At 70.9% G+C, this 52,838-nt stretch carries 59 protein-coding genes and 2 tRNA genes (2 of these 61 cut by a window edge); 40 read left to right on the forward strand and 21 right to left on the reverse strand.

Annotation, left to right across the window (positions count from 1 at the left end; genetic code table 11):
* The 5 genes from Z052_RS15620 to Z052_RS15640 form a co-directional block, all read right to left on the reverse strand.
* Positions 1-211 carry the 5' portion of a succinylglutamate desuccinylase/aspartoacylase family protein gene (locus tag Z052_RS15620; RefSeq protein WP_094520870.1) on the reverse strand. It extends 962 nt beyond the left edge of the window, so only the first 211 of its 1,173 coding nucleotides appear in the window; the start codon lies at positions 209-211; its stop codon lies beyond the left edge, outside the window.
* Between the two features lie 23 nt (positions 212-234).
* A complete protein-coding gene (locus Z052_RS15625) occupies positions 235-1,284 on the reverse strand; it encodes an RNA-guided pseudouridylation complex pseudouridine synthase subunit Cbf5 (protein ID WP_094520871.1) in 1,050 nt (349 codons plus the stop codon).
* 19 nt (positions 1,285-1,303) lie between these two features.
* Positions 1,304-1,882, reverse strand: a complete 579-nt coding sequence (gene cmk / locus Z052_RS15630) for a (d)CMP kinase (protein ID WP_086219724.1) — start codon at positions 1,880-1,882, stop codon at positions 1,304-1,306.
* Between the two features lie 108 nt (positions 1,883-1,990).
* Positions 1,991-2,371, reverse strand: a complete 381-nt coding sequence (locus tag Z052_RS15635; RefSeq protein ID WP_049930730.1) for a hypothetical protein — start codon at positions 2,369-2,371, stop codon at positions 1,991-1,993.
* On the reverse strand, positions 2,361-3,401 hold the full coding sequence (locus Z052_RS15640) for a zinc-binding dehydrogenase (RefSeq protein WP_086215735.1): 1,041 nt from the start codon (positions 3,399-3,401) through the stop codon (positions 2,361-2,363). Before Z052_RS15640 ends, Z052_RS15635 begins: the two co-directional genes overlap by 11 nt.
* 260 nt (positions 3,402-3,661) lie before the next feature.
* Here Z052_RS15640 and Z052_RS15645 point away from each other — a divergent pair.
* From Z052_RS15645 to rpsB, 13 genes are all read left to right on the forward strand, one after another.
* Positions 3,662-3,747 (forward strand) — tRNA-Ser (locus Z052_RS15645).
* 55 nt (positions 3,748-3,802) lie between these two features.
* Positions 3,803-4,324 (forward strand): 30S ribosomal protein S13, encoded by a 522-nt coding sequence (locus Z052_RS15650; RefSeq protein WP_049930734.1) that lies wholly within the window; start codon positions 3,803-3,805, stop codon positions 4,322-4,324.
* Entirely contained in the window at positions 4,321-4,848 is a 528-nt protein-coding gene (locus Z052_RS15655) for a 30S ribosomal protein S4 (RefSeq protein WP_006112313.1), read from the forward strand. The genes Z052_RS15650 and Z052_RS15655 overlap by 4 nt, the downstream gene beginning before the upstream one ends.
* Positions 4,849-4,854: 6 nt before the next feature.
* Positions 4,855-5,244, forward strand: coding sequence for a 30S ribosomal protein S11 (locus Z052_RS15660; RefSeq protein WP_004046448.1), 390 nt, complete (start codon positions 4,855-4,857; stop codon positions 5,242-5,244).
* Position 5,245: 1 nt separating this feature from the next.
* Entirely contained in the window at positions 5,246-5,998 is a 753-nt protein-coding gene (locus tag Z052_RS15665) for a DNA-directed RNA polymerase subunit D (RefSeq protein WP_049930736.1), read from the forward strand.
* A 149-nt stretch (positions 5,999-6,147) separates the two neighbouring features.
* Positions 6,148-6,232 (forward strand) — tRNA-Leu (locus Z052_RS15670).
* Between the two features lie 39 nt (positions 6,233-6,271).
* Complete coding sequence (locus tag Z052_RS15675; RefSeq protein WP_004595256.1) at positions 6,272-6,625, forward strand: 50S ribosomal protein L18e; 354 nt, start codon at positions 6,272-6,274, stop codon at positions 6,623-6,625.
* A complete protein-coding gene (locus Z052_RS15680; protein WP_008367868.1) occupies positions 6,622-7,071 on the forward strand; it encodes a 50S ribosomal protein L13 in 450 nt (149 codons plus the stop codon). The genes Z052_RS15675 and Z052_RS15680 overlap by 4 nt, the downstream gene beginning before the upstream one ends.
* A complete protein-coding gene (locus tag Z052_RS15685; RefSeq protein ID WP_004595258.1) occupies positions 7,065-7,463 on the forward strand; it encodes a 30S ribosomal protein S9 in 399 nt (132 codons plus the stop codon). Before Z052_RS15680 ends, Z052_RS15685 begins: the two co-directional genes overlap by 7 nt.
* 12 nt (positions 7,464-7,475) lie before the next feature.
* Complete coding sequence (locus Z052_RS15690) at positions 7,476-7,670, forward strand: DNA-directed RNA polymerase subunit N (RefSeq protein WP_006628058.1); 195 nt, start codon at positions 7,476-7,478, stop codon at positions 7,668-7,670.
* Positions 7,671-7,672: 2 nt separating this feature from the next.
* Positions 7,673-7,852: a DNA-directed RNA polymerase subunit K gene (locus tag Z052_RS15695; RefSeq protein WP_049930742.1), complete on the forward strand. Its 180-nt coding sequence runs from the start codon at positions 7,673-7,675 to the stop codon at positions 7,850-7,852.
* Entirely contained in the window at positions 7,852-9,054 is a 1,203-nt protein-coding gene (eno, locus tag Z052_RS15700; RefSeq protein ID WP_094520872.1) for a phosphopyruvate hydratase, read from the forward strand. The genes Z052_RS15695 and eno overlap by 1 nt, the downstream gene beginning before the upstream one ends.
* 16 nt (positions 9,055-9,070) lie before the next feature.
* Entirely contained in the window at positions 9,071-9,865 is a 795-nt protein-coding gene (gene rpsB / locus Z052_RS15705; RefSeq protein ID WP_049930745.1) for a 30S ribosomal protein S2, read from the forward strand.
* Between the two features lie 87 nt (positions 9,866-9,952).
* Here the strand turns inward: rpsB and Z052_RS15710 are convergent, their stop codons facing one another.
* From Z052_RS15710 to Z052_RS15740, 7 genes are all read right to left on the reverse strand, one after another.
* Entirely contained in the window at positions 9,953-10,303 is a 351-nt protein-coding gene (locus Z052_RS15710) for a DUF4870 domain-containing protein (RefSeq protein WP_049930746.1), read from the reverse strand.
* Between the two features lie 191 nt (positions 10,304-10,494).
* Positions 10,495-11,091 carry a mechanosensitive ion channel domain-containing protein gene (locus Z052_RS15715; RefSeq protein WP_094520873.1) on the reverse strand — a complete coding sequence of 199 codons (597 nt, stop codon included), beginning with the start codon at positions 11,089-11,091 and terminating at the stop codon, positions 10,495-10,497.
* Positions 11,092-11,142: 51 nt separating this feature from the next.
* A complete protein-coding gene (gene ppk1, locus Z052_RS15720) occupies positions 11,143-13,521 on the reverse strand; it encodes a polyphosphate kinase 1 (RefSeq protein ID WP_099289250.1) in 2,379 nt (792 codons plus the stop codon).
* A 1-nt stretch (position 13,522) separates the two neighbouring features.
* Entirely contained in the window at positions 13,523-14,212 is a 690-nt protein-coding gene (locus Z052_RS15725) for a metallophosphoesterase family protein (protein ID WP_094520875.1), read from the reverse strand.
* Positions 14,213-14,304: 92 nt separating this feature from the next.
* Entirely contained in the window at positions 14,305-14,745 is a 441-nt protein-coding gene (locus Z052_RS15730) for a hypothetical protein (protein ID WP_094520876.1), read from the reverse strand.
* 31 nt (positions 14,746-14,776) lie between these two features.
* A complete protein-coding gene (locus Z052_RS15735) occupies positions 14,777-15,688 on the reverse strand; it encodes a hypothetical protein (protein WP_176450717.1) in 912 nt (303 codons plus the stop codon).
* 22 nt (positions 15,689-15,710) lie between these two features.
* A complete protein-coding gene (locus Z052_RS15740; protein ID WP_094520877.1) occupies positions 15,711-16,673 on the reverse strand; it encodes a halo transducer protein in 963 nt (320 codons plus the stop codon).
* Positions 16,674-16,879: 206 nt separating this feature from the next.
* Here Z052_RS15740 and Z052_RS15745 point away from each other — a divergent pair, with 206 nt between their 5' ends.
* The 10 genes from Z052_RS15745 to Z052_RS15790 all read left to right on the forward strand — a co-directional run bounded on the left by Z052_RS15745 (position 16,880) and on the right by Z052_RS15790 (position 27,000).
* Entirely contained in the window at positions 16,880-18,106 is a 1,227-nt protein-coding gene (locus tag Z052_RS15745; protein ID WP_086215726.1) for a PstS family phosphate ABC transporter substrate-binding protein, read from the forward strand.
* Positions 18,107-18,261: 155 nt separating this feature from the next.
* On the forward strand, positions 18,262-19,395 hold the full coding sequence (pstC, locus tag Z052_RS15750; protein ID WP_094520878.1) for a phosphate ABC transporter permease subunit PstC: 1,134 nt from the start codon (positions 18,262-18,264) through the stop codon (positions 19,393-19,395).
* A complete protein-coding gene (pstA, locus tag Z052_RS15755) occupies positions 19,395-21,023 on the forward strand; it encodes a phosphate ABC transporter permease PstA (RefSeq protein WP_089308628.1) in 1,629 nt (542 codons plus the stop codon). Before pstC ends, pstA begins: the two co-directional genes overlap by 1 nt.
* A 5-nt stretch (positions 21,024-21,028) precedes the next feature.
* Positions 21,029-21,961 carry a phosphate ABC transporter ATP-binding protein PstB gene (gene pstB / locus Z052_RS15760; protein WP_094520879.1) on the forward strand — a complete coding sequence of 311 codons (933 nt, stop codon included), beginning with the start codon at positions 21,029-21,031 and terminating at the stop codon, positions 21,959-21,961.
* 4 nt (positions 21,962-21,965) lie between these two features.
* On the forward strand, positions 21,966-22,637 hold the full coding sequence (gene phoU, locus Z052_RS15765) for a phosphate signaling complex protein PhoU (RefSeq protein ID WP_094520880.1): 672 nt from the start codon (positions 21,966-21,968) through the stop codon (positions 22,635-22,637).
* Between the two features lies 1 nt (position 22,638).
* Positions 22,639-23,664 (forward strand): AbrB/MazE/SpoVT family DNA-binding domain-containing protein, encoded by a 1,026-nt coding sequence (locus Z052_RS15770; protein WP_094520881.1) that lies wholly within the window; start codon positions 22,639-22,641, stop codon positions 23,662-23,664.
* 65 nt (positions 23,665-23,729) lie between these two features.
* Positions 23,730-24,746, forward strand: coding sequence for a mevalonate kinase (gene mvk, locus Z052_RS15775; RefSeq protein WP_094520882.1), 1,017 nt, complete (start codon positions 23,730-23,732; stop codon positions 24,744-24,746).
* Complete coding sequence (locus Z052_RS15780) at positions 24,743-25,546, forward strand: isopentenyl phosphate kinase (RefSeq protein WP_049930758.1); 804 nt, start codon at positions 24,743-24,745, stop codon at positions 25,544-25,546. The genes mvk and Z052_RS15780 overlap by 4 nt, the downstream gene beginning before the upstream one ends.
* 81 nt (positions 25,547-25,627) lie before the next feature.
* The gene (locus tag Z052_RS15785) at positions 25,628-26,671 is read left to right on the forward strand and encodes an Mrp/NBP35 family ATP-binding protein (protein ID WP_089308622.1); all 1,044 of its coding nucleotides are present in this window, start codon (positions 25,628-25,630) and stop codon (positions 26,669-26,671) included.
* Entirely contained in the window at positions 26,668-27,000 is a 333-nt protein-coding gene (locus Z052_RS15790) for a hypothetical protein (RefSeq protein WP_049930761.1), read from the forward strand. Before Z052_RS15785 ends, Z052_RS15790 begins: the two co-directional genes overlap by 4 nt.
* Positions 27,001-27,039: 39 nt before the next feature.
* On the opposite strand, the gene Z052_RS15795 is transcribed toward Z052_RS15790, so the two are convergent.
* Entirely contained in the window at positions 27,040-28,983 is a 1,944-nt protein-coding gene (locus tag Z052_RS15795) for an aldehyde ferredoxin oxidoreductase family protein (protein ID WP_094520883.1), read from the reverse strand.
* A 111-nt stretch (positions 28,984-29,094) separates the two neighbouring features.
* Between Z052_RS15795 and yqeC the strand changes: the two genes are divergently transcribed.
* Positions 29,095-29,826, forward strand: a complete 732-nt coding sequence (yqeC, locus tag Z052_RS15800; RefSeq protein WP_089308620.1) for a selenium cofactor biosynthesis protein YqeC — start codon at positions 29,095-29,097, stop codon at positions 29,824-29,826.
* A 34-nt stretch (positions 29,827-29,860) separates the two neighbouring features.
* On the opposite strand, the gene Z052_RS15805 is transcribed toward yqeC, so the two are convergent.
* Positions 29,861-30,259 (reverse strand): hypothetical protein, encoded by a 399-nt coding sequence (locus Z052_RS15805; protein ID WP_094520884.1) that lies wholly within the window; start codon positions 30,257-30,259, stop codon positions 29,861-29,863.
* Positions 30,260-30,387: 128 nt separating this feature from the next.
* On the opposite strand from Z052_RS15805, the gene Z052_RS15810 reads away from it, so the two are divergent.
* The 3 genes from Z052_RS15810 (at position 30,388) to Z052_RS15820 (ending at position 33,300) form a co-directional block, all read left to right on the forward strand.
* Entirely contained in the window at positions 30,388-30,705 is a 318-nt protein-coding gene (locus tag Z052_RS15810; RefSeq protein WP_049930768.1) for a DUF5785 family protein, read from the forward strand.
* A 445-nt stretch (positions 30,706-31,150) separates the two neighbouring features.
* A complete protein-coding gene (locus tag Z052_RS15815; RefSeq protein ID WP_094494572.1) occupies positions 31,151-32,257 on the forward strand; it encodes a DUF1611 domain-containing protein in 1,107 nt (368 codons plus the stop codon).
* Positions 32,254-33,300, forward strand: a complete 1,047-nt coding sequence (locus tag Z052_RS15820) for a dipeptide epimerase (RefSeq protein WP_094520886.1) — start codon at positions 32,254-32,256, stop codon at positions 33,298-33,300. Before Z052_RS15815 ends, Z052_RS15820 begins: the two co-directional genes overlap by 4 nt.
* A 67-nt stretch (positions 33,301-33,367) precedes the next feature.
* On the opposite strand, the gene Z052_RS15825 is transcribed toward Z052_RS15820, so the two are convergent.
* Positions 33,368-34,255, reverse strand: a complete 888-nt coding sequence (locus tag Z052_RS15825) for a PspA/IM30 family protein (RefSeq protein WP_049930773.1) — start codon at positions 34,253-34,255, stop codon at positions 33,368-33,370.
* A 175-nt stretch (positions 34,256-34,430) separates the two neighbouring features.
* Between Z052_RS15825 and Z052_RS15830 the strand changes: the two genes are divergently transcribed.
* Both Z052_RS15830 and Z052_RS15835 read left to right on the forward strand, forming a co-directional pair.
* Positions 34,431-35,402: a sugar phosphate isomerase/epimerase gene (locus tag Z052_RS15830; protein ID WP_094520887.1), complete on the forward strand. Its 972-nt coding sequence runs from the start codon at positions 34,431-34,433 to the stop codon at positions 35,400-35,402.
* Between the two features lie 16 nt (positions 35,403-35,418).
* Positions 35,419-36,552, forward strand: a complete 1,134-nt coding sequence (locus Z052_RS15835; RefSeq protein ID WP_094520888.1) for a Gfo/Idh/MocA family protein — start codon at positions 35,419-35,421, stop codon at positions 36,550-36,552.
* A gap of 45 nt (positions 36,553-36,597) precedes the next feature.
* Here Z052_RS15835 and Z052_RS15840 read toward each other — a convergent pair whose 3' ends face one another.
* Positions 36,598-37,065 carry a type IV pilin gene (locus Z052_RS15840; protein WP_049930779.1) on the reverse strand — a complete coding sequence of 156 codons (468 nt, stop codon included), beginning with the start codon at positions 37,063-37,065 and terminating at the stop codon, positions 36,598-36,600.
* A gap of 202 nt (positions 37,066-37,267) precedes the next feature.
* Between Z052_RS15840 and Z052_RS15845 the strand changes: the two genes are divergently transcribed.
* On the forward strand, positions 37,268-37,879 hold the full coding sequence (locus Z052_RS15845; RefSeq protein ID WP_089308614.1) for a YIP1 family protein: 612 nt from the start codon (positions 37,268-37,270) through the stop codon (positions 37,877-37,879).
* A 108-nt stretch (positions 37,880-37,987) separates the two neighbouring features.
* Positions 37,988-40,177: a DHH family phosphoesterase gene (locus Z052_RS15850; protein ID WP_094520889.1), complete on the forward strand. Its 2,190-nt coding sequence runs from the start codon at positions 37,988-37,990 to the stop codon at positions 40,175-40,177.
* A gap of 36 nt (positions 40,178-40,213) precedes the next feature.
* Here Z052_RS15850 and fer read toward each other — a convergent pair whose 3' ends face one another.
* The gene (gene fer / locus Z052_RS15855; protein WP_049930784.1) at positions 40,214-40,867 is read right to left on the reverse strand and encodes a ferredoxin Fer; all 654 of its coding nucleotides are present in this window, start codon (positions 40,865-40,867) and stop codon (positions 40,214-40,216) included.
* A 153-nt stretch (positions 40,868-41,020) separates the two neighbouring features.
* Between fer and fen the strand changes: the two genes are divergently transcribed.
* The 4 genes from fen to gcvPB all read left to right on the forward strand — a co-directional run bounded on the left by fen (position 41,021) and on the right by gcvPB (position 45,475).
* Complete coding sequence (gene fen / locus Z052_RS15860; RefSeq protein WP_094520890.1) at positions 41,021-41,998, forward strand: flap endonuclease-1; 978 nt, start codon at positions 41,021-41,023, stop codon at positions 41,996-41,998.
* 197 nt (positions 41,999-42,195) lie between these two features.
* Positions 42,196-42,579, forward strand: coding sequence for a glycine cleavage system protein GcvH (gcvH, locus tag Z052_RS15865; protein WP_089308611.1), 384 nt, complete (start codon positions 42,196-42,198; stop codon positions 42,577-42,579).
* 137 nt (positions 42,580-42,716) lie between these two features.
* Positions 42,717-44,045, forward strand: a complete 1,329-nt coding sequence (gene gcvPA, locus Z052_RS15870) for an aminomethyl-transferring glycine dehydrogenase subunit GcvPA (RefSeq protein WP_049930787.1) — start codon at positions 42,717-42,719, stop codon at positions 44,043-44,045.
* Complete coding sequence (gcvPB, locus tag Z052_RS15875; RefSeq protein ID WP_094520891.1) at positions 44,045-45,475, forward strand: aminomethyl-transferring glycine dehydrogenase subunit GcvPB; 1,431 nt, start codon at positions 44,045-44,047, stop codon at positions 45,473-45,475. The genes gcvPA and gcvPB overlap by 1 nt, the downstream gene beginning before the upstream one ends.
* A gap of 69 nt (positions 45,476-45,544) precedes the next feature.
* Here gcvPB and Z052_RS15880 read toward each other — a convergent pair whose 3' ends face one another.
* A complete protein-coding gene (locus Z052_RS15880; protein ID WP_086216448.1) occupies positions 45,545-46,291 on the reverse strand; it encodes a helix-turn-helix domain-containing protein in 747 nt (248 codons plus the stop codon).
* A 267-nt stretch (positions 46,292-46,558) separates the two neighbouring features.
* Between Z052_RS15880 and Z052_RS15885 the strand changes: the two genes are divergently transcribed.
* Positions 46,559-47,797 (forward strand): threonine synthase, encoded by a 1,239-nt coding sequence (locus tag Z052_RS15885; protein WP_094520892.1) that lies wholly within the window; start codon positions 46,559-46,561, stop codon positions 47,795-47,797.
* 36 nt (positions 47,798-47,833) lie between these two features.
* On the opposite strand, the gene Z052_RS15890 is transcribed toward Z052_RS15885, so the two are convergent.
* Positions 47,834-48,310 (reverse strand): cupin domain-containing protein, encoded by a 477-nt coding sequence (locus Z052_RS15890; protein WP_094520893.1) that lies wholly within the window; start codon positions 48,308-48,310, stop codon positions 47,834-47,836.
* A gap of 155 nt (positions 48,311-48,465) precedes the next feature.
* On the opposite strand from Z052_RS15890, the gene Z052_RS15895 reads away from it, so the two are divergent.
* The 3 genes from Z052_RS15895 to Z052_RS15905 all read left to right on the forward strand — a co-directional run bounded on the left by Z052_RS15895 (position 48,466) and on the right by Z052_RS15905 (position 50,890).
* Entirely contained in the window at positions 48,466-49,392 is a 927-nt protein-coding gene (locus tag Z052_RS15895) for an NADP-dependent phosphogluconate dehydrogenase (protein ID WP_094520894.1), read from the forward strand.
* A 144-nt stretch (positions 49,393-49,536) separates the two neighbouring features.
* Positions 49,537-49,881 (forward strand): DUF5802 family protein, encoded by a 345-nt coding sequence (locus Z052_RS15900; RefSeq protein WP_049930796.1) that lies wholly within the window; start codon positions 49,537-49,539, stop codon positions 49,879-49,881.
* Between the two features lie 223 nt (positions 49,882-50,104).
* Positions 50,105-50,890: a TSUP family transporter gene (locus Z052_RS15905; RefSeq protein WP_049930798.1), complete on the forward strand. Its 786-nt coding sequence runs from the start codon at positions 50,105-50,107 to the stop codon at positions 50,888-50,890.
* A gap of 36 nt (positions 50,891-50,926) precedes the next feature.
* Here the strand turns inward: Z052_RS15905 and Z052_RS15910 are convergent, their stop codons facing one another.
* Together Z052_RS15910 and Z052_RS15915 are read right to left on the reverse strand one after the other, a co-directional pair.
* The gene (locus Z052_RS15910; protein ID WP_049930800.1) at positions 50,927-51,457 is read right to left on the reverse strand and encodes a PH domain-containing protein; all 531 of its coding nucleotides are present in this window, start codon (positions 51,455-51,457) and stop codon (positions 50,927-50,929) included.
* Positions 51,454-52,107 (reverse strand): PH domain-containing protein, encoded by a 654-nt coding sequence (locus Z052_RS15915; RefSeq protein WP_086219095.1) that lies wholly within the window; start codon positions 52,105-52,107, stop codon positions 51,454-51,456. The genes Z052_RS15910 and Z052_RS15915 overlap by 4 nt, the downstream gene beginning before the upstream one ends.
* A 205-nt stretch (positions 52,108-52,312) precedes the next feature.
* On the opposite strand from Z052_RS15915, the gene Z052_RS15920 reads away from it, so the two are divergent.
* Positions 52,313-52,838 carry the 5' portion of a Vms1/Ankzf1 family peptidyl-tRNA hydrolase gene (locus Z052_RS15920; protein ID WP_094520895.1) on the forward strand. The gene runs 383 nt beyond the window's last position, so only the first 526 of its 909 coding nucleotides appear in the window; it begins with the start codon at positions 52,313-52,315; its stop codon lies off the right edge, out of view.

Consider the following 52,838-nt stretch of genomic DNA (forward strand, 5'->3'; position numbering starts at 1 on the left):
CGACGCCCGTCGCCTCGTCGCCGTGGACGCCGCCGGTGAGCCACAGCGTCGGCCCGTCGGCGGCGCCGTTCGCGACCGCGACCGGGAGCCGTTCCGTGCCGCCGGTCGGCAGGTCCCCGACGGTGAGCCACCCGCGGTCGAGCGTTCCGGGCTCGGCGCTCGCGCTCCCGACGGCTACCACTCCGCCTCCGTCTGCGTCCGGCTCGTCCATGTCCGCATCTGGGGGCGGCGAATTTATAAAAGAACGCGCTCCAAGGCGACGACCGTCCCGTTCTCGGCGTCCGGGTCGCCGACGATGCGCCCGAGGCAGACCGCGGTGCCGTCCGGCGTGAAGCACGCGGCGAGCGGCGGGTCCGGGTCCGTGTCGCGGTCAGTCGGCGCGTCGCCATCCGTGTCGGTCGGCGCGTCGCCATCCGTGTCGGTCGGCGCGTCGCTATCGGTCGACGCGTCGTCGCGGACCGCCGCCGGGATCGCCGCGTCGTCGACGTCGATCACGCCGGGCGCGTACACGGGAGCCCCGGTCGCGACGCTGCGGGCGGCCGACCGGGCGACCGTCACCGCGGGGAGGTGGGCGAGGGCGTCCTCCGCCGGGCGGACCACCTCGCGGAGGAGCGCGTCGTCGCCGTCCCCGGCCCACGCGAGCGCGTCCACGAGGTCCTGAAGCGTGCGGAGGTCGCGGTCGTCGAACGGGTCCGTGGCGCTGCGCCGGAGGTGTCCCATGTGCGCGCCGCCCCCCGTCGCGAGTCCGATGTCGTGACACAGCTTCCGGACGTACGTCCCCGACTCGCAGCGGATCCGGAGGAGCGCTCGGCGGTCGGCGACCTCCAGCAGGTCCAACTCGTGGACCGTCCGCGTGCGGAGCCGACGGCTCACGGCGCTCTTCCGCGGCGGCTTCTGGTAGATCTCGCCCTCGAACTCGGCGACGACTTCCCGGAAGTCCGACGGGGGTGACCCGTGGAGCTCCAGCACCGCGACGTACTCCTTTGCCCCTTCGAGGAACACCTGCGCCATGCGCGTCGCGTCGCCGGTCAGCGTGGGGAGACAGCCAGTGACCTTCGGATCGAGGGTCCCCGAGTGAGCGACGCCGCGGGTCGGCGGCCCCTCGGGGTCGAGCGTCGCGAGCGTCTCGTCTATGGCGTCCCGCACCCACGCCGACACTTGGTGCGAGGAGGGCCCGGCGGGCTTGTCGAGGTTGACGACGCCGAACCGGAGCAGCTCCGGCACCGACCGCTCTCCGGGAGGCGCTCTGAGCGGGTCGGGGTCGGCGTCGGAAGGGTCTGTCATGCGGAGGTCAGTCGCGGGTTCAGAAGTCGTACACGACGCCGTCGACGGGCGCTTTCCCCTCGTCGTCGTCGGGGTCGTACGCTTCGACGGTCGCGACGAGGACGTTGAGGAAGCGCTCGGGCCCCCAGCGGGCGGTGTTGTACGCGGCGTCGTAGATCGAGAGGTCTTCGATGTCGATGTTGTAGTACTCCCGGTACCGCTTGCGCTCGGAGGCCTCGCGGCGCTCCGTCTCCGTTCGCGCGCGGTCGGTCGGCTTCGCCTCGCGCTCCGCGATCCGCTCCGCGCGGACCGACAGCGGCGCGTCGAACCAGAACCGGAAGTCGGCGTGGTCGGCCGCGAGCCACCCGGCGAGCCGCGATTCGAGGACCACGTCGTCGCGCTCGACGGCGATCTCGCGGAGCCGGCGGTCGAGGTCGCGGTCGATCTGCGGGTCCTCCTCGGCGAACTCGTTGAACTCGACCGGCGTCATGTCGCGTTCGGCCGCCATCTCGCGGAAGATGTCGCCGCCGGAGACGTGCCCGAGACCGAGCGCGTCCGCCAGCTGGACGGCGTTGGTGCTCTTCCCGCTTCCAGGCGGGCCGGAGACGGTGATCAACATATCACCACTGCGCGGGTGTCGTTCAAAACGGTTGTCGTTCGGCTGCGGGAGCGCGCGCCCGTCGGCGCCCGTGTCGAGGACTCGCTCGCCGTCACCGACCCGGCTCGCTCACGCCTCGGGGTCGGCCGTCGCGGCCGTCATCGACCAGACGGCGACGAGGCCGAGCAGGAGCGCGGGGACAAGCGGCAGCACGAGGTACGTGGCGAAAAAGGGGAGCCCGAACCACCCGGCCGCGTACGGATACGCGTAGATGATCCCGGGGATGACGATAGCGCAGACGAAAAGCGCCGCCGTCAGCGCCCACCCCTCGCGGCCGAAGCCGTCGGCCGCCGGCTCCCGACCGGCCGACTCCGACGGCCCCGTACCGTCGGCGCCGCCGCTCTCGCCCTCCGGGGCGTGGACATAGCCGCCGTCGGTAGTGCCGTCGGCACCCGCGGCCGCGTCGCGATCGGCCGCGTCGCCGTCGGCCGCGTCGGTCTCAGAGCTCACTGTCGGGTCTAACCACCACTTTGCCAAAGCCCTCACGGTTCTCGATCATCTCGTGTGCGCGCGCGGCCTCGCTCATCGGGAGGACCTCCCGGACGCGGGGCTCGAAGGTCCCGTCCCAGACCAGTTCCAGGACATCGTCGACCTCGCCCGGCGTCGCCATCGTCGAGCCGATGACGGAGAGCTGGTTCCAGAAGATTCGGTTGAGCCCCGCGCCCGGGTTCGGGCCGGTGGTCGCGCCGCAGGTGACGAGCCGGCCGCCCTTCGCCATCGACTTCAGCGAGTTCGGGTAGGTCGCCTCGCCGACGTGGTCGACGACGACGTCGACGCCTCGTTTGCCGGTGAGCGCCGCGATCTCGTCCGCGAAGTCGTTCGCCTCGTAGTCGATGACGTGGTCGGCGCCGCAGTCCTCGGCGTGCGCGAGCTTCTCCTCGGTGGAGGCGGTCGCGAACACCTCACAGCCCGCGTGGTCGGCGATCTGGACCGCGGCGTGGCCGACGCCGCCGGAGGCGCCCAAGACGAGCACCTTCTCGCCCGCCTCGATGTCCGCGCGCGTCTGGAGCATCCGCCACGCGGTCTGGAACACGAGCGACGCGGAGCCGGCGACCTCCCAGTCGACGCCGTCGGGGACCGGGACGAGGTTCTCGGCCGGGACCGACGCCTTCTCGGCGTGGACGCCGCGGACGTGTTCGCCGATGATGTGGAAGGAGACGCACAGCGACTCCTCGCCGTTCCGGCAGAACTCGCAGTTGCCGCAGGAGACGCCGGCGCTCACGGCGACGTGGTCCCCAGGCTCGAAGCGCGTCACGCCCTCACCGACGGCCTCCACGACGCCCGCGGCGTCGCTCCCCGGGATGTGCGGCATCTCCACGTCGATGCCGGGCATTCCGCGGCGAGTCCAGACGTCGAGGTGGTTCAACGCCCCCGCCTTGACGTCGACGAGCACCTCGCCGCGGTCGGGGTCGGGCTCGGGGAACTCGCCGTACTCGATCACGTCGCGGTCGCCGTGGTCGGCGAACTGAACGGCCTTCATATTCGGACCCTCCCGCGGGACCCACTAAACAGTACGCCTCACGGAAACGAGCGACGCGACCATCGAACCGGCGCGGCCACCGGACTGACGCGACCATCGAACCGGCGCGGCCCGCGGGACGACGCTCGCAGCCACCGTGCGAGTCGCCCACAGCGACCCGACCGTTTCGTGATGTTTAAGTACCGAAAGCGGGAGCATACGAACGCACGAACTGTAGGGGCGTCGGGCCCCGAGTCCGAGAGGGCGATGATACAACGCGGGTTGCGGTAGCCAAGCCTGGCCCAAGGCGCAGGGTTGCTAACTCTGTGGCGTCACTGCCTCCGGGGTTCGAATCCCCGCCGCAACGCTCGAACGGACGAGTACCGCCGGATCGCGCCGGTAGGGCTCACCACAACCAACACATGAGCACGGAAGAACCACAGGACGACTCGCCGGAGGAGGAGGAAGACCTCCAGTACTTCGTTCGGATCGGGGGCGCGGACCTCGACGGGACGAAGACGGTCGAGCGAAGCCTGTCCGAACTCGACGGCATCGGCACGCGCACGGCGCGGCTGGTCGCCGAGAAGGCCGACGTGGACCGAAACGCCACGTTCGGGCTCCTCGACGAGGAGGATATCGACGCGGTGGTCGACATCGCCGAGAACCTCGAAGACCACGTCCCGTCGTGGATGACGAACCGACAGAACGACTTCTTCACCGGAGAGACGACGCACCTCGTCGGCACGGACGTCAACGAGAAGCGGCGCCACGACATCAACCGGATGAAGATCATCGAATCGTACAAGGGCGTGCGCCACAAGCGCGGGCAGAAGGTCCGCGGCCAGCGCACCAAGTCCACGGGTCGCTCGGAGGGGACCATCGGGGTCAACGTCGAGGAGATCCGCGAGGAGATGGAAGACGACGAGGGCGGTGACGACGAATGAGCACCGGAAAGAACACCAAGGGCTACGAGACGCCGAACCACCCGTATCAGGGCGAGCGCATCGCCGAGGAGTCCGACCTCCTCTCGCGGTACGGTCTGAAGAACAAAGAGGAGTTCTGGCGCGCCCAGTCCGAGCTGCGCAACATGCGCCGAGAGGCCCGACGGCTGCTCGGCGAGGCGCAGGGTGACGTCGACGCCGCACAGGACGCCGGCGCGGAGTTCGTTACGCGGCTCCGCCGGATCGGCATCCTCGGCGACAACGACGACATCTCGACGGTCCTGTCGCTCGACGTGACCGACCTGCTGGAGCGTCGCCTCCAGACGGTCGTCTACCGACAGGGCTTCGCCTCCTCGACCCAGCAGGCCCGCCAGTTCATCGTCCACGGCCACATCACCGTCAACGGCGCCCGCGTCACGCGCCCGTCGGTGAAGGTGGACGTCGACGACGAGGGCGCCATCGCCTTCGACGAGACGAGCCCGCTCGCGGACGATCTCCACCCCGAGCGCGCGGAGTCACAGGAGTAACCAACCATGAGTGAATCCGAGGACGGAAAGTGGGGCATCGCCCACGTGTACGCGTCGTTCAACAACACGCTCATCACGGTCACCGACGAGACGGGCGCCGAGACGATCGCCAAGTCGTCCGGCGGCACCGTGGTGAAGCAGAACCGCGACGAGGCGTCGCCGTACGCCGCCATGCAGATGGCGGAGGTCGTCGCCGAGCGCGTCAAGGACGCCGGGCTGGAGGGCGTGCACGTTCGCGTGCGCGGTCCCGGCGGCAACCTCAACAAGTCCACCGGTCCCGGTGCGCAGGCGACGATCCGCGCGCTCTCGCGGGCGGGCGTCGAGATCGGGCGCATCGAGGACGTCACGCCGATCCCGCACGACGGGACGAAGGCGCCGAAGAACAAGCGAGTCTGACATGACCGAAGACGAATTCGACGTCCAGTACGTCGAACGGGACGAACGCAGCGCGCGGGTGCTGATCCGCGGGCTCACGCCGGCGTTCGCCAACGGCATCCGCCGCGCGATGATCGCCGACGTCCCGACGTTCTCGATCGACACCGTCCGGTTCGTCGAGAACTCCTCGGTCATGTTCGACGAGATGATCGGCCTGCGGCTGGGGCTCGTGCCCCTGACGACGCCGCTCGACGACTTCGATATCGGCGACGAGGTCACCCTCGCGCTCGACGTCGAAGGTCCGGCGACGGCGTACTCCGGCGACATCGAGAGCAGCGACCCGCTCGTCGAGGTCGCCGACGAGAACGTTCCGATCATCGAGCTGAAGGAGGGACAGCGGTTGGAGTTCGAGGCCGACGCGGTCCTCGACACCGGCAAGGAGCACGCCAAACACCAGGGCGGCGTCTCCGTCGGCTACCGCCACCTCCAGCGCGTCTCGGTCGAGGGCGACCGCGGCGAGTTCGACGACGACGAGCCGAACATCCTCCGCGGCGTCATCGAGACGCCGGACGGGGAGATCGAGCTCACGGACGAGTTCGACAACGACCTCTCGGAACGGTTCCCCGGCAAAGAGGTCGCGGTCGAGGACGTGCCGGGCGCGTTCGTCTTCCACATCGAGACGGACGGCTCGTTCGACGTCGAGGAACTGTTGCTCCGCGCGATCGACTCCATCGAGGAGCGCGCGGACGAACTACAGACGAAAGTCGCAGTATAAGGAAATGACGGCCCTTCGAACCACCCCCCTGACCGTCGCCCTCGCCGGCAGCCGCGGCGCCGCTCCGACCGACGGAGCGCGCGCGGCCGACCGCGGGGACGCCGGGACCGAAAGTGGTTTGAAGGGAGCCGGAATACGGTGGAGTGCACGCAGGGATAGCCAAGTCAGGCCAACGGCGCAGCGTTCAGGGCGCTGTCCTGTAGAGGTCCGCAGGTTCAAATCCTGCTCCCTGCACTCCGTTTTCCACGAACTCTCCGTTCAGGAGGGACAGCTATGAGTAGCAAGACGAATCCGAAACTACAGAACCTCATCGCCGATCTGAAGTCGGTCTCGCGTGACTCCGGTGCCAACGTGTGGCAGGACGTCGCCGACCGACTGGAGAAGCCACGGCGCACGCACGCTGAGGTCAACCTGGGCCGTATCGAACGATACGCGCAGGAAGACGAGACGGTCGTCGTCCCCGGCAAGGTGCTGGGCAGCGGTGTGCTCGAAACGAACGTTACCGTCGCCGCCGTCGACTTCTCCGGAACCGCCCGGACGAAGATCGACCAGGCCGGCGAAGCGGTGACGCTGGAACAGTACGTCGAACAGAACCCCGAAGGAAGCAACGTGCGGGTGATCCGATGAGTCTCGCGAAGATCGACGCGGACGTCGTCGTCGACGCCCGCGACTGTATCCTCGGTCGCGTCTCCTCGGAGGTCGCCCAGCGCGTCCTCGCCGGGGAGACCGTCGCCGTCGTCAACGCCGAGCGCGCCGTCATCACCGGCAACGAGGAGGCGACGATGGAGACGTACCACAAGCGCGCGGAGCTCGGCTCGGACAGCGGGCCGTACTACCCCAAGCGCCCCGACCGAATCTTCAAGCGCGCCATCCGCGGCATGCTGCCGTACAAGTCGGAGGACGGCCGCGAGGCGTTCTCGAACGTGCGCGTGTACGTCGGGAACCCCTACGAGCGCGACGAGGACGTCGAGAGCGTCGTCCTCGACGGCACCTCGCTCGACCGCCTCTCGAACATCAAATTCACCACGCTCGGGGAGATCTCCGAGTCTCTGGGAGCCAACGTCACATGGTAACGAACACCTCAGGCAAGAAGAAGACGGCCGTCGCCCGCGCCACCGTGCGCGAGGGCGAGGGTCGCGTTCGCATCAACTCCCAGCCAGTCGAGCTGGTCGAACCGGAGCAGGCGCGGCTCAAGATGCTGGAGCCGTTCCGCATCGCGGGCGAGGAGCTCCGCGACGGCGTCGACATCGACATCGACGTCGAGGGCGGCGGCTTCAGCGGGCAGGCGGACGCGACGCGGACCGCCATCGCCCGCGGCCTCGTCCAGCACCTCGGCGACGCCGAGCTGCGCGACGCGTACATGAACTTCGACCGCACCCTGCTGGTCAACGACGTGCGCCAGTCCGAACCCAAGAAGTGGGGCGGACCCGGCGCGCGCGCTCGCTACCAGAAGTCCTACCGCTGAGGTGATCCAGTCATGATGATCCCCGTCCGGTGTTTCACGTGCGGCAACGTCGTGGGTGAACACTGGGAAGAGTTCAAAGAGCGGGCTCGCGAGGGCGACGAAGACCCCGGCGAGGTGCTCGACGACCTCGGGGTCGACCGGCACTGCTGCCGGCGCATGCTGGTGAGCCACCGCGACCTCGTGGACGTCGTCTCGCCGTACCAGTAACCATGTCAGGACAGCGATACAATCGATACGAGAAGGCACGCATCCTCGGCGCGCGAGCGCTACAGGTGTCCTACGGGGCGCCCGTGCTGATCGACACGGACCAGACGGAGCCGATACTCGTCGCCGCGGAGGAGTACGACGCGGGCGCGCTCCCGTTCACCGTGCGGAGGGAATCCAACTAATGACCCGAATTACCAGCGTCTCGTTGCGTCGCGTGCTCGACTCGCGCGGAAACCCGACGGTCGAGGCCGACGTGCTCACCGAGTCCGGCGGCTTCGGCCGTGGGGCGGCGCCTAGCGGGGCCTCGACCGGGGAGTACGAAGCGATCGAACTGCCGGCGAGCGAATCCATCGCGAAGGCCCGCGAACACGCGGTCCCGCGCCTCGAGGGCGTCTACGCCGGCGACCAGCGCGCGGTCGACAGCGCACTCCGCGCCGCCGACGGGACGGACGACTTCTCCGCCATCGGCGCCAACAGCGCGGTCGCCATCTCGATGGCGGCCGCGAAGGCCGCCGCCGACGTGCTCGGCGCACCGCTGTACCAGCACCTCGGCGGGGCGTTCCGCGGCGAGAACTTCCCGATCCCGCTTGGCAACGTCGTCGGCGGCGGAGAGCACGCCAAGGAAGCGACCCACATTCAGGAGTTTCTCGCGGCGCCCGTCGGCGCGCCGAGCGTCTCGGAGGCCGTCTTCGCGAACGCCGCGGTCCACGCGGCGGTCGCGGACGTGTTAGACGAGCGCGGCGTGCCCGCGGCGAAGGGCGACGAGGGCGCGTGGGCGCCCCCCATCTCGGACGCCGACGCGTTCGAGGTCGTCGACGAGGCGGTCGACCGCGTCGAGGAAGACGTGGGCTTCGAGATCCGCTTCGGTCTCGACATGGCCGCGGCCGAACTGTACGACGACGAGGTCGAGGCGTACGTCTACGGCGACGAGACGAAGTCGGCCGACGAGCAGATCGAGTATGTCGCTGGCCTCGTCGACGAGTACGACCTCGCGTACGTCGAGGACCCGCTCGACGAGAACGACTACGAGGCGTTCGCGGAGTTGACCGACCGGGTCGGCGACCGGACGCTGATCTGCGGGGACGACCTGTTCGTCACCAACGTCGAGCGGCTCCAGGACGGCATCGACGCCGGCGCGGCCAACAGCATCCTCATCAAGCCGAACCAGATCGGGACGCTGTCGGACGCGTTCGACGCCGTCGAGCTCGCCGCCCGCAACGGGTACGAGATAGTCATCTCTCACCGTTCGGGCGAGACCGAGGACACCACCATCGCACACCTCGCCGTGGCGACCGACGCCGGTTACATCAAGACCGGGACGGTCGGCGGCGAGCGAACCGCCAAGCTGAACGAACTGGTCCGCATCGCGGACGACGCGGTATGACGGGCCCACACCACGCATGAGCGAAGACAACGACGCGGTCGAACTCGACGACGACGCGGAGACCGAGGCGGTCGACGCGGCGGTCGAGGAGGAGGCCGACACGACCGAGGAACCGACCGCCGACGCGGCCGAGACGGCCGCCGACGCCGAGAGCGAGACCGCCGCGGGCGACGACGAAGCGGACGAGGAGGAGGCCTCCCCGTTCGACGACGACGTCATGCCCGACGACGACGTCGACCTGCTGATCCCCGTCGAGGACTACCTCTCCGCGGGTGTCCACATCGGGACCCAGCAGAAGACGAAGGACATGGAGCGGTTCATCCACCGCGTCCGCGACGACGGGCTGTACGTCCTCGACGTGAGCCTGACCGACCAGCGGATCCGCACGGCCGCGGACTTCCTCGCGAACTACAACCCCGAGCAGATCCTCGTCACATCCTCGCGGCAGTACGGTCGGTTCCCGGCCGAGAAGTTCGCGGACGCCATCGGCGCCCGCGCCCGCACCGGTCGCTTCATTCCGGGCACGCTGACGAACCCCGACTACGCCGGCTACATCGAGCCGGACGTGGTCGTGGTCACCGACCCCATCGGCGACGCGCAGGCCGTCAAAGAGGCCATCACCGTCGGTATCCCGGTGATCGCGATGTGCGACTCCAACAACCAGCTGTCGAACGTCGACCTCGTCATCCCGACGAACAACAAGGGTCGGCGCGCGCTGTCGGTCGTCTACTGGCTCCTCGCCAACGAGACGCTCGACCGCCGCGGCGCCGACACGGTGTTCGCCCTCGAAGACTTCGAGGACGAGCTCTAAGCCGGCCGCGTTTTTCTTCGACGCTTCTTGTTTCGTCCGTTCACCGCTCGGAGAGCCGTCGGCGAATCGATCCGCGGCGCGACGCGCTCAGACGATATCGGGCGTGAACGGGTACGAATAGACCCGCCCGTCGTTGGCCTTCACCGTTGCCACGAGGACCAAGACTAGGTCGACGACGCCGATAATCGGGAACAGCAGGAGGCCGATGAACACGAAGCTCAGGACGGCGGCAATCATGAGCGCGGCGAAGACGACGATCTGGAAGTTCAGCGAGTTCTTCGCGTTCCGCTCGACGAGTTCGTCGTTGTCGTCCGCGAGGATCAGGAAGAGAATCGGGCCGAGGAACGACGCGAAGAGCGACGAGGCGTGCGACAGCGCCGCTAGCGTCGTGTCCCCGTCGACGGTCCCGTCGCCGGTCTCAGTTGCTGTGGTTGACATAGTGGGATGGCGGTTTCGGAGCAGATTGATAAATTTTCGGAGACCGACCGGAATACACGGAGGCGGCAGTCGACAGCCACGCTCAAGCCGGCGCCCGTCGCCGACTGCGACCGATCGGTCGTCGGTCGGTCCCCCGCTCAGTCGGGCGTCGGCCGGTCCCCCTCTCAGTCGGGCGTCGGCCGGTCCCCCGCTTAGTCGGTCGTCGACGGCTCGCTGTCGGTCGGTTCGTCGACCGCCCCGCCCGTCGTCTCCTCGGGCACGTCGTGGGTCCACCGCGGCTCTATCTCTCGGTTCGCCATCACGATCCGGTCGCCGCCGTCGGTGTCGATCCGCGTCTTCCGGAGTTCGATGGCGGCGACCGTTCCCGTCACGCCCTTCGACTCGACGCGGTAGCCGACGTTGAAGTCCGGGTCCCGCAGGAGGTAGACGCCCGCCACCGTGTCCTCGATCATCTCGGAGAGCGCGTAGGAGACCCCGAGGGCGATGAAGCCGACGGCGGTGCCGAGGCTCGCCGCGATGTCGCCCATGCCGACGACCTTCAGGAACGTGAGCGCGACGCCGAACCAGAGGAAGACGGCGACGAGCGTGCCGATGAGGTCGCCGACCAGCTCGCGGTCGCCGACGTACAGTCGCTCGATCGAGCCGCGGACGACGGAGAGGACGACCCTGACCGTCAGGTACGCCAGCGCGAGGAAGATCAGCCCCGAGAGCAGCCGCGGTACCGCGACGACGAGCCCCTCGACGAAGTTCGAGAGCGACCGGGAGACGAGCGACGGGATCTGCGTCATGCCGAACCGCACACGGCCAGGGGTGGAAAAGGTAGGGGCGACCCGACCGCGTCAGTTGGCGTCCGTCTCGGAGGTGAACACGCCGTCGAGGTCGACGCTCGGATCGCGGCGCGGTTCCGTCTCGCGCCCCGACCGCTCGTCCGGGGCGCGCTTCCGCGCGCGGCGCATGAGGACCTCGTGGGTGTCCCGCGACTCCTCGTCCGGCCCGGGGCGCGCCTGGACGTAGCTCCCGTCGGCCCGCATCTCCCAGCGGCGCCGGTTGTCGTCGAGCATCGTCGAGAGCACCCCGTCGAGGCCGTCGCGCCGGTCCAAGTTCCGCGTCATCCAGTCGGCCGACCCGATGTAGTACTCCGGATCCCCTGCGTTGCCGAACCGGAAGATGCGCGAGTGTTCGAGGAACCGCCCGACGACGCTGTGGACCCGAACGGTCTCCGTGGCGCCGTCGACCCCCGGGCGGAGCCGGCAGATCCCGCGCACGATCAGGTCGATCTCCGCGCCGGCCTCGGCCGCCTCGTACAGGCGCTCGACGACGCCCGGGTCCTCCAGGGCGTTCATCTTCGCGACGATGCGCCCCCCGCGCCCGGCGAGGGCGTGGTCGCGCTCGCGGTCGATCAGTTCGTAGAGCCGCTCGCGCAGCGTCTCGGGGGCGACGAGCAGCTTCCGGTAACTCCGGTTGCGCGAGTGGCCGGTGAAGGAGTTGAACAGCCGGACGAGGTCCTGGCCGACGTCGTGGTCGGCGGTGAACAGCCCGAGGTCGACGTACCCCTTCGCGGTCCCCGAGTGGTAGTTGCCCGTCGCGACGTGCGAGTAGAGCCGGACGTCGTCGCCCTCCTCGCGCACCGCGAGCGCGACCTTGCTGTGGGTCTTGAGGTCGACGGTGCCGTACGCGACGTGGATCCCTTCCTCCTCCAGCCGCTTCACCCACCGGAGGTTGTTCTCCTCGTCGAACCGCGCCTTGAGTTCGACCATCACCGCGACTTGCTTGCCGTTCTTCGCGGCGTCGATGAGGCTCCCGAGCACCCGCGAGTCGGGCGCGGTCCGGTATATCGCGGCCTTGATCGCGAGCGTGTCCGGGTCGTGCGCCGCGGCGTCGAGGAACGTTTGGACGGTGTCGGTGAAGGAGTGGTACGGGTGGTGGACGAGCGCGTCCCGCCCGCGGATCGACTCGAACAGCTCCTCCGGCTGTTTCGGGTCGAGGCCGACGAACCGCGGGTGCTGTTGGGGCGTCCACGCCGGACGTTTTAACTCGGGCGCGTCGAGGTCGAAGAGGCCCTCGAAGTCGGAGAGCGCCAGCGGGGCGCGCCGTTCGAACACCTCCCGGTCGTCGACGTCGAGGTGCTCGACGAGGAGGTCGCGGACCGCGGGCGGGGTGTCCTCGTCGATCTCGATGCGGACCAGCGTCGCGAAGCGCCGCTCGCGGAGCACGTCCTCGATCCGCTCTATCAGCCCCTCCGCAACGTCCTCGTTGCGCCTGACCTCGGCGTTGCGCGTCACGCGGAACGTCGAGTGGTCGACGATTTCCACGTCCGGGAACACCAGATCGAGGTTGGCGGCGATGACGCGCTCGACCGGGACGGCCCGCGTCTCGCCGTCCGCGGGGTGATCCGGCCCGGCCGGGACCAGCCGCGGGAGGTTCTCTGGGACCTTGATCCGCGAGAAGCGGACCGTCCCGTCCGGCTTGCGGGTGCGGACCGCGAGCGATAAAGAGAGGTTCGAGAGGAACGGGAACGGGTGCGCCGGGTCGAAGGTGAGCGGCGTGAGCGTGGGCAGCACCGACGACTCGAACCGGTCTCTGAGGTGGTCGACCTCCTCGGGGCTCAGGTCGTCGTACCCGAGCACCTCCACGCCGGCCTCGGCGAGGGCCGGCTTCACCGCCTCGTGGTAGCACTGCGACTGCGCCTCGAACAGGTCCGCCGCCATCGAGAGCGCGTCGGTCCACTGCTCGCGCGGCGTCGCGCCGTCGACGGTCGGCTCCGTCGTCCCGGCGTCGATCTGCTGTTTGAGGCCGCCGATCCGCTTCATGAAGAACTCGTCGAGGTTCTGCGTCAGGATCGAGAGGAACCGGAGCCGCTCGAGCGGCGGCTGGCGGTCGTCGGTCGCCTCGTGGAGGACGCGCCACTGGAAGGAGAGCTCCGAGAACTCGCGGTTGAGGTACCACCGGTCGTCGTCGAACGGCTCGCCGGCCGGCGGCGGGTCGGCCGCGATCGGCGGGGTCTGCGGCGGCACGGCCGTCTGCCACGTCTCGGGCGAGAGGACGACGGCGTCGTCCTCGTCGGGAGCGGGCTCGGGTTTGGCGTCCGCCCCGTCCGACCCGGTTTCGGGGTCGCCGTCGCCCGCATCGGCCTCCCGCTCGCCGTCCACGCCCCCGTCGGGCGGCGTCTCGCGCTCGGCGTCGTCGTCTTCATCGGCCGTGCGCTCCGGACCGCTCATCTCAGCTCAACTCGGCCACGTCGACGATCTTGGCGTCGCTCCGCCCGACGCCGTCGCGGAGCGCGGGGACCGCCGTGACCGTCTCGGCGCGGAGGTCGTACGCGGTGAGCGCCCCGCCGTAGACGCAGCCGGTGTCGAGTCCGACCGCCCACTCCGAGCGGACCGGCTCGTCGAGCACGGTGTGGCCGAAGAACACTCGCGGCGGCCCGGCGTACTCCTCGTACCAGTACGGCGGATCGTAGCTGCCGCCCGGGGCGAGCGAGCGGGTGTTCTGGAGGTCGTCGATCATGTGCTCGGCGAGCGGTTTCCGCGGGTCGACCCCGCCGTGGACGATCAGGTTCTCGCCGACCGTGATCGCGACCGGCAGCGACTCGATCCACGCGAGGTCGTCGCCGGACAGCGACGCCAGCGACTTCTCGCCGCGCAGCAGCTTCTCCTCGTTGTTCCCCCGGACCGAGAACATGTTGTCCGCGTTCCGCACGCGCTCGACGACCGACGCGCTGTCCGGCCCCTTGCGGACCAGATCGCCGACGAAGGCCACGAGGTCGTCGTCGGTCACCTCGAGCCTCGACAGCAGGCGGTCCAGCGGCTCCGGACAGCCGTGCACGTCGCCGACGACGTACGCGCGGTCGTACTCGTCGAGGTCGATGTCGAGGTGGTGCGGTTCGACGTCCGGGTGGAAGCGACCCATTGCGTCTCCGTACGGGGAGTCGACTGATAAACGCCGCTAAGAGCGGTATATACCGATATATATCCCGGCGCGTCGCGCTCCGGCGAGCGCCGTCAGTCGGGCGCGACGCGCCGACAGCCCGCCTCCAGCCGCAGCGTCGGATCGCCGTCGCCGTCGTTCTCGATCCAGAGTTCGACGCCGCTCTCGTTGGGGTCGTCACAGGGGAGCTCCCGCCGCTCGAACCCCGGCCAGTCCCGCTCGAACCGGGTCCCGTCGACGGTCACGACGACGGTCTCCGGCTCGGCCGATCCCGGGAACGTCGCGTGCTCGTTGGCCTCGTTCTCGTCGGAGAGGCGGTACTGCTTCTCGAACAGCCGCGCTCCGTCGCCGTCGTCGACCGCGACGATCACCTCGTGGGTCTCATCGCGCTCCCCGAGGTAGACGCTCACCCAGTGAGCGGGGGTCGACGCGGAGTCGACGCCCGAACACCCGGCGACGGCGGCGAGGGCAGCAGAGGTTCCGGTGACGAACGCGCGACGTGTCGTGGAGGGCATCGTCTCCGCGTTTCCTGTGAAATAAGTCAAACTAACGATTCGCCGCTCGCGGCCCCGCCTCGTCGAATCGCGACCGCGGCGTTGAGAGTCGCGCGTCCGCCCCCGACTTCATCATCGCCTCCGTGTCGGCCGCTTCCTCGGCGGCGAGCTCCGCGCTCGCCGCTGGGAGCCAGGCCGGCGGCGCGACCTCGGTACCGACGGAGCGGGGCGCGACCGCGTACTCGAACCGCTTGGACTCGCCCCCCCGGACGTACGCGAGCCTGGCCTCCCGGACGACGCCGTTCCGGTCGACGGTCAAGGAGCCCCGGACGTCGGTCGCGTTGCGGACCGCGACGCCCGTCGCGGCGTACCGGATCAGCCGTTCGCCGTCCGCCTCGACGACCCCGACCGCGCGGAACTCGCCGACGGTGAGGATCCGGGAGGCGACCGCCCACATCGAATCGGCCGCGCGGTACCTGGTCGTCGCCACCGACCCGTTGGACGCCTCGAAGGAGACGTCTCTGTTCCGAGCGCTCCGACTGTACCGGACGCCGTCGTCGACGTACACGTCGCTGCGCGTGATGTCGACGTACCCGTTGTGAACGTCGAGCCGGAACCGAGTCCGGTCGCGGGCCGCCTCGTACTCGTAGTCGGCGTACGCGCCGGCGCGGAAGCGCTCGACCGCGGCCCCCGTCGCCGGCTCCGTTCGGAGGAACGCCACGGACCGCTCGCGCGCCGTCGCGACGTCGACCCCGCTCCGCGTGAACCCGTCCGGGAACGCGACGTCGCCGAGCCGCTCGTCCGCGTCCGGCGTCGCATTCGCCGCGGAATCCGCCGGCGAGGCGCCGGGCGATGCGGTTTCCGGCGGCGTCGGCTCGCCCGGGACGAACCCGCCGCACCCCGCGAGCAGGAGCAGGACGGCGACCGCGGTCGCGGCGCGGGCGCGCTGGGAGGCGTCTCTCACTCGTGGTCTCGCGGTGACGGGGTTACTTGCGGCCCGGGCTCACGGGCTCGTCGGCGGGGGCGCCGTCGTCGGACAGCGCCGACCGCGCCGCCGCGACCGTCTCGTCCACGCGCGCCCACGCCACGGGCGGCTCGACCGCGTCGAGTTCCGCGTCGAGCGTGTCGAGCCGCTCGTCGAATCGGTCGTCCCAGTCCGGGCCGTCGGCGAGCGCGTCGGCGTGGTCGGCCACTGCGGCCTCGAGGTCGTCGAGCCGCGCGTCGACGTCGCCCGGGAAGGAGACCCCGTCGCGGTCGGCCCACGCGCGGAGGTCGGCGGCCTCGGCCCGGAGGTCGGCGACGACGAGTTCGAGGACGCGCGTCTGGAGGGTCGCCTCGAACCGCCGTTCCGGGTCGGGGTCATCGCTCTCCCGCAGCGACGCGACGGTCTCGGCGACGGCCGCGACCGACTCCTCCGCAGCGTCGATCTCGTCCACGAGCGCGCCGTGACGTCGGTTGGCCGAGCGGAGCCACGCCTCGAACGCCTCCAGTTCGGTTTCGAGGTCGTGGGCGACGCGGACGATGTCCTGCGCCTCGGTGGTTATCTCGTGGAGGGCAACCGCGGCGCGGTACACCGCCACCGGCTCGGCCAGCCCCGACCGCGCCGCGCCGAGGTCGTCGCCGAGCGCCTCCACCTCCGCACGGAGGTCGTCCAGCCGGTCCCCGAACGCCCGCCGGCGGACAGTGACGACCTCGAGGTCCGGCGCGTCGTCGGCGGCGGCGGTCGCCTCGTCGTGGGTCCGCGTCGCGAGGTCGACCCGCGTCTCCGCTGTCGCGAGTATCTGCGACACGTCGGTGACGCTCGACTCGATCGCCGCGGACGTCACCCTCCCGTCGTCGGTGAAGGGTTCGAGCCAGGTCCGGATCGACTCCGGTTCCTCGCCGGTCCGGTCGGCCACAGACTCGACGAGTTCGTCGAGGGGCGTCTCCGCGGGCGCGCTCTCACTCATACGGCCGGATTCGGCGTAGTACGGTGTATACCTTCCTAAGAGCGGTGTGTTCGGGGACAGAGGCGAACAGAGCGGTACGTGGTGGTATATAGCTGTCAGAACCCTCTCTTGTACTCACCACCGATACTGTGGGCTCTTCGCGTGACAAGAGGTGACTATATTAAAAATATAAACCAGTTTAATAGACTTGCCCGTTGCCACGCCTGATGTCAGACCGGAACTGGGTCGACGGCGGCGTGTCGCGGCGGAAAGTTCTCATCACGTCCGGAGCGCTCGGAACCGCCGGGTTGGCGGGCTGTAGCGGAAGCAGCGACGGCGGCGACGGCGGATCCGGCGGCGACGGCGGCGACGGTGGCTCCGGCGGCTCCGGTGGCGACGGCGACGACGGCTCCGGGCAGAGCACGGCGCTGCTCAACGCCGAGGGCTCCTCGACGGTGTACCCAATCTCGAACACGGGGAGCTCATACTGGAACTCCAACGCCCCGCCGAGCGACGGCGAGTACTGGGGCGCGAACGACGAGGGCTCGGTGCCCGGCTGGGACCAGCTCTCCGCCGACGGCGCGGACGACATGCTCATCGCCGACTACTTCGCAGCGAAGTTCGGCTTCGAGCCGACCGATCAGCGCTCTTCGCCGCCGTTCCCGACGACGGTCGGCCTGAGCCACTCCGGGACCGGCTGTGAGGCCGTCACTGACGGCCTCGTCGACATCGGCAACTCCTCCGGGCCGATCACGGCGGAGCTCGACTGGACCGAGGAGAAGGCCCAGAACACAGTCGTCGACAACGTTGTCGGTCGCGATGGCCAGCCGGTCGTCGTCAGCTCCGACGTCTCCGACGCCGGCGTCGCGCAGCTGACCGGCGAGGAGATCCGCGGCATCTACCAGAACGAGATCACCAACTGGAACGAGATCGACGGGGTCGACTACGATCAGGAGATCTACGCTATCGGCCGCGCCGAGGGCTCCGGGACGGACACCTCGTTCCGCCTGAACATGCTCGGCGCCGCCGACGCCTCGATGTCGGGCGTCGACACGCGGTTCGGGCAGAACCAGCAGGTCGCGCAGGCCGTCTCCCAGAACGAGGGCGCCATCGCGTACATGGCGCTCGCGTTCACCAGCGAAACGGTCATCCCGATCTCCATCGAGTTCGACGGCACGCTGTACGAGACCAGCCGCGACGCGGAGAACACCATCTTCGACAGCGAGTACCCGCTCAACCGCGACCTCCACATGTACACGCTCATCGAGGAGAACAACCCCGAAGCCGGCGGCTACGACCGGCGCGAGGCGGCGTTCGTCAATATGTTCCTCAACGAGTTCGGACAGAGCGTCTTCGTCGAGGGGAACAACTACATCCCGCTCCCGACGAGCGACCTCCAGTCGATGAAAGACAAGGTCTCGTCCGTCGCCACGGAGGATCTCATCTCGCCGTAGTCCGACGACCGACGGTCGATCGACCCGAGACGAGCGTCGTCTCGGCCGACTGACCCCCCGCGACCGCCCGTCTCTCCGCGGCCGCCGGCGCTCACGGTACGGACGAACATGGCTTCTACGACACACAACACGCGAATGCTCTCGATAACAGACAGATGCCAACGGTAACAGACGTGCTCGGCGGGCGACTGACCGACGCACTCGGCGCGCAGCGCAGACGAGTCAGGGAGTTCGTCGACGAGACCGAACCCCCCGCGCTGGCGATCATCTCCGCGATGACGCTGTCGCTTCTGGCCACCCTCGTCGGGTTCCTCGCCGTCTCCGACCTCACCATCGTTCCCTTCGTCGTCTTCCTCACGGCGGCGGGGATCGGCTGGTTCCGGTACCAGGAGGAGACCGCGTACACGATCGCGCTGATGATGACGGTGTCGACGATCCTCATCCTCGGACTGATCATCGTCTTCATCTTCCGCGAGTCCGTCCCGGTGATCCGATACGAGAGCGCGACGGCGTTCGGGATCACGGTCCCCGGCCTGCGGATGTTCATCCAGCCGAACTGGGACGCCGTCTCGCCGCCCATCCGGTACTCGATGGTGCCGATGATCCACGGGACGGTGATGGTGACGCTGATCGCCTCCGCGGTCGCCGCGCCCCTCGGTGTTTCCGCGGCGCTCTTCCTCTCGGAGATCGCCCCCGCGACCGTCCGCGAGGTCGTCAAGCCCGGCGTCGAGATCCTCGCCGGCATCCCCTCGATCGTCTACGGGTTCATCGGGTTCACCGTGCTGGGCCCGTGGGCCTCCGACCAGTTCCAGACGACGGGGCAGGGGTCGTACCTGTTCGTCGGCATCGTCGTCGGGCTGATGGCGCTCCCGACCGTCGTCTCCGTGGCCGAAGACGCGCTGAGCAGCGTCCCGGAGTCGATGAAGAGCGGCTCGCTGGCGATGGGAACGACCGACTGGCAGACGATGACCTCGATCACGCTGCCGGCCGCGTTCTCCGGCGTCTCCGCGGCGGTCCTGCTCGGTGTCGGCCGCGCCATCGGCGAGACGATGGCCGCCACGGTGATGCTCCGCGGCGTGCCTCGCCTCACGGAGCCACTCGTCAACGTCTTCTACGGGCAGGAGACGCTGACGTCGATCATCGCGCGGAACTACGGCGAGGCCGACGGCCTCCAGATGGACGCCTTGTTCGTCGCGGGCGTGATCTTGTTCGTCACCGTCCTCGTCATCTCCATCGGCGCGCAGTACATCGAATGGAGAATGCACAAGCGGCTCGGGGGTGAGGTCTGATGGCGGACGCGAGCCAGACGGACGCCAGGCTCGTCGAGTCGGAGACCACGGAGACGGACGCCGTCGCGGGCGTTGCCGTCGGGCTCTCGGCGGTCCTGTTCGCGCTCGCCGTCGCCGCGCTGTTCGAGCGCGTCAGCCTCACCGGCTCGCTGTTCGGGATTCGGACCGTGACGCTGCTCGGCGGGCTCCTGACCGCGCTCGGCGTCGCGGTGGTCGCCTTCGGCGCCGGCTCCCGTCTGGGCTACGTCGAGACCGACCCCGACCCGAGCGCCGGGCTCGTCGCCGGCTTCGGCGCCGCCGTTCCGTGGGTCGTCGTCGGCGGGAGCGTCGCGAGCCAGACGCTCGGTCTCGGCACGACGGTCGGCGTCCTCGCCGGGACGGCCGTCGGCGGCGGCGCGTTCGCGCTCACCGTCCTCCCCCGCGAGGACGTGGGGTCGACGCTCCCGCTCGGGAGCCTCCTCGCGCTGACGGGGCTCGTGTTCCTCACCGGCGTCATCGGCCCGACGTGGGTGTGGGAGCTGGACTGGGCCCAGCAGGCGGCCCTCACCGCGGAGTTCCTCATCCCCGCGGCGACGCTGTTCAGCGCGCTGTACGGCGGCTGGGCCTCGGCGAAGGCGTACGGTGGCTTCGGCGCCCGCGGTCGGCACATGGGCGCGTACGTCCTCGTGTACCTGAACGCGCTCTCGATCGTCGCTTTCCTGTTCGTCCTCGTCGCCTTCGTGGTCGTCCAGGGGGTCCCCGGGCTGTTGAACGGCGTCGAGATCGGCCTCGGCACCGGGCCGCAGACGACGGTCCTCGGCGTCTCGGTCACGCTGCCGGTGTCCGTCCCGTTCGTGATGAACGGCGTCGCCCTCTTCAACGACTTCCAGGGCGTGTTGCCCGCGATCGTCGGCACGGTCTGGCTCGTCCTCGGCGCCGTCGTGCTGGCGGTCCCGCTGGGCGTCGGCGCGGCGCTCTTCCTCACCGAGTACGCGGACCGCGGTCGGTTCACCCAGGTCGTCGAGATCGCGACAAACGGGCTGTGGAGCACCCCCAGCATCGTCTTCGGGCTGTTCGGCTTCGCCTTCCTCATCCCGCGGTTCGGCAACGGGAAGTCGCTGCTCTCCGGGATGATCACGCTCGGGTTCATGCTCCTCCCGCTCGTGGTGATCACCTCCCGGGAGGCGATGCTCTCCGTCCCCGACGAGTACCGCGACGCGAGCGCCGCCCTTGGGGTGTCGAAGTGGCAGACGATCCGGAGCGTCGTCCTCCCGGCGGCGCTGCCCGGCGTCGTCACCGGCGTCATCCTCGGCGTCGGTCGGATCGCCGGCGAGACGGCGCCGATCCTGCTGACGATGGCCGGCGGGACGTTCGTTCCCGGCTCGCAGACGGTCGACGTCCTCGGGAGCTTCCAGTTCACGTCCGCGCCGCCGTTCGTCGCCAATCCGGCCCTGCTGGAGGCAACCTCAGCGCTGCCGTACCAGCTGTACGCTCTGATTTCCGCCGGCGTGGGTGCCAGCAGCAACGTCGGCAACGCGGACGAGTTCCGCTGGGCGACGGCGCTGGTGCTGCTCGTCGTCGTCCTCTCATTCTACGCGATCGGCATCGCGACGCGCTACTACTTCCGGCGACGGCTCACACACACCTGAATCCGATGAGCGAGAACACCACCCAACAGACCCAGACCGCATCGACCGACGACCGCTCGCCGACCGACGGCCGCTCGCCCACCACGACGACCGGCGAGACCGTCGAGCAGACCCGCGACGAGTGGACCGACTACGAGTTCCGCGGCGACACGAAACTGGCCGTCGAGGACCTCGACGTTCACTACGGCGACGACCACGCGCTGAAGGGCGTCTCGATGGAGATCCCCGAGGAGAGCGTCACCGCCCTGATCGGCCCCTCAGGCTGCGGGAAGTCGACGTACCTCCGGTGTCTCAACCGGATGAACGATCGGGTCAGCTCCGCCCGGATCGACGGCTCGGTGAAGCTCGACGGGCAAGAGATCTACCGGGACGGGGTCAACCTCGTGGAGCTGCGTAAGCGGGTCGGAATGGTGTTCCAGTCGCCGAACCCCTTCCCCAAGACGATCCGCGAGAACATCGCCTACGGGCCAAAGAAGCACGGCGACCTCGACACGGGCCTCCTCGCCCGCCTGCTGAACCGGAGCGACGCCGACGAGCGCGACGCGCTCGTCGAGCGGTGCCTCCGCGACGCGGCGCTATGGGACGAGGTGAGCGACCGGCTCGACGACAACGCGCTCGGGCTCTCGGGCGGCCAGCAACAGCGGCTCTGTATCGCCCGCTGCCTCTCGGTCGACCCGGAGGTCATCCTGATGGACGAGCCGGCGTCCGCCTTGGACCCCATCGCCACGGCGAAGATAGAGGACCTGATCGACGACCTCGCGGAGGAGTACACCGTCGTCATCGTCACGCACAACATGCAGCAGGCGGCCCGGATATCGGACCAGACCGCCGTCTTCCTCACGGGCGGCGAGCTCGTCGAGTACGGCGACACCGATCAGGTGTTCGAGGACCCACACAGCGAGCGCGTCGAGGACTACATCACCGGCAAGTTCGGGTGATCCCATGCCCCGAGAACAGTACCAGGACTCGCTCGACGAGCTCCGGGCGGACGTGCTCGCCATGGGGGATCAGGTGATAGGGCAGGTCGAACGGAGCCTCGACGCCGCGGAGCGCCGCGACGAGCCGCTGGCGAAGAAAGTGGTCGACGCCGACGCCGCGGTCAACGAGACGTACCTGCGCTTGGAGGACCGGTGCGTGGACCTGTTCGCGCTCCAGCAGCCGGTCGCGGGCGACCTCCGACTCGTCACCGCCTCGTTCAAGATCATCACCGACCTCGAACGCATCGGCGACCTCGCGGTCAACCTGGCGGACTACCTCCGGACCGCGACGCGGACGCTCTCGCCGGAGGTTCAGCTCGACGCCATCGGCGAGGCGGCGCGCGACCTCCTCGAACGGAGCCTCGCCGCGTACGAGGCCGAGGACGCGGCCGCGTGCCGCGCGGTCGCGGCCGACGACGACGAGGTCGACGCGCTCTGCCAGCGGGCGAGCGAGAGCGTCACCCGCGATCTGATCGCCGGGACCGACGGGGACGGCTGGGAGGCCGAACGGCTGTTGGACGACGTATCGCGGGTGCTGTTGACGATCCGAGACCTCGAACGGATCGCGGATCACGCCGTGAACATCGCGGCGCGGACGCTGTACATGACCGAAAACGACCCGGAGCTGCTCTACTGAGATGGAGTCGAGAAAGGTCCAAACCGTGGGGAACGGGACGTACACGGTCTCGCTCCCGAAGGACTGGGCGGAGTCGCAGGGCGTCGCGTCCGGCGACACCGTGACGCTCCACGACCACATCGACGGCGTGTTGACGGTCCAGACCGGGAACGGCGGCGACGGCGACCCGCCCGTCGCCCGGATCGAGTCGGCCGACCCGGAGGTAATCGAGCGGGCGCTGCGGGCGGCCTACGCCGCTGGCGCGCGCGAGGTCACGCTCGAACGGGACGAGCCGCTCACCCCGGACCAGCGGCGCGTCGTCGAGCGGGTCGCCCGCAACCGGATCGGGATGTCGGTGGCCGCGGAGTCGGAGACCGCGACGACGGTTCAGATCATGCTGGACTCGACGGAGGTCTCCGTGAGTCAGTCGCTCCGACAGCTGGCGTTCACGGTCCGCTCGATACACGGCGACGCGGTTGAGGCGCTAGCGACGCCGCCCGACTCGTCGCCGATCGGCTCCCGCGACAAACAGGTCGACCGCCTCGCGTCGATGATCGACCGGTCCGTCTCCCGCAGCATGGCCGACCTCGGGGAGGTCGACGCCCTCGGCACGACCCGCCCGGAGCTGTTCGAGTCGTGGACGGCGATGCGGGAGCTGTGCCGCTTCCGCGACGCGGCGGCGGACATCGGGAGCGCCGCGGCGGCCCTCGACGACCCGCCGTCGGCCGCGCGACTGGCGGCGTGTCGCGACTTCGGTCGCACGGTCCGAGAGGTCGTCTCCGACGGGGTGAGCGTCGCCCTCGGCGACGAGGGCGCCGACGTCGCTCGGAGCGCGGTCGGTGAGCTGCGCCGGGCTCGCGACGACATCGACGCGCTCGATCGGGAACTGGACGAGGCGGGCGCGGGGGCGGCGGAGCTCCGCCGCGTCGCGCGCGCGCTACGGCAAACCGCGGAGTGCGGGGGCGACGTGGCGGAGATCGGGCTGCGTCGCGCGGTCCGCTGCCGCGAAACGATACGCGACCGCGACCCGGGACGGATAAACGAGTAGATGTCGGGTCCCGCCCAGACCCGCCAAGCGCAACGCCTGTAAGCGCGGGGGGAGAGGAGACTCGTATGACCGTTTGCGAAGCGCCGGGGAAGGTGTACCTCTTCGGCGAACACGCCGTCGTCTACGGCGAGCCGGCCGTGCCCGCGGCGATCGAGCGGCGCGCCACGGTGACCGCCGAGCCGCGCGAGGACGACCACGTGCGCGTCGAGGCCGAGGACCTCTCTCTGAACGGGTTCACCGTGGAGTACGCGGGTGGGACGAGCGACCGGCCCGATGTCGACGTGCCGACGCCGCTCGTCGAGGCCGCGATGGGGTACGTCGACGCGGCCGTCGAGCAGGCGCGCGAGGCGGCCGACGCGCCCGACGCCGGCTTCGACATCACCGTCGAGAGCGACATCCCCCTCGGCGCGGGGCTCGGGTCGTCGGCGGCCGTGGTCGTGGCCGGTATCGACGCCGCGACGCGCGCGCTCGGGGAGCCGCTCGACCGCCGAGAGCTGGCCGAGCGGGCGTATCGGGCCGAGTTCGAGGTCCAGGACGGGCAGGCCTCCAGAGCGGACACCTTCTGCTCGACGATGGGCGGCGCGGTGCGGGTCGAGGGCGACGACTGCGAGCCGATCGACGCGCCGAACCTTCCGTTCGTCGTCGGGTTCGACGGCGGCGCGGGCGATACCGGCCAGCTGGTCGCCGGTGTCCGCGAACTGCGGGCGGAACACGAGTTCGCCGCCGACACGGTCGAATCGATCGGCGACCTCGTCCGGACGGGCGAGGAACTGCTCGCGGATGCCGACCCCGAGAGCGACCCCGACCCGGCGCTGCTCGCGGAACTCGGCGAGCTGATGGACTTCAACCACGGACTGTTAGCGGCGCTCGGCGTCTCCGCCCGGTCGCTCGACGCCATGGTGTGGGCCGCGCGGGACGCGGGCGCGCACGGTGCGAAGCTCACCGGTGCGGGCGGCGGCGGCTGTATCGTCGCGCTCGACGAAAGCGACGCGACGGAGACCGCGCTCTCGTTCACGCAGGGCTGCGAGGAATCGTTCCGCGCCGAGCTGGCGACCGAGGGCGTCCGGGTGGTGGAGCCGTGACGGGGGGCGAAGCCGTCAGTAACGACGACGCCGGCGGAGAGTCCGCTCCCCCCGTCGTCCTCAAGCTCGGCGGGAGTCTGATCACGGAGAAGAACGAGCCCGAAACCCTCGACGAGGCGGCGCTCCACGCGGCCTGCGACGCCGTCGCGGACGCCCTCGCGGCGGGTACGGCCGACCGGCTCGTCGTCGTCCACGGCGGCGGGAGCTTCGGCCACCACCACGCCAGCGAGCACGGCGTGTCGACGACAGACGGGACGCGGGACGCCGAGGCGGCGGCCGCGATTCACGGGGCGATGAAGCGGCTGAACGCGCACGTGTTGGAACGACTCCGCGAGCACGGGGTCCCGGCGGTGCCGGTTCACCCGCTGTCGCTCGCGGCGCGGGCCGACGGCGCGGACGGCGGGCTCGACCTCCCGCTCGGGTCGACGGCGACGCTGCTCGGCGAGGGGTTCGTTCCGGTCCTCCATGGCGACGGCGTGGCGACGGCGGGCGACGGGGTGACGGTCGTCTCGGGTGACGAGCTAGTCGTCGAGCTCGCGTCCGGACTTGGCGCACGCCGCGTTGGGGTCTGCTCGACGGTGCCCGGCGTCCTCGACGGCGACGGCGACGTGATCCCAGCGATCGACGACTTCGGGTCGGTCGCGGACGCCCTCGGCGCGAGCGACGCGACGGACGTCTCCGGCGGGATGGCGGCGAAGGTGCGGGAGCTGCTCGCGCTGGACGCGCCGGCGTACGTGTTCGGCGCAGAGGGGCTGGTCCCGTTCCTGCGCGGCGAGGGCGCGGGGACCCGGATCGATTGAGCGGGTGACCGCGGGCGCGTCGCAAACGGTGGCGCGCCCCCGTACAGAACCCTTATTCGACCCACGGCCCTCCTCCCCGGCATGAACGAATCGGACGTACGGGAGCGGCTCGCGGAGGTGCGGGACCCCGACCTCGGCGGCGACATCGTCTCGCTCGGGCTGGTGAACGGCGTCGACGTCGACGAGGCGGACGGAACGGTCCACGTGTCGCTCGCGCTCGGCGCCCCCTTCTCGCCGACCGAGTCGGCCATCGCCGACGACGTGCGCGAGGCGCTCGCCGACACCGGGCTCGACGTCGAGCTGTCGGCGTCGATCCCGGACGACCTCTCGACCGAGGAGCAGGTCCTCCCCGGCGTACAGAACGTGATCGCGGTCGCCTCCGGGAAGGGCGGGGTCGGGAAGTCGACGATGGCGGTCAACATCGCGGCCGGGCTCTCCAAACTCGGCGCCCGCGTCGGCCTGTTCGACGCCGACGTGTACGGGCCCAACGTCCCGCGGATGGTGTCCGCGGAACAGCGCCCGGAAACCGACGGCGAGACGATCGTGCCACCGGAGCGGTTCGGCGTGAAGCTGATGAGCATGGACTTCCTCACCGGCGAGGACGACCCCGTCATCTGGCGCGGCCCGATGGTCCACAAGATCATCACCCAACTCGTCGAGGACGTGGAGTGGGGCGAGCTCGACTACCTCGTGATGGACCTCCCGCCGGGCACCGGCGACACACAGCTCACGATCCTCCAGACGCTCCCGCTGACGGGGGCCGTGATCGTCACCACGCCGCAGGACGTGGCGCTCGACGACGCGGTGAAGGGGCTCCGGATGTTCGGTAAACACGACACGAACGTCCTCGGTATCGCGGAGAACATGGCCGGCTTCCGCTGCCCGGACTGCGGCGGCTTCCACGAGATATTCGGCTCCGGCGGCGGGAAGGCGCTCGCCGCGGACCACGACCTGCCCTTCCTCGGCGGCGTCCCGCTCGACCCCGCGGTCCGGACGGGCGGCGACGACGGCGAGCCCGTCGTCTTGGAGGACGGCGAGACCGCAGACGCGTTCAAGGTGCTCGTCGAGAACGTCGCGAACAACGCCGGGGTCGTCCGCCGCCGCGGGGTGAGCGGCGAGCGATGACCGACGCGGACGACGGCGCGGGGGCCGGCGACGAAACCGGGGCGACCGGCGACGACCCGGAGGACCCCCTCGCGGCCGCGGGCGTCGACCCGGTGGTACCGGACGAGGCGTCGGGCGCGGAGATCCCGGCCGACGCGGAGGTGCGGGAGTTCCTCCGCGAGGTGGCGGCGGACGTACGCGCGGAGAGCTCGGAGAGCAAGCAGCTCTCGGCGATCCTCTACCGGGTGTCGGACTTATACGACGAGGAGGAGGAGACGTCGCCGGAGGAGATCTACCTCAACGTCCGGCACATCATGCGTATCAAGGCGGAGGGCGGGCTGCGTCGCTGAGGCCGCCGGAGCGGACGGCAGTCACGTCGCCGGGCGGGGTCAGTCGTCCGCGTCGGCCGCCGGGGCGGAGTCGATCGGGCTATCGTCCAGCGGCGTCGCGTCGTCGACGACGCGCGCGAGCCCGAGCCGCTCGGCGGTCTCCGGCGTCGGGAGCCCCCGTTCGCCCCACCCGCGTGCCGCGTAGTACCGATCGAGCAGGCGGTCGAACGCGTCGACGTCGACGCCCGGCGTCCCGTCGGCCGCGTCGGTGCGGAGCGGCTCAGGGAGCGCGTCGTCCGCGCGGTCGAATCCCTCTCGGGCGTTGAACAGTCGGGTGAGCGTCCAGATGCGCTCGCCGGTCGTCGCGAGCGCGGCGGGGGAGGGATCCGGTCGGCCAGCGTCCCCCGCGTCCCCGCGTTCCGACTCGTCGCGGTGCGGGCCGCCGCAGTCGGCGACCGCCGGGTGCTCGATCGCCGCGAGCCACTCCGCGCCGAGGTCGGCACAGACCGCCTCGCCGACGAAGTCGTCGACGACGAGGCTCCACAGGACCGAGCGCGCGTTCTGCTCCCCGACCACGTCGCGCACCCGGTCGGCGAGGGAGCGGTCGGGACGTGCCAGCGGCTCGCGCTCCTGCGGTCGCGCGCGCCGGTGACACGCGCCGCGGTCGCTCGTCGCGTACGCGAGCGCGACGCCGACCGCCGCGCGCGGGTCGAAGCCGGGCAGCGCCATCGACTTCACCGTCGGCACGAGCGCGTCGCCGCCGAATTGGGCCACCGCGGCGTCGACCCCGTCGGCGAGTGCGTCCGGGAGGTCCGGGTCCACGTCGAGATCGGCCGGGGGGTCGCGGGCCGCGATCGCCTTCAGCAGGTGCTCTGCGCCAGCGGCGTCACCGAAGTCGACCGGGCAGTCGACGACCCCAGCCCGCCCGGCGCGGATCGCCCAAGCGACCGCGCTGCCCGCGCCGATCACGTCGAGGCCGAGACGGTCGCAGACCCCGCAGAGCTCCGCGACGCGGTCGAAGTCGTCGATCCCGAGGCCGGCGCCGAGCGTGATCGGGGCCGCGCCGCGCGGGATCACTTCGCCGTCGGGCGTGTCGATCCGGAATCCGCCGGGGACGCCCGCCGGTCCGCTCTCGGCGCCCTCTCGGCCGTCACCGTCACGGCCGGCACTGACGGCTTCGCGTCCGGCCGCGCGCTCCGCCGCGGCCTCGACGCCGATGTCGTCGACCCCGTCGAAGCCGGTCTCCGTCCATCCCTCGGCCGCGAGGATCCCGACCTCGTCCGCGTAGTCGACCGTCTCGATCGTCTCGCCGGCCGCCTGCCACTCGCCGGTCGGCCGCCGCCCGTACGTCTCGGCGTCGCGGTCCCGGCGGGCGGCGAGGTCGTCCGGGACCGCTGGCGGGGGGTCGCGGGCGACGACGGCCTTCAGCCGCTTCGCGCCCATCACCGCGCCGGCGCCGCCGCGCCCGGCGTGGTGGTCGCCGCCGTCGCTCGCGATCGTCGCGTACGCCGCCTCGCGCTCGCCGGCCGGGCCGACGCAGGCGACGCCGGCGTCCGGGAACCGCTCGGCGGTCTCGGCGGCGTCGTCGCCCCACGCGTCGGTCGGCTTGACCCGGGCGCGACCCCCCTCGACCTCGATCCGGACCGGTCTGTCGGCGGTCCCGGTCACGAGCAGGCCGATGCAGTCGTCGAGCGACCCCGCGAGCCGGACGGCGAAGTCGCCGCCGGCGTACGAGTCGAGGAACCCGCCGGTGAGCGGCGACTTCGTCACTGCGGCGTACCGGGTCTCTCCCGGTAGGAAGCCCGCGAGCGGCCCGACGAGGAACGCGAGGAGATTCTCCGGCCCCGTCGGGTCCGTTCCCGGCGAGAGTTCCTCGTAGAGGTAGCGCGCTCCGATCCCCTTCCCGCCAACGAAGTCGCGTCGCCAGTCCCGCGGGACCCGTTCGCTGGTAGTCTCGCGCGTCGAGAGGTCCACGCGAATGACTCGGGTGCGGTTTCGGCGCATCCGGTTGACCTGCGTGGCGGAGTCGTATCAATTTGTCCGCCGCCGCGACGCCGCCGGTCGGCCGCCCGTCCGACCGCCAGAGTGAGGTTCGATGCGACTGAACGCCCCGGCATGGACCTGACGACCGCGCTCGACGCCCGCGACGCGACCGTTTGCGTCGTCGGCGCAGGCGGCAAGAAGTCGACGCTGTTCGCGCTCGCCGACCGGCTCGACCGGCCGGTCGTGACCGCGAGCGTCCGAATACCGATCTTCGACGACCGGGTCGCCGCGGTGCGCGTGACCGCGGACCCGGTGGCCGCGCTCGGCGAGGCGGGACCCGACGAGTGGCCGCTCGGGCTGGTCCCCGAGCGCGACCGGTCGGACCGGTACCTCGGGTACGACACGGAGACCGTCGCCGAGATCGCCGACGCCGCGCCCGGCGCGACGCTCGTGAAGGCGGACGGGGCGCGCCTCCGCGAGTTCAAGGCGCCGGGCGACCGCGAGCCGCAGATCCCGTCGAACGCGGACATCGTCGCCCCGATCGCGAGCGCGCACGTCGTCGGCGAACCGCTCACGGAGGAGCACGTCCACCGCCCCGAGGAGGTCGCCGCGATCACGGGCCGCGAGATCGGCGACGAGATCCGCCCGGCCGACGTCGCGACGGTCCTCGCGAGTCCCGCGGGCGGGCTGAAGGGGGTCCCCGGCGACGCGACCGCGATCCCGGTCGTGAACAAGGTCGACGACGAGGCGGACGCCGCCGCGGCCCGGGCGCTCGCCGAGGAGATCCTCATGCGCGCGAACGTGCCGCGCGTCGTTCTCACGCGCCTGACCGCGGACGATCCAGTCGTCGAAGTCGTGGAGTAGCGGCGGCGGTCTGGCCGTGCTCGGCCCGGTTCCGTCAGACCGGTTCCTCCAGTATCGTCTCATCCCCGTGCTGGACGACGGCGCGCTCCGGGACGGGAGTCTCCGTGAACGCGACGGCGACCGAGTGCGCGTGGGGCTCAGCGACGTCCGAGCAGCGGCCGACGTCCGAGTCGGGGTCGTCCTCGGAGACGATCCGGAGGCGGAGCGTCCCGTCGTCGAGCGCCGCCTCGAACAGCGTGACGCGTTCACAGCGGCGGGGGCCGTCGAGGAGCGATCCCGCCACGACCAGCCGCGGCGTATCTTCGTCGAGGCGCCGGCGAACCTCGGCGACGTCGATTTCCGCCGGGTCATCGCTCCACGGCGGGGTGGGACACCCTGCGAGCGCGGCGGTCGAGACGGCGGCCGCGGACGCGAGGAGGGCTCTGCGTCGCATGCCCGGAGCGACGCGGAGGGCCGTGAAGTGTTTCCGTGGTCGGGGGTGGGGTCGAGCGGCTCGGGAGGAGTGGCCGCCGCCACCACCGCATCCGAAACCACTATCCCCGATCCGGCGAACTTCCGGGTATGGACTGGCCACACGACCCCGACGGCGAGCAGGGGAGCGAGGGCATGCGGCAGTACGGCCACGCCGTGCTCGCGAAGAAGGTCAACGAGGATGAGGACTTTCCGCTGACCGCCGCGGAGTACGTCGAGCAGTACGGCGACCACCCGATCCGGATCGACTACGAGACGGTCGTCTCCGTCGAGGAGATATTCGAGAACGTCGAGCAGGAGGAGTTCGCGGACTTCGTCGAGTTCCACCAGGAGCTCGGCCGCGCGATGCGGGAGAACGGATACTGGTTCTACGAGGGCGCCGACCAGTTCGTGGACGGCAGCGCCTGACTGCTCGAACACTCGTTCCGGCGTCGTTCTCTTTCCCGAAGCCTCGGCTGTTCTGCGATACGTCGTCGCCACCGCGAGGAGCACTTCCGAAGCCCCAGCCGCGAGGCGGGCGCACGCTCGCTGTGCGCTTCGGTCGCTCGCGCTGCTCTCCCTCCAGTGCTTGCGCCACCTGCGCCCGCCTCGCGACTGCCCCTTCGAGTCCCGTCCCGCACCGCGACCGCACCTCACACCTCCCCAGCCTCGTCGACCGGCCGGAGCAACGCGGAGGGCGGTCGACTCCAGCGAGGGACCGAAGGTCCCTCTGGCAGCCGGCGCTACGCGCCGGCGACCTCGCGCGTGCGACTCGCGCCCTTCGGGCGCTCGTCGGCACGCGCCACCGCGGTTCGTTCGTATCGCTTGGCCGGCCCTCGACTCTTTTAAGAACGCGGGGGGCGAGCGAGCCACCATGGACCACGAGCGGATCGCCGTCCTCGCCCACGAGAAGTTCCCCGACCGCGCGAAGACCGCGCTCGGCGTGCTGCGCTACGGCGACCAAGACGTCCGGGCCGTCCTCGACCGCGACCGCGCCGGCGACCGCGTGAGCGATCACGTCGCGGACGTGGGGGACGCGCCGATCGTCGCGTCGTTCGAGGAGGCGCACGCGGCGGCCGACGGCGACCTCGACGCCTTGTACATCGGAATCGCGCCGATCGGCGGCGGCTTCGACGAGTCGTGGCGGTCGGACGTCGAGGCCGCGATCGAGGCGGGCTGTGACGTGGTGAGCGGTCTCCACTACTTCCTGAACGAGGACGAGGAGCTGGCCGCGCTCGCGGACGACCACGGTGTCGACCTCGTCGACGTGCGCGAGCCGGACGACGACCTCACGGTCGCGACGGGCGCGTCCGGCGACGTGGACGCCGACGTGCTGCTCACTGTCGGGACCGACTGCTCGGTCGGGAAGATGACCGCCTCGCTGGAGATCGTCGCGGCCGCCCGCGAGCGCGGCATCGACGCCGCGTTCGTCCCGACCGGCCAGACCGGGATCATGATCGCCGGCTGGGGGAACCCGATCGACCGCGTCGTCTCCGACTTCGCCGCCGGCGCGGTCGAGGACATGCTCGCCGAGGTCGGCGACGACCACGACCTCCTCGTCGTCGAGGGGCAGGGGAGCATCGTCCACCCCGCCTACTCGGCGGTCACCTGCGGCATCCTCCACGGGTCGATGGCCGACGGGCTCGTCCTCTGTCACGCCGCGGGCCGCGAGGTCGTCCACGGTTACGAGGAGTTCGCCCTCCCGCCGCTCGCCGACTACGTCGACCTCTACCAGGACTTGGCGGCGCCCGTCCACGAGGCGAGCGTCGTCGCGGGGGCGGTGAACACGAAGGACATCGACGAGGACGAGGCGGCCGCCGAGGCGGTCGCCGCGTTCGCCGACGAGACCGGGGTTCCCGCGATCGACCCGGTACGCCACGGCGCGGACGCCGTCGTCGACGCCGCCCTCGACGCCGGACTGGGCGCGGTCGACGCCGCGGACGCCGACTCGGAGGTCGACGGGGAGGAAGCGGCCGAATGAGCCTCGACACCGAGTTCGAGCGGGTGTCGCTGCCGCTCGAGAACGCGTTCACCATCTCGCGGGGGACGCAGACGGCGGCCGAGAACGTGGTCGTCCGCGTGACGGACGACGCGGGGATGACCGGGGTCGGCGGCGCGGCGCCGTCGACCCACTACGGCGAGACGGCCGACACGGTCGTGGCGGTCATGCCGGACCTCCTCGACGCCGTCGAGCGCGTCGGCGACCCCCACGCAGTCCGCGAGATCGAGACCGAGCTGCGGGCGGTCGTGAACGGGAACCCCGCCGCCCGCTGTGCCGTCTCGATCGCCGTCCACGACCTCGCCGCGAAGCGGCTCGGCGTCCCCCTCCACCGCCTGTGGGGGCTCGACCCGAGCGACGCGCCGAAGACGTCGTTCACCGTCGGACTCGACGAGACCGACCGCGTCCGCGAGAAGGCCGCCGACGCCGTCGCGGCGGGCCACGACGTGTTGAAGCTTAAGCTCGGGACCGACCGCGACCGCGAGCTGGTCGACGCCGTCCGCGAGGCGGCGCCCGACGCGCGGCTCCGGGTCGACGCGAACGAGGCGTGGACGCCGAAGGAGGCGGTCGCGAAGAGCGCGTGGCTCGCCGACCGCGACGTGGAGTTCGTCGAGCAGCCCGTCTCGGCCGACGACCCCGAGGGGCTCCGGTACGTCTACGAGCGGTCGGAACTCCCGATCGCCGCCGACGAGTCCTGCGTGACCGCGGCGGACGTGCCCGCGATCGCCGACCGCTGCGACATCGCGAACCTGAAGCTGATGAAGGCCGGGAGCCTCTCCGAGGCCCGGCGGGTGATCGCCGCCGCGCGAGCGCACGGGCTGGAGGTGATGTGCGGCTGTATGATCGAGTCGAACGCCTCCATCGCGGCCGCCGCGCAGCTCGCGCCCCTCCTCGATTACGCCGATATCGACGGGTCGCTGCTGCTCGACGACGACCCGTACGAGGGTATCGACCTCCCGGACGGTGAGATCCGGCTCGCCGATCAGGACCGCGCGGGGACCGGCGCGCGCCCGGCGTCGGAGTGAACCGAGTCTGAGGCGGGGACGAGAGGGACGGGGACCGCGGGGACCGAGCGCAGATCTGCTGGGGACCTCAGTTCCGCTTCTCGTCGGCTTGAGACTCCGACTCCTCTAGCTCAACGTCGAGCTCCTCGTCGAGGTCGGCGTTCGCATCACCGTCAAGATCGCTCTCTAAGTCGTCGGCGTCGATCTCCGACTCGATGTCCTCCAGTTCGGCGTCGACGTCCTCGTCGCTGACGGCGGCGTCGCCGTTCGACGACTCGCCCTTGCCGAGCTCGCCCTTCAGCGTCTCCAGCTCGGCGTCGACCTCGCTGTTCGTCGAGAGGCTCTCCAGCTCGCGGTCGATGCTGTCCTTGTCGGAGAGCGCGTCTTCGAACGCGCCGGAGTCCTCCAGCTCGTCCATCGCCTCCGAGCGCGCCTCCATCTCCTCGGTGCGCTCCTCGGCGCGCTCGATGGAGCGGCTCACGTCCTCCATCTCGTCGCCGACGCCCGTCATCGCCTCGGAGACGCGGGTGGACGCCTCGGCCGCCTCGTAGCGGGCCTTCATCGTCTCCTTCTTGGTGCGGAACTCCTCGATGCGGTTCTGGAGCTTGTTCTTCTTCTCGACGAGCTGCTCTTGGGTGTTGTTCAGGTCGGCGATCTGCCCTTCGAGCTCCTCGATCTGGGTCATCTTCGACTTCTTCTTCTCGAGGGCCTTGCGCGCGAGGTCGTCGCGGTCCTGCTGGACCGCCTCGCGAGCCTGTCGGTTGTGCTTCTCGACGTTCTCCTCGAGCTTGCGCTTCTGGATCTCCAGGCGCTTCTTCTGGGTCGTCAGGTCGGCGATCCCCTGTTTGACATCTTGGAGTTCGTCGCGCATCTGTTCGTACGAGTAGTCGAGCGATTCCGTCGGGTCCTCCGCCCGGTTGAGGAGGGCGTTCACCTTCGAGCGGACGACGTAGGAGGCGCGCGAGAGGATTCCCATACCACATCGTACGCGTTCCACCCGTTAAAACCTCATGCGGTTCGCGGCGCCAGCGCGGGCAACGCGCCGGAGACACCGCCGTCGTCGTCGCCGACGCGCGCCGGCCGCGGCGGCCGAGCGCCCCCGCGGCGGCGCTTCCTGAACACTTATTCGTGACGTTCGTGTAGCCTCAACCATGGACATCGGCGTGTTGACGGTCCCACTGGGCGGCGAACCGCTCGACGACGCGGCCGCGTACCTCGACGGCATCGGCGTCGACGCCGTCGAACTCGGTGTCGGCGGCTGGCCCGGCGAGGACCACGTCGACCGCGAAGCGCTCCTCGACGACCCGGCCGGGAGAGAGGAGCTGCTCTCGCTGCTCGACGACCGCGGGCTGCGGATCTCGGCGCTGGCGACGCACAACAACCCGCTCCACCCCAGCGAGGAGCGGGCCGCGGCGGCCGACCGCGAGCTGCGCGAGGCGATCGAGTTAGCCGACCTGCTCGGCGTCGACACGGTCACCTGCTTCTCCGGGCTCCCGGCGGGCGCGCCCGGCGACTCGACGCCAAACTGGGTCACGGCGCCGTGGCCGACCCAACACGCCGACGCGCTCGACTACCAGTGGGACGAGGTCGCGATCCCGTACTGGCGCGACGTGGGGGCCCACGCCGACCACCACGGGGTCGACGTGGCTATCGAGATGCACCCGAACATGCTGGTCTACGAGCCGACCGGACTGGTCGCGCTGCGGGAGGCGACGAACGACCGGATCGGCGCCAACTTCGATCCCTCGCACCTCTACTGGCAGGGGATCGACGTGACGGAGGCGATCCGGTTCCTCGGCGAGCGCGACGCGATCCACCACGTCCACGCGAAGGATACGAAGGTGTACGAGGCCGAGAGCCGCGTGAAGGGCGTGCTCGACACGACGAGCTATGCCGACACCGCAGACCGCTCGTGGCTGTTCCGTTCGATCGGCTACGGCCACGGCGAGGAACACTGGAAGGACGTGGTCTCGACGCTCCGGCTGGTCGACTACGAGGGCGCGCTCTCCATCGAACACGAGGACGCGCTCACCTCCTCGCGCGAGGGATTAGAGAAGGCGGTCGACGTGTTGGACCGGGCGGTGTTCGAGACGGAACCGGGCGACGCGTACTGGGCGGAGTGAGGCGGGGGAGGATCCGATGACACGAGAACCACTGAAGATCGGCGTACTGGGGTATCGCTTCATGGGCAGGGCGCACGCGAACGCCATGGCGCGGCTCCCGATGTTCTTTCCGGACGCGCCCGAAATCGAGCGGCACACGCTCGTCGGGCGCGACGAGGCGGCGCTCGCGGACGCGGCCGACCGGTTCGGCTTCGCGCACACCGCGACCGACTGGGAGGCTGCGATAGACGAGGTGGACGTCTTCTACAACCTCGGACCGAACCACGTCCACGCCGAGCCGTCTATCGCGGCCCTTGAGGCCGGGGTGCCGGTGCTCTGTGAGAAGCCGCTCGCGCCGACGCTGGAGGAGGCGGCAGCGATGCGCGACGCGGCGGCCGCGACCGACGTGACCAGCGGCACCGCGTTCAACTATCGGTTCGTCCCCGCGATCCGCCACGCGAAGCGGCTGATCGAGGACGGCGCGCTGGGCGAGATCCGGCAGGTCCGCGGGCGCTACCTCCAGGACTGGCTCGTCGACCCCGAGGCGCCGTGGGCGTGGCGGATGGACGCCGATATGGCGGGATCGGGCGCACTCGGCGACCTCGGCGCGCACACGCTCGACCTCGCGCGGTTTCTCGTCGGCGACCGCGTCGGCGAGTTCGAGCGCGTCTCTGGACAGTTGACGACGTTCGTCGACGAGCGCCCCGTCCACGACGAGGACGGCGGGGTCGCCGAGTACCGCGACGTGACCGTCGACGACGCGTACAGCGCGCAGGTCGAGTACGAGTCGGGCGCGACCGGAACCTTCGAGGCGAGCCGGGTCGCCGAGGGGCACAAGAACGACCACACAATCGCGGTCCACGGGACAAAGGGGAGCCTGAAGTTCTCCTTAGAGCGGCTCAACGAGTTAGAGGTGCTGCGCGAGGGGAACCGCGGCTACGAGACGGTGTTGGTCACCGAGGAGTCGGACCCGTACGTCGACCGTTGGTGGCCCCCCGGCCACGTGATCGGGTGGGAGCACACGTTCGTCCATGAGAACTACGAGTTCCTCTCGGCGGTCGCCGAGGGCGAGTCGTTCGAGCCGTCGTTCGCGGACGGCTACGAGGTCCAGCGCGTGCTCGCGGCGATCGAGCGGGCCGATGAGCGCGGCGAGCGTGTTCCGGTCGAGTGAGGGCTCCGCCTCAGCGTTGAGCGCGACCTCGACACCGAACCGACCTCAGACTCCGACGCCGCCGCCCGGCGTGCTGCCGCCGTTCTCCTCGCTCCACTCCTCTATCGCGGAGTCCTCGCCGTTGTACCTTCCGAGCGTCTCCCGGGTGTCGAACGCGACCGGCTCCCAGACGACCTCGAAGTTCTCGTTGCCGGTCGCGTTCGGGACTGGGACCCGATCGCCCGGCCGGACGACGCCGTCGCCGGGCCACGCGCCGAACTGGACGTTCCCGTCCGGGTCCTCGCCGCGGACGTACAGCTCCTCGGCCGGGACCGGCTCGGGCCCGAGCGCGACGACGACGAGCTCGCCGCCCTCCTGTCGACCCTCGAACTCGGCGTCGGGCGGGGCGACGCCGTCGATGAGGCCGAACACCGCCGCGCCGACGATGGCGAGCAGCAGCACGACGACCCCGACGAGCAGTCCGGTCCCCGCCAGCGGGGTGAACCCTCGCTCGTCGTCTCGGAACGCCACCATTCGGCTGTCACTCCGACACCGCCGATATAAGGGTTTGCGCACCGCGTATCAGCCCTGATAAGAATGAGGCGGTGTGGGGCCCGGCTCGGGACGGACGCGTGGCTGAACCAGCCACCGACGCGGGGTCGAACTGCCCACCGACTCGGGATCGAACCGGAAACGGGTTATTCCGCGCGGCCGAACTCCGACCGTGACGACTCGGATGAGCGACTCGGCGGGCGGACGCCCCCGCGGTCCGCGAGGGATCGCGCGCACCTGGATCGAGGTCCTCGTTCGTCCGCGGCGGGCGTTCGCGAACGGGATCACGCCCGGGGACCAGGCCCCGGCGCTGACGTTCGCGGTCGCGGTCGCCGCCGCGTTCACGCTCGGCCTGATCGCGACCGACTCTGGAGCGGTGCCCGTCGTCGTCCCCTCCTCGCGGCTCCTCTCGGACCTCGTCGTCTTCCTCGTCGCGGTCGCGCTGGCGGCGCCGGTCGGCCTCCACCTGACCGCCGCGGTCGCGACCGTCTCCGTCGTGGTCGCGAGCGTCGAGGTCGCCGACGGGAGCTTCTCGCTGCGCGACCGCGGCGGCGTGAGCGAGACGGTCCAGGTCGTCGCGTACGCGAGTTCGCCGATGGCGCTGGCCGGCCCGGCGATACCCGAACTCAGAGTCCTCTGCGGCGCGTACGCGGCGGTGCTGCTGTTCGTCGGGTTCCGCGCGGTTCACGGGCTGGGCGCGGTCCGGACGGTTGCGGCCGCGATCCCGCCCGCCGCGCTCGGGTACGGCGTCGGCTACCGCGTCGTGGCGGCGGGACGGACGCTGCTCGGCGCCTGACGCGTCGGGCCGTCGCGGCGTGACGACCGCGAACCCGCCGCGCTCCGATCGAGTCGCCGAGCCGGCTTTCGACAACCGTTTTAGGCCCGAGACTCTCGGTGTACTCAAATGGGATCCTGTATCATCTGTGGCACCGACGTCGGGGGCGGTCGCGTCTGCGACTCGCACCAAGAAGACGTCGCGTTCGACTTCCGCGGCGACTCTCCCGACGATCTGGTTCCGAGCCGCTTCTACCGGGGCGTCGTCGACGGATACGCCGAGTTCGGCGTGTTCGTCGACCTCGCGCCGGGCGTCACCGGACTGCTCCACCGCTCCGAGCTCGACCGTCGCCTCGACAGCCTCGACTGGGAGCCGGGCGACGACGTGTTCGTCCAAGTGAAAGGCGTCCGCGACAACGGGAACGTCGACCTCGGCTGGTCGATTCGACAGGCCGACCGCGAGTTCCGCGGCGTCCTCGTACAAGAGCCCTCCGGCGAGCACCTCCCCGACGAGGCGTCGGGCGACGACGTCGAAGAGTCCGAAGCCGACGACGACGCTGGCGCCGCGGAGTCCGCAGACGAGGACGAGACGGAAGCCGACGCGGAACCCGAGGCGCCGAGCGAGGAGGCCGAAGAGGCCGATGCGGAGCCGAGTGAGTCCCAATCGACGGACGCTCCTGAAGCGGATGCGGCCGCGGACGAGGGCGTCGGATCGGACGACGCGGACGCGTCGGAGGAGCCCGCGTCCGAGACGACCGCAGAAGACGAGGTGTCCGCGGAGACAGCCACGGACGAGTCTGACGTGGACGAACCGGAGCCCGAGCGCGTGTCGATCACGTCGCTCGGCGACGCGATCGGAGACTCGGTCCGGATCGAGGGCGAGGTCGTCGGCGTCCGCCAGACCGGCGGCCCGACGGTGTTCGAGGTCAGCGACGCGACGGGCGCCGTCGACGTGGCCGCGTTCGTCGAGCCCGGCGTCCGGGCGCACCCGGACGTGGAGGTCGGCGACGCGGTGCGGGTCGACGGGGAGGTCGAGAGCCACCGCGGCGACGTTCAGGTCGAGTCCGAGGCGCTCGTCCTCCTCGACGGCGAGGACGCCGAAACGGTCCGCCGCCGCCTCGCCGAGGCCCTCACAGACGAGGCGCGCCCCGAGGGGCTCCAGCCGCTGGCCGGCGACGAGACCGTCGCCGAGCTCGCTGACGACCTGCTCGACGCCGCTGAGGCGGTCCGCCGCGCGGTCCTCGAATCGCGCCCGATCGTCGTGCGCCACCCGGCGACCGCCGACGGCTACGTCGCGGGCGCCGCGGTCGAGCGCGCCGTCCTCCCGCTGATCCGCGACGAGCACGCGAAGAGCGACGCGGAGTACCACTACTTCACCCGCCGCCCGCTCGACGAGCCGGTGTACGGGATGGACGCGGCCACCAACGACGCGACGCGGATGCTCCAAGACCGCGACCGCCACGACGAGAAGCTCCCGCTCTTCCTCCTCGTCGGCGCCGGATCGACGACCGAGTCCGCCGACGGCATCGACCTGCTGTCGGTGTACGGGGTCGACGCGGTCGTCGTCGACGCCGCGGTCGCCGACCCCGAGACGCGGGACGCGGTCGACACGCTCGTCTCGCCGGAGCTGGCCGACGCCGACGGCGACGAGACGCTCTCGACGGGCGCGCTCGTCGCCTCGCTCGCGTCGGCGATCAACGACGGGGTCCGCGCCGACCTGCGACACTTGCCGGCCGTGAGCTACTGGGCGGACGCCCCCGATCGGTACGTCGACATCGCGCGCGACGCGGGCTACGACGCCGAGCGCGTCGCCGAGCTCCGCGAGGCGGTCGCGCTGGAGGCGTACTACCAGTCGTACCAGGACAAGCGTGAGCTGATCGCCGACCTCCTGTTCTCGGACGGCGGCGACCTCGCGGCGCACGTCTCCGAGCAGTTCCGGGAGAAGCTGGAGGCCGAGGTCGAGACCGCGGACGCGAACGTCGTGACCGAGGCGGTCGACGGCGTCGAGTTCGCCCTGCTCGACACCGACGGCTACACCCACCGGTACGACTTCCCGCCGACGCCCCTCCTCCTCGACGACCTCCACCGGCGCCGCGCCGACGGCGAGCCGTTCGCGACGGTCGGCGTCGGCACCGACGAGCTGTACGTGCGCACGACCGCGGACGTCTCCGTCCGCGACGTTGCCGACCGCGCGGCCGAGCTCGCGCCGGGCGCGGACATCGCCACCGCCGGCGTCCGCGAGGGGAAGATAGAGTTCCTCTCCGGCGAGCGCGACGCGGTCGAGGACGCCGTCGTCGCCGCCGTCTCCGAGTCGTTCTGAGGCGTCACGCGGTCAGCTTTTTCGGACGCGGCGGAGTCAGCGACGCGTGAACGGCCCGGGCGGGAGGATGAGGTCGTCGAGCTCGGGACGCTGTTTCACGTTGAACACGACCGACAGCTCGTCGGTCAGCGGGTAACCGTTACAGGAGAGCCGGAACCCCCGCTCGGCGAGGTCGTCGGGCATGATGTGGTCGGTCGGCTGCGAGAGCTCGCCCTCGGCGAGGTACACCGCGCAGTTCGCGCAGGCGCCGCCGCGACAGGAGAAGGGCCACGCGAAGCCGCTGCGCTCGGCCGCCTCAAGCAGACTCTCGTCCGCGTGGACGAGCAGGCGACCGTGGGCGTCGGGGCCGAGGTCGGCGTGGGCGGCCTTCCGGAACAGCTCGTCGTCCTCGAGCGACCAGCCGTAGTCGACGACCGCCTCGTAGTCGAGGAACTCGACGCGGGTCGACCGCGGCTCGCGCGCGTCGTCGCCCTCGGTGAGGTCGACGTCAGCCGGGTCGGTCCCGTCGCCCGCGTCGCCGTTCCCGTCGCGTTCGGACAGCTCGCGGTAGGCTCGGCGGACGAGCTGGAACTCCTCGATCGAGCCGCCCTGGTCCGGGTGCGCACGCTTCACGCGCTCGCGATAGGCCCGTTCGACCGCCTCGTCGTCGGCGTCCTCGTCGACCTCCAACACCTCGAACGGGGAAACCATTCAGACGCCTCGCCGTACGCGCGTGACGCACATAAACTGCCCAGAAGTCGGCAGGCGGATCGCGGCGGGAGCCGAAGCGACTGCGGGCCGCGAACCGCCGCCGGTCCCCCCGACCCGTCAGCGTTTAACAGCGACGCGCCCCACTGACGGGTAATGGGAAACGCCGACTTGCGCGACCTCGCGTCGATCCGCGACGCGCCCTTCGCGGAGATCGAGGGGGGCGTCGTCGCCGTCGACGCGCACAACTGGCTGTACCGGTACCTCACGACGACGGTGAAGTGGACAAGCGACGAGAAGTACACCACCGCCGACGGCGTCGAGGTCGCGAACCTGATCGGGGTCGTTCAGGGGCTTCCGAAGTTCTTCGAGCACGACCTGATCCCGGTGATGGTGTTCGACGGCGCGGTCACCGACCTGAAGGCCGACGAGGTAGCGGAGCGCCGCGAGAAGCGCGAGGCGGCCGAGGAACGCCGGGCAGCCGCCGAGGAGCGCGGGGACGCCGTCGAGGCCGCGCGCTTGGAGGCGCGCACGCAGCGGCTCACGGACACGATACAGGAGACGACCCGCGAGCTGCTGGGACTGCTCGACGTGCCCGTCGTCGAGGCGCCCGCGGAGGGGGAAGCGCAGTGCGCGCACATGGCCGCGACGGGGACGGTGGACCACGCCGGCAGCGAGGACTACGACACGCTGCTGTTCGGCGCGCCGACGACGCTCCGTCAGCTGACGAGCAAGGGCGACCCGGAGCTGATGGACCTGTCGGCGACCCTGGAGGACCTCGGCCTCGACCGGCAGGGGCTCGTCGACGTCGCGATGCTCTGTGGCACCGACTTCAACGAGGGGGTCCGCGGGGTCGGGCCGAAGACGGCGGTGAAGGCGATCGAGGAACACGACGATCTGTGGGGGGTCCTCGACGCCCGGGACGCCGAGATCCCGAACGCCGAGGCGATCCGGGAGCTGTTCATGGACCCGCCGGCCGAGGACATCGCGGTCGACGCCGACGTGAACCCGGACGTCGAGGCCGCCCGCGAGTACGTCGTCGACGAGTGGGGCGTCGCCGCGGGCGAGGTCGAGCGGGGGTTCGAGCGCATCGCCGAGTCGCAGGTCCAGACCGGGCTCGATCGGTGGACCTGACGGGGCGCCGAGGCGGGTGACGGAGGAGCTCGGACGCCGGGGTCGAGGTGGTTCAGACGCCGGGACCGATCCGGCGCTCCGGGCCGCCGTTCCCCGGCTCGACCGCCGCGAACACACCTTTTATTTCCTCGTCGTCAGAAGGATGATTCACACGTGTCGCGGACCGGAACCCGATCGGACCGCGGCGACCCCGACAAATGAGCTTCGACGTTCCCGACGACAGACGGTACTTGGAATCGCACGAGTGGGCGACGACCGGCGGCGACACCGTTCGGATCGGCGTCTCCGACTTCGCGCAGGACGAGCTCGGCGACGTAGTGTTCGTTGAGCTCCCCGAGGTCGGCGACGAGGTCTCCGCCGGCGAGTCGTTCGGCGTCGTCGAGTCGATCAAGGCGGTGTCGGACCTGTACGCGCCCGTCTCGGGCGAGGTCGTCGCGGTCAACGAAGCCCTGTTCGACCGCCCCGAACTCGTCAACGAGGACCCGTACGGCGAGGGGTGGATGCTCGAGGTCGACCCGGCCGAGGGCGGCGACGCCGATGGGACTCTCGACGCCGACGAGTACGACCAGCAGATCGCTTGACCGCGCCGACCCGGATCCGACGACGGACATTCGACACCGCACCCGATCATGACAACGCAACGTTTCGACCGACGAGCCGCGAACCGAGGAGCGAACGACGGCCGGGCGACGGCCCGGGGACGCGGGGGAGCGACCAGATGAGCCGGGCCAACGGCACCCCGTACGCACCGCACACGGACGAGGAGACCGCGGCGATGCTGGCGGCGATCGGCGTCGAGGACGAGGAGGCCCTGTTCGACATCCCCGACCCGGTCGCCTTCGACGGTGACTTCGGCATCGAGCCGCGGACGGAACGCGAGATCCGCGACGAGTGCGCGCGGATCTTCGCGCGCAACGACGACCTCACGGAGTTCCTCGGCCGGGGGCACTACGGTCACTACGTGCCGAGCGTCGTCGACCACCTCGCCGACCGCGCGGAGTTCCTCACGAGCTACACCCAGTACCAGCCGGAGGTGTCGCAGGGGTTCCTCCAGGCGCTCTTCGAGTACCAGTCGATGCTCGTCGAGCTGACCGGGCTCGACGTCGCGAACTGCTCGATGTACGACGCCGCGACCGCGCTCGGCGAGGCCGCGACGCTGGCGGACCGCGTCCGCTCGACATCGGGCGACGTGGTCCTCGTGCCCGAGCAGCTCCGCGAGGGGAAGCGGGCGGTACTGGAGAACTACTGCGACGGCGCCGACATGACCGTCGAGACGTACCCGATGGCGGACGGCACGGCCGACGTCGACGCGCTCGCGGACCGCGCGGGCGACGACGTCGTAATGCTGTACGCCGAGAGCCCGACGGTGCGGGGCTGCCTCGAAGAGCGGCTCGCGGCGATCGGCGACCTCGCCGACGAGACCGGCGCGCTGTTCGCGCTCGGCTCCGACGTCGTCGCGCTGTCGGTGCTCGAATCGCCCGCGTCGGTCGGCGCCGACGTGGTCGTCGGCGAGGCCGGTTCGCTCGGCCTGCCGACCAGCTACGGGATGGGGCTCGGCATCTTCGCCTGCCGCGACGACTTCCTTCGGCAGGTCCCCGGTCGGCTCGTCGGGGCGAGCGAGGACGCGAACGGCGACCGCGCGTACACGCTGACGCTCCAGACGCGCGAGCAGCACATCCGCAAGGAGCGCGCCACATCGAACATCTGTACGAACCAGGCGTGGGTCGCGCTCCGGGCGGCGATCCACGCGGCGACGCTGGGGCCCGACGGCCTCGTCGACCTCGCGAACGACTGCGTCCGCGACGCCGAGGCGCTGGCGGCCCGGATCGAAGGCCTGTCGGGCGCGACCGCCCCCGTCCACGACCGTCACCACTTCCGCGAGTTCGTGGTCCACGTCGACCAGCCGGCCCCGGCGGTCGCCGAGGACCTGGAGGCCGAGGGGTTCGCGGTCCACGCGATCGACGACCACCTGCTTCAGGTGTGCGTCACTGACCTGAACGCGGAACGGACGGACGGGCTCGTCGCGGCCTTCGAGGAGGTGCTCTAATGATCCACGACCAAGCGAACTACGAGCGAGACGGCGAGGATGTCCGGGAGCCGCTGCTCTCGGAGAAGGGGCAAGCGACCGTCGACGTGCGCGAGGACTCCCCGCTGCCGGACGACCTGACCCGCGAGGAGCTGACGCTGCCGAACCCCTCGGAGCCGGAGACGGCGCGCCACTACACCCGGCTCTCGCAGATGAACTGGGCCATCGACGCGGGGCCGTACCCGCTGGGGAGCTGTACGATGAAGTACAACCCCAAGTTCACCGAGGACGTGGCGGCCGACCCGAACGCCGCCGTCCACCCCGACCGCTCCGCGCGCTCCGCGCAGGGGAACCTCGAACTCCAGTACCGGCTCCAGGAGGCGCTCGCCGACGTCGGGGGGATGGACGCCGTCACGCTCCAGCCGCCCGCGGGCGCGGCGGGCGAACTGACGGGGATCCTCGTCACGAAGGCGTATCACGAGCACCACGGCAACGACCGCTCGGAGGTCGTGATCCCGGCGTCGGCCCACGGGACGAACTTCGCGACAGCGGCGACCGCCGGCTACGACGTGGTCGAACTGCCCTCCGGCGAGGACGGGCGCGTCGACCTCGAGGCCTTGGAGGCGGCCGTCGGCGACGACACCGCCGCGCTGATGCTCACGAACCCGAACACGGTGGGCCTCTTCGAGCGCGACATCACCGAGATCGCGGAGATCGTCCACGACGCCGGCGGCTTGCTCTACTACGACGGCGCGAACCTCAACGCGCTGCTCGGCCGCGGCCGCCCCGGCGACATGGGGTTCGACGTGATGCACTACAACGTCCACAAGACGTTCGCGACGCCGCACGGCGGCGGCGGTCCCGGCGCCGGCCCGGTCGGCGTCGTCGACGAACTGGCGCCGTTCCTCCCAACGCCGCGGGTCCGCGAGGCCGAGACGGGGTCGGGGTACGAGCGCTTCGAGCCGGACCGCACGATCGGCCGGGTCCACGGCTTCGCCGGCAACTGGCTCGTGCTGATCAAGGCGTACGCGTACGTCGCCCGCCTGGGCGACGAGGGGCTCGCCGACGCGGCGGCGAAGGCCGTCCTCAACGCGAACTACCTCGCCGAGCGGATCGACCTCGACGTTCCCTTCGGCCCGTTCCACCACGAGTTCGCGGCGACCGCGGGCGACCGCGACGCGGCCGACGTGGCGAAGCGAATGCTCGATTTCGGCGTCCACCCGCCGACGACGAAGTGGCCGGAGATGGTCCCCGAGGCGATGCTAACCGAGCCGACGGAGATCGAGGGGCAGTCCTCGCTCGACGACCTCGCCGAGGCGTTCAACCTCGCGTACGCGGACACCGACGAGGCGCTCGACGCGGCGCCGAACCGGACCGCCGCCGCGCGGATCGACCAGGTCGGCGCCGCGCGGGACCCGCGGCTCTCGTGGCAGGCGCTCGACGGGGAATAGCACACTCGCACACACGCGAACCGACCGGCCGACCCGCGGCCCGGTCGCGCCGAGCCCGTCGACGCAGAACTAGTCGGCGTCGAGCTTGTCGGCGTCGGGCTCGTCGGCCTCAAGCGAGGCCGCCCCGGGGGGCGCGCGCTTCGCCGTTGGCCAGCCCTCGGCGTCCGACGGCGAGTCGAACGGCCCCTCGCCGTCGACGAACCGGCGCATCACCCGTCCCTCGGCGCGGTGGAGCGTCTCGCTGCACGTCGACTTCGCGATCCCGTTCGCCTCGGCCAGCTCCGTGAGCGTACACCGCCGCGGGGTGTCGTAGTAGCCCCTCTCGACCGCCGCGAAGACGAGGTCGCGCTGCGCTTCGGTGAGCGTCCGATCCGGCTCGTCGCCCCCGGTCGCGGCGACGCCGACCGTCACCCCGTCGTCCGCGAGCCGACGCCCGAACGCTTCGATCCGGTCCCGATCGCCGACGACCGTCACCGTGGCGCGGCCGTCGGCGACCTCGACCGTCGACTCGATGGGGAGGCCGACCGCCCGCGCCGCGGGGAGGTAGACGGGGGCGCGGCCGACCACGCGGAGCGTGCGAACGTCGCCGCGGCGCTCGACCGCCGTCACGCGCGCGACGCGCTCGTGGCCCCGGACCATGTTCTCCACGCGGTCCCTGTCGGTGCCGGCGACGCGAACGGTCGCCGCGGTCTCCGGAGCGTCGCCGTCGACGGCGATCGTCTCCGCGATCCGGAGCGTCGCCGCGGGGACGCCCCGCGACGCGTCGGCGAGCCACGACCCGGCCGGGAGGTCCAACCGGAGCACCGTCCGACTCATCGCTTCCACCTCGCTCCACCCCACGGACCCGCCGTCCGGGCGGTCGCTGGTACACGCATCTCCCGTGGGAGTACCGTCCCGACTCCCCTCCGCCTACCGCTTCATACGTTTCGGACCTAAGTACCCCGGGCAGGGACGGGCGGACCGCGGGCCGCCTCGCTCGCCGAAACGTGACCGTCTCGGTCGCCGAAGCGAGGCCGCTTCGGTGGTCGGGCCGACACCGCCGCGACCGCAGCACCGAAGGCCCCGGCGCCCGAGCGCGCTGGCATGGAGACCACGGACGCGTTCGTCGGCCTGACCTGCGTCGACTGTGGGGAGACGTTCGACGCGGAGGCGGCGACCCACCGGTGTCCCGACTGCGACGGCATCCTCGACCCGACGTACGACTACGACCGCGTCGGGCTCCCGCCGGAGACGCTCGACGCCCGCCCCGACGGGTCGATGTGGCGGTACGACGAGCTCCTCCCGTTCCCCGCTGAGACCGCGGTGTCGCTCGGCGAGGGGGCCACCCCGCTCGTGGAGTGTCCCGGGCTGGCGGACGCGATGGGCGTGGGGCGGGTCTTGTTGAAAGACGAGGGCGCGAACCCGACGGGGACGTTCAAAGACCGGGGGCAGGCGGCCGCGATGACGGCGGCGCGCGAGCACGGCGCAAGCGAGGTCGCCCTGAACAGCGCGGGCAACGCGGGGCAGGCGGCAGCGGCGTACGCGGCCCGCGCAGACCTCGACGCGCACGTGTTCCTCCCCTCGCGGGCGGGGTTCACCCAGAAGGCGATGACCGAGGTCCACGGCGCGGACCTGACCGTTACCGACCCGGTGGACGGCAGCTCCCAGATCGGCGACGCCGGAGCAGCGTACGCCGAGGCGATGGCTGATAACCCGGATTGGTACTCGACGAAGACGTTCGTCACGCCGTACCGCCACGAGGGAAAGAAGACGATGGCACTGGAGCTGCTGGCACAGCTCGACTGGGAAACCCCCGAAGCGGTCGTCTACCCGACCGGCGGCGGCGTCGGGCTGGTCGGGATGCACAAGGCCGCCCGGGAGGCGAGAGAGCTGGGGTGGACCGACGAACTGGTCCCGATGTACGCCGCGCAGGCCGCGGGCTGCGCCCCGGTCGTCCGCGCCTACGAGTCCGGGGCGGACCGCCACGAGCCGCTCGCGGACGACGAGGTCGACACTGCGTGCAACGGGATCGCGATCCCGGATCCGGGCGCGAGTCACCTCATCTTGGAGGCGGTCCGCGAGTCCGACGGCGGTGCGGTGGCAACGACCGACCGGGAGATCCTCGACGCCGCGGTCGACGTGGCTCGCACGGAGGGGCTCGAGGTGGGCGCGACCTGCGCGGCCGCCGTCTCGGGGGCGTTCGCGCTCGCGGAATCTGGCGAGTTCGGTCCCGACGACACCGTCGTCCTTTTGAACACCGGCGCGGGCAACAAGGACGTGGACGCGCTGCGCGCGCACCTCGGAGAGCGAGAGGCGGCGGCCGCCGAGCGCGACGGAGTCTGAACTCTCGGGCACCTGAGTTCCCAGTCGCCGGAGCGGCTACATCTCCCAGTAGTCGACCGCGTCGTCGATCTCGTGGTAGCCGGACAAGGAGCGCTCGTCGCGGCCGCCGGGCGGCGACCCGACGAAGACGCCGAACGTCTCCGAATCGGGGTACACCGTCACGTCCGGCTCGGTCATCGTCGACAGCGCGAGGTAGCGCACGGGGTCGTCGCCCTCGTTGACGACGCGGTGCGCGCCCGACTCGTCGGCGGCGAAGGCGACGTAGTCGCCGGCCGCGATCTCTTCCGTCTCTCCCCCGTGGCGGAGCGTGGCCTCGCCCGCGAGGACGTAGAGCGCCTCCTCGTTGGCGGTGTGGTAGTGGTACGGCCACGACTTCGCCCCGGCGGGGAGCTCGTAGAGGCTACAGCCGATCGCCTCGCCGTCGGCCGCTTCGGCCAGTTGCTTCCGGCAGAATCGGGTCCCGCCGCGGTCCGTCTCGCCCCAGTCGAGGTCGCCTTCGTTGACGCGTCCCATGACCCCGGCACTCCGCGGGAGCTAAAAACGGTTCGGGAGACCGCATTCCCGCTCGTCGACGACGGCAGCCCGAGGCCGAGATCGGCTACTGACCCGGGCCCGGGGTCGCCCGGCGAACCGGAACCACTACGGCCGGGCCCCGCCACCCCTCGCGCATGGAACTCGGGGTCATCGGACTCGGGCGGATGGGGCAGATCGTCGCGAACCGGTCGCTGTCGGCGGGCCACGACGTGGTCGCGTTCGACCTCTCGGCGGAGGCGACCGCGGAGGCGGCCGAGAACGGCGTGGAGCCCGCAGATTCGCTCGCGGACCTCTGCGACCGGCTGGACCGGTCCGGCGGCGACGAGGACGCCGGCAAGCGGATCTGGCTGATGGTGCCCGCGGGCGACGCGGTCGACGCCACGCTCGCGGACCTAGAACCGTACCTCGACGGTGACGACGTGGTCGTCGACGGCGGCAACTCCCACTTCGAGGCGTCCACGCGGCGCGCCGCGGATACCGACGCCGCATACCTCGACTGCGGCACCTCCGGCGGCCCCGCGAGCGCGGAGGCGGGCTTCTCGCTGATGGTCGGCGGTCCGGCGTGGGCCTACGAGGCGATGGTACCCGTGTTCGACGCGGTGGCGACCGGACCGGACGGCCACGACCGCATGGGCGAGTCCGGGTCGGGCCACTACGTGAAGATGGTCCACAACGGCGTCGAGTACGCCCTGATGCAGGCGTACGGCGAGGGGTTCGAGCTCCTCGCCGACGGGCGCTACGACCTCGACATGGAGTCGGTGGCGCGCACGTGGAACAACGGCGCGGTGATCCGGTCGTGGCTCTTGGAGCTCTGCGAGGAGGCGTTCCGCGAGGAGGGATCGGAGCTCGGCGACGTGGCGGACCACGTCGCGGGCGGCTCGACGGGGACGTGGACCGTCGAGGAGGCGCTCGAACAGGAGGTCCCGGTGCCGATCATCTACCAGGCGCTCGCGGAGCGGTTCGACTCGCGCAACGAGGGCCGCTTCTCGCGACGGCTCGCGAACCGACTCCGGTACGGGTTCGGTCGCCACGAGGTCGCGCGGCGGTCGGACGAGGAGTGAGGGCGAGCACCCCGCGGACCGCTCGGTCACGGCGCGCTTGAGGACGCTGACTGAGAACCGGGCGCGTTCCGTCCCCGATTATCAGGGCCGGTCACGGCCGAGAAACACTTATGTATGGTCGTGGTAGGTGTTGACACGCATAGAATGTTCGAGCGATTCTCGAGCGGCTACTACCTGGGGGAACTGTACGTGGAACCCCATGACGGCGAGCGCGCCGTCATCCGGCGGGCGGACCACGAACACGTCAACGAGCAGCTGTACGCGGACGGGGACGGCGTCGAGCGACTCGACGCCCCGCTCGTCATGAAAGTCGACGGCGGCCACATCCCGGTCGGCGGCGACGACGACGTACCGAGCGGCACGCTCGCGATTCCGCAGGGACTCGCCGACGAGACGCTCCCGGACCGGCGGAACGTGCTGTTGGCGGACGCGGACCGCGCCGAGACGCTCCTCCGCTGGGAGGGGTGGGAGCCGTTCGTGAACGCGTAGGACGCCGCCGCGTGTCTGAGGGAGTCGCGAACGGCGAAGGCCGCGGCGGTAGCGCCCGGAGACCGATAGGGGCGGGCCCGCGCGTCGAGTCGAACTGCGCGTGGGACCGACCGGCATAGCGACCGCGTAGGCGGGAAATGGTTCGATGTCGGGCCGCGGACGCCGCCGGAGCCGCCCGATCGGGCACTCGTGTTATTATGCCGGTCCGGCTCGTGTCGAACGTATGGCGCTCGCGCTCTCGGCCGAGCTGGTTGCGACCGTCGCGGTCGTCGTCGCGGTCGCGGGCGCCGTCAACGGGGTCGCGGGGTTCGGCTTCGCGGTCGTGGGGACGACGGTGCTCGCGTCGACGCTCGACCCGGCGGCCGCCGTCGCGTTCATGATCGTCCCGATGTTCGCGGTGAACGTCGCCCTCGTCGGAGAGCTCACGCGCGAGGAACTGCGGACCTGCGGGGCCCGGTTCGCACCGCTGCTCGTGGCCGCGCTCGTCGGCACCCTCGCGGGGATGGCGCTGCTCGATCGCCTCCCGGCGGCTCCCCTGCGCGTCCTGCTCGGCGTCGTCTCGCTCGGGTTCGTGGCGACCGCGCAGCGCGCGGTCGCGCTCCCGTCGCTGCCGACTTCGGCCGACCGCGAGCGCGCCGAAGGCCCGCTCGTCATGGGGGTCGTGGGCGTCGTCTCCGGCGTCCTGTTCGGCGCGACGAACGTCGGCGTCCAGCTGGTCGCGTTCGTCCGGAGCTTCGACCTCTCGCACGGGGTGTTCGTCGGCGTCGTGGCGCTGGTGTTCGTCGGGATCAACGGCCTTCGCGTCGGGGCCGCGGGCGCGCTCGGACTCTACCCGGACGCCGCGTTCGCGCTCGCGTCGGCCGCCGCCGCGGTCCCTGCGGTCGCCGGCGTCGCCGTCGGGACTCGCCTCCGAGACCGCGTGAGCGAGCGGCTCCGGCGCGGCCTCGTCCTCGGCCTCCTCACGGTCATCGGGCTCCGGCTGATACTCGGCGGCGCGGGCGTCGCCTGACCGGTGTCGCCGTCGCTCCGCCGGAGTCGCCGCCGGTCAGTCGACTGCGGCCTCGATGTCGCGGACGACGGACAGCACCGCCCGCCACTGCTCGACCGTCCCGGGCGGCTCGCGGTCGACGGTCCCGGTCCGGTCGGTGATCGACCGTCGGACCGCCTGCGGGTCGTTGATCCGGCGGAGCTCGAGGTCCGGCCCGCCGGCGACTTCGATCGTGACCGTGCCGTACCCGAACGCGGAACCGGTCACCGATTGACTGTACGCCGTGTTCTGTACCTGTGCCAGCCCGACGCGGCGGACCTTTCGGCCGAGCACGCCGCGTTTCGACCAGATCGCTCGAGTCGTGACCACGTAGTCGGTCCGTGTGACGCGGAGCAGTTCCCAGCCGGCGATGCCGACGCCCAGCGGGCTCGCCGCGGCGATGCGCGGGTCGACCGCGGCCGCCGCGAGGAGCGCGACGGCGACGGTCGCGACGCCGACGACGCCCCCGCCGAGCGCCGCCGACAGCCGCGGGCGACCCGTCCACACGACGGTCTCGTCGTCGTGCCGAAACCACCAGTCGCCGGTCATCGGTCCTCGCACGCCGTCTCCGACGCGGTCCGCTCGGCGCCGACGTCCTCGCCGGTCGCGGTCGGCGTCTCGGCGTCGCCGCCGGCACCGTCGTCGGTGACCGCGGAGCGGATCGCGCGAAGTTCGACGAGGATCTCGGCGAGCACGTCGTCGGCGTCGCCGTCGCCGTCGGCGCTGTCCCGCTTTCCGGCGTCGATCTCCCTGGCGATCAGCTCCTGGACCGACGCCGGGTCCGGAATGCTCCGGAACCGTAGCTCGACGCCGGAGCCGCCGGCGGTGCTGACCTCGACCGACCCGTACCCGAGCGACGAACCGATGGCCGACTGCGAGTAGGAGATGTTCTGTACCTTCTCGAACCCGATCTGTTTCACGTCCCGGGAGAGGATGCCCCGCTTGCTGTAGAGCCCCTTGTTCGTGACGACGTAGTTCGTGTTCTTGTACTGGAGGTAGCTCGCGGCGACGATCGGGATCCCGACGAGGACGAGCGACAGGGGAACGCCGACGAGAAGCGCCGGGACGACGCTGTACCTGTGCGGCGTGCTCGCCCAGCGGATCTCCTCGTCGTCGTCGAGCGACAGCCAGTCGAGGTCGAGGTCGGCGGTGACGCCGTTGCCGGTCTTCGGTTCCTCCTGGAGGGACGGAGACGACATATCCCCCGAAGCGTCGGGAGACGCTAAAACGGTGGCGGAGGCGCACCGATCGGGTCACGCGCGAAGCGGACGACGTGAACGCGGCGACGAACGGTCGCGCGGGAGACGGCGGCGGACGGTGGCGCGACGCGCGGACGGCCCGGAGAGCGGCGTCCGTCTCCGCCGCAGACGCACCTTTTAGGTCGCGGCGGGTCGCGAATTCGGTATGATCGACAGGCTGCTCGGGCGCGCCGAGCTGAAGGAGCGCATCGAGGAGTTGGAGGAGGAGAAGCGTCACCTCGAACGCCGCGCCGAGGCCGAGGAGGAGCGGCGGTCCGACGCGGTCGCCGACCGGCAGCGCGCCGAGGAGCGCGTGAACGAGCTCGAACACCGGATCGAGTCGTTAGAGGAGCGGCTGGAGCGCGCCGAGGGGACGGAGGAGACGGTCGAGTTCCGCCGCGTGAGCGACCGCAGCGGCTCGCGGCTGACGGACGCGCTCGAGCGGTTCCGGGCCGTCGAGAGCGACGACCCGGAGGGGTTGCTCACGGCGTATGTGCCGGACGCAGACTCGGTCCCCGCGACCGTGTCGGACTGGCTCGGCGACCGGACGGCGCTCGTCCGGCGGGCCGCGCCCGCGGTCGTCCTCGCCGACGACACGGGCTCGGTGAGCGCCGCGCTGACGCCGCCGGTCGAACCCGAACCGTTCGACCGGTGGAGCGACCGGTTCCGGCTCGACGACGCGTGGTTCCGCC

It is taken from the genome of Halorubrum sp. C191 (assembly GCF_002727095.1).
GTDB lineage: Archaea > Halobacteriota > Halobacteria > Halobacteriales > Haloferacaceae > Halorubrum > Halorubrum ezzemoulense.

What these genes read in the sequence shown, in the direction of transcription:
- cmk (WP_086219724.1), bottom strand. Translation starts at nt 1,882, where the DNA reads ATGTTGATCACCGTCTCCGGCCCGCCTGGAAGCGGGAAGAGCACCAAC.
- gcvPA (WP_049930787.1), top strand. Translation starts at nt 42,717, where the DNA reads ATGAGCCGGGCCAACGGCACCCCGTACGCACCGCACACGGACGAGGAG.
- eno (WP_094520872.1), top strand. Translation starts at nt 7,852, where the DNA reads ATGACCCGAATTACCAGCGTCTCGTTGCGTCGCGTGCTCGACTCGCGC.
- rpsB (WP_049930745.1), top strand. Translation starts at nt 9,071, where the DNA reads ATGAGCGAAGACAACGACGCGGTCGAACTCGACGACGACGCGGAGACC.
- Z052_RS15835 (WP_094520888.1), top strand. Translation starts at nt 35,419, where the DNA reads ATGACACGAGAACCACTGAAGATCGGCGTACTGGGGTATCGCTTCATG.
- Z052_RS15680 (WP_008367868.1), top strand. Translation starts at nt 6,622, where the DNA reads ATGAGTCTCGCGAAGATCGACGCGGACGTCGTCGTCGACGCCCGCGAC.
- Z052_RS15650 (WP_049930734.1), top strand. Translation starts at nt 3,803, where the DNA reads ATGAGCACGGAAGAACCACAGGACGACTCGCCGGAGGAGGAGGAAGAC.
- Z052_RS15695 (WP_049930742.1), top strand. Translation starts at nt 7,673, where the DNA reads ATGTCAGGACAGCGATACAATCGATACGAGAAGGCACGCATCCTCGGC.
- Z052_RS15820 (WP_094520886.1), top strand. Translation starts at nt 32,254, where the DNA reads ATGAGCCTCGACACCGAGTTCGAGCGGGTGTCGCTGCCGCTCGAGAAC.
- Z052_RS15785 (WP_089308622.1), top strand. Translation starts at nt 25,628, where the DNA reads ATGAACGAATCGGACGTACGGGAGCGGCTCGCGGAGGTGCGGGACCCC.
- Z052_RS15840 (WP_049930779.1), bottom strand. Translation starts at nt 37,065, where the DNA reads ATGGTGGCGTTCCGAGACGACGAGCGAGGGTTCACCCCGCTGGCGGGG.
- Z052_RS15900 (WP_049930796.1), top strand. Translation starts at nt 49,537, where the DNA reads ATGTTCGAGCGATTCTCGAGCGGCTACTACCTGGGGGAACTGTACGTG.
- Z052_RS15640 (WP_086215735.1), bottom strand. Translation starts at nt 3,401, where the DNA reads ATGAAGGCCGTTCAGTTCGCCGACCACGGCGACCGCGACGTGATCGAG.
- fer (WP_049930784.1), bottom strand. Translation starts at nt 40,867, where the DNA reads ATGGTTTCCCCGTTCGAGGTGTTGGAGGTCGACGAGGACGCCGACGAC.
- Z052_RS15830 (WP_094520887.1), top strand. Translation starts at nt 34,431, where the DNA reads ATGGACATCGGCGTGTTGACGGTCCCACTGGGCGGCGAACCGCTCGAC.
- Z052_RS15910 (WP_049930800.1), bottom strand. Translation starts at nt 51,457, where the DNA reads ATGACCGGCGACTGGTGGTTTCGGCACGACGACGAGACCGTCGTGTGG.
- Z052_RS15665 (WP_049930736.1), top strand. Translation starts at nt 5,246, where the DNA reads ATGACCGAAGACGAATTCGACGTCCAGTACGTCGAACGGGACGAACGC.
- fen (WP_094520890.1), top strand. Translation starts at nt 41,021, where the DNA reads ATGGGAAACGCCGACTTGCGCGACCTCGCGTCGATCCGCGACGCGCCC.
- Z052_RS15740 (WP_094520877.1), bottom strand. Translation starts at nt 16,673, where the DNA reads ATGAGTGAGAGCGCGCCCGCGGAGACGCCCCTCGACGAACTCGTCGAG.
- Z052_RS15890 (WP_094520893.1), bottom strand. Translation starts at nt 48,310, where the DNA reads ATGGGACGCGTCAACGAAGGCGACCTCGACTGGGGCGAGACGGACCGC.
- Z052_RS15770 (WP_094520881.1), top strand. Translation starts at nt 22,639, where the DNA reads ATGGAGTCGAGAAAGGTCCAAACCGTGGGGAACGGGACGTACACGGTC.
- Z052_RS15895 (WP_094520894.1), top strand. Translation starts at nt 48,466, where the DNA reads ATGGAACTCGGGGTCATCGGACTCGGGCGGATGGGGCAGATCGTCGCG.
- gcvPB (WP_094520891.1), top strand. Translation starts at nt 44,045, where the DNA reads ATGATCCACGACCAAGCGAACTACGAGCGAGACGGCGAGGATGTCCGG.
- Z052_RS15710 (WP_049930746.1), bottom strand. Translation starts at nt 10,303, where the DNA reads ATGTCAACCACAGCAACTGAGACCGGCGACGGGACCGTCGACGGGGAC.
- Z052_RS15885 (WP_094520892.1), top strand. Translation starts at nt 46,559, where the DNA reads ATGGAGACCACGGACGCGTTCGTCGGCCTGACCTGCGTCGACTGTGGG.
- Z052_RS15625 (WP_094520871.1), bottom strand. Translation starts at nt 1,284, where the DNA reads ATGACAGACCCTTCCGACGCCGACCCCGACCCGCTCAGAGCGCCTCCC.
- Z052_RS15660 (WP_004046448.1), top strand. Translation starts at nt 4,855, where the DNA reads ATGAGTGAATCCGAGGACGGAAAGTGGGGCATCGCCCACGTGTACGCG.
- Z052_RS15690 (WP_006628058.1), top strand. Translation starts at nt 7,476, where the DNA reads ATGATGATCCCCGTCCGGTGTTTCACGTGCGGCAACGTCGTGGGTGAA.
- Z052_RS15725 (WP_094520875.1), bottom strand. Translation starts at nt 14,212, where the DNA reads ATGGGTCGCTTCCACCCGGACGTCGAACCGCACCACCTCGACATCGAC.
- gcvH (WP_089308611.1), top strand. Translation starts at nt 42,196, where the DNA reads ATGAGCTTCGACGTTCCCGACGACAGACGGTACTTGGAATCGCACGAG.
- pstC (WP_094520878.1), top strand. Translation starts at nt 18,262, where the DNA reads ATGCCAACGGTAACAGACGTGCTCGGCGGGCGACTGACCGACGCACTC.
- Z052_RS15790 (WP_049930761.1), top strand. Translation starts at nt 26,668, where the DNA reads ATGACCGACGCGGACGACGGCGCGGGGGCCGGCGACGAAACCGGGGCG.
- Z052_RS15655 (WP_006112313.1), top strand. Translation starts at nt 4,321, where the DNA reads ATGAGCACCGGAAAGAACACCAAGGGCTACGAGACGCCGAACCACCCG.
- Z052_RS15675 (WP_004595256.1), top strand. Translation starts at nt 6,272, where the DNA reads ATGAGTAGCAAGACGAATCCGAAACTACAGAACCTCATCGCCGATCTG.
- Z052_RS15825 (WP_049930773.1), bottom strand. Translation starts at nt 34,255, where the DNA reads ATGGGAATCCTCTCGCGCGCCTCCTACGTCGTCCGCTCGAAGGTGAAC.
- Z052_RS15810 (WP_049930768.1), top strand. Translation starts at nt 30,388, where the DNA reads ATGGACTGGCCACACGACCCCGACGGCGAGCAGGGGAGCGAGGGCATG.
- Z052_RS15730 (WP_094520876.1), bottom strand. Translation starts at nt 14,745, where the DNA reads ATGCCCTCCACGACACGTCGCGCGTTCGTCACCGGAACCTCTGCTGCC.
- Z052_RS15685 (WP_004595258.1), top strand. Translation starts at nt 7,065, where the DNA reads ATGGTAACGAACACCTCAGGCAAGAAGAAGACGGCCGTCGCCCGCGCC.
- ppk1 (WP_099289250.1), bottom strand. Translation starts at nt 13,521, where the DNA reads ATGAGCGGTCCGGAGCGCACGGCCGATGAAGACGACGACGCCGAGCGC.
- Z052_RS15805 (WP_094520884.1), bottom strand. Translation starts at nt 30,259, where the DNA reads ATGCGACGCAGAGCCCTCCTCGCGTCCGCGGCCGCCGTCTCGACCGCC.
- Z052_RS15715 (WP_094520873.1), bottom strand. Translation starts at nt 11,091, where the DNA reads ATGACGCAGATCCCGTCGCTCGTCTCCCGGTCGCTCTCGAACTTCGTC.
- Z052_RS15815 (WP_094494572.1), top strand. Translation starts at nt 31,151, where the DNA reads ATGGACCACGAGCGGATCGCCGTCCTCGCCCACGAGAAGTTCCCCGAC.
- Z052_RS15850 (WP_094520889.1), top strand. Translation starts at nt 37,988, where the DNA reads ATGGGATCCTGTATCATCTGTGGCACCGACGTCGGGGGCGGTCGCGTC.
- Z052_RS15795 (WP_094520883.1), bottom strand. Translation starts at nt 28,983, where the DNA reads ATGCGCCGAAACCGCACCCGAGTCATTCGCGTGGACCTCTCGACGCGC.
- pstB (WP_094520879.1), top strand. Translation starts at nt 21,029, where the DNA reads ATGAGCGAGAACACCACCCAACAGACCCAGACCGCATCGACCGACGAC.
- Z052_RS15905 (WP_049930798.1), top strand. Translation starts at nt 50,105, where the DNA reads ATGGCGCTCGCGCTCTCGGCCGAGCTGGTTGCGACCGTCGCGGTCGTC.
- mvk (WP_094520882.1), top strand. Translation starts at nt 23,730, where the DNA reads ATGACCGTTTGCGAAGCGCCGGGGAAGGTGTACCTCTTCGGCGAACAC.
- Z052_RS15915 (WP_086219095.1), bottom strand. Translation starts at nt 52,107, where the DNA reads ATGTCGTCTCCGTCCCTCCAGGAGGAACCGAAGACCGGCAACGGCGTC.
- Z052_RS15880 (WP_086216448.1), bottom strand. Translation starts at nt 46,291, where the DNA reads ATGAGTCGGACGGTGCTCCGGTTGGACCTCCCGGCCGGGTCGTGGCTC.
- Z052_RS15845 (WP_089308614.1), top strand. Translation starts at nt 37,268, where the DNA reads ATGAGCGACTCGGCGGGCGGACGCCCCCGCGGTCCGCGAGGGATCGCG.
- Z052_RS15745 (WP_086215726.1), top strand. Translation starts at nt 16,880, where the DNA reads ATGTCAGACCGGAACTGGGTCGACGGCGGCGTGTCGCGGCGGAAAGTT.
- pstA (WP_089308628.1), top strand. Translation starts at nt 19,395, where the DNA reads ATGGCGGACGCGAGCCAGACGGACGCCAGGCTCGTCGAGTCGGAGACC.
- yqeC (WP_089308620.1), top strand. Translation starts at nt 29,095, where the DNA reads ATGGACCTGACGACCGCGCTCGACGCCCGCGACGCGACCGTTTGCGTC.
- phoU (WP_094520880.1), top strand. Translation starts at nt 21,966, where the DNA reads ATGCCCCGAGAACAGTACCAGGACTCGCTCGACGAGCTCCGGGCGGAC.